The sequence below is a fragment of the Ureibacillus chungkukjangi genome, from assembly GCF_044795995.1.
GTDB classification, from domain to species: domain Bacteria; phylum Bacillota; class Bacilli; order Bacillales_A; family Planococcaceae; genus Ureibacillus; species Ureibacillus chungkukjangi.
Genome location: NZ_CP085009.1, coordinates 3244254 through 3301642, shown reverse-complemented (window position 1 = coordinate 3301642; position 57389 = coordinate 3244254). Strand labels below are relative to the sequence as shown.

The 57389-nt window shown below is 38.6% G+C and carries 54 protein-coding genes, 18 tRNA genes, 3 rRNA genes, 1 pseudogene and 2 riboswitches (2 of these 78 cut by a window edge); of the genes and pseudogenes, 56 read left to right on the top strand and 20 right to left on the bottom strand.

Annotated features, from left to right (window positions below):
• Positions 1–248 carry the end of a GNAT family N-acetyltransferase gene (locus LG296_RS16440; protein WP_181418049.1) on the top strand. Its footprint begins 349 nt before the window's first position, so 248 of the gene's 597 nt are visible here — the last part of the coding sequence; its start codon lies off the left edge, out of view; the stop codon is at positions 246–248.
• Positions 249–326: 78 nt separating this feature from the next.
• On the opposite strand, the gene LG296_RS16435 is transcribed toward LG296_RS16440, so the two are convergent.
• Both LG296_RS16435 and LG296_RS16430 read right to left on the bottom strand, forming a co-directional pair.
• Positions 327–923: a carbonic anhydrase gene (locus LG296_RS16435; RefSeq protein ID WP_107935239.1), complete on the bottom strand. Its 597-nt coding sequence runs from the start codon at positions 921–923 to the stop codon at positions 327–329.
• 93 nt (positions 924–1016) lie between these two features.
• Positions 1017–1157 carry a hypothetical protein gene (locus tag LG296_RS16430; RefSeq protein ID WP_181418052.1) on the bottom strand — a complete coding sequence of 47 codons (141 nt, stop codon included), beginning with the start codon at positions 1155–1157 and terminating at the stop codon, positions 1017–1019.
• A gap of 337 nt (positions 1158–1494) precedes the next feature.
• On the opposite strand from LG296_RS16430, the gene motA reads away from it, so the two are divergent.
• From motA to LG296_RS16410, 4 genes are all read left to right on the top strand, one after another.
• Entirely contained in the window at positions 1495–2298 is an 804-nt protein-coding gene (gene motA / locus LG296_RS16425; RefSeq protein ID WP_107935238.1) for a flagellar motor stator protein MotA, read from the top strand.
• On the top strand, positions 2282–3049 hold the full coding sequence (gene motB / locus LG296_RS16420) for a flagellar motor protein MotB (protein ID WP_107935237.1): 768 nt from the start codon (positions 2282–2284) through the stop codon (positions 3047–3049). The genes motA and motB overlap by 17 nt, the downstream gene beginning before the upstream one ends.
• A 217-nt stretch (positions 3050–3266) precedes the next feature.
• A complete protein-coding gene (locus LG296_RS16415; RefSeq protein WP_107935236.1) occupies positions 3267–4355 on the top strand; it encodes a carbohydrate kinase in 1089 nt (362 codons plus the stop codon).
• Position 4356: 1 nt separating this feature from the next.
• The gene (locus tag LG296_RS16410) at positions 4357–5271 is read left to right on the top strand and encodes a pseudouridine-5'-phosphate glycosidase (RefSeq protein WP_107935235.1); all 915 of its coding nucleotides are present in this window, start codon (positions 4357–4359) and stop codon (positions 5269–5271) included.
• Between the two features lie 81 nt (positions 5272–5352).
• Here the strand turns inward: LG296_RS16410 and LG296_RS16405 are convergent, their stop codons facing one another.
• On the bottom strand, positions 5353–5574 hold the full coding sequence (locus LG296_RS16405; RefSeq protein ID WP_107935234.1) for a DUF1128 domain-containing protein: 222 nt from the start codon (positions 5572–5574) through the stop codon (positions 5353–5355).
• Between the two features lie 258 nt (positions 5575–5832).
• Here LG296_RS16405 and LG296_RS16400 point away from each other — a divergent pair, with 258 nt between their 5' ends.
• Together LG296_RS16400 and LG296_RS16395 are read left to right on the top strand one after the other, a co-directional pair.
• A complete protein-coding gene (locus LG296_RS16400; RefSeq protein ID WP_107935233.1) occupies positions 5833–6162 on the top strand; it encodes a recombination mediator protein UvsY in 330 nt (109 codons plus the stop codon).
• A 28-nt stretch (positions 6163–6190) separates the two neighbouring features.
• Positions 6191–7117, top strand: coding sequence for a YihY/virulence factor BrkB family protein (locus LG296_RS16395; protein WP_235867645.1), 927 nt, complete (start codon positions 6191–6193; stop codon positions 7115–7117).
• 111 nt (positions 7118–7228) lie between these two features.
• Here the strand turns inward: LG296_RS16395 and LG296_RS16390 are convergent, their stop codons facing one another.
• From LG296_RS16390 to LG296_RS16380, 3 genes are all read right to left on the bottom strand, one after another.
• Positions 7229–9127 (bottom strand): heavy metal translocating P-type ATPase, encoded by a 1899-nt coding sequence (locus LG296_RS16390; protein WP_107935232.1) that lies wholly within the window; start codon positions 9125–9127, stop codon positions 7229–7231.
• 277 nt (positions 9128–9404) lie between these two features.
• Complete coding sequence (locus LG296_RS16385; protein WP_107935231.1) at positions 9405–10955, bottom strand: fumarate hydratase; 1551 nt, start codon at positions 10953–10955, stop codon at positions 9405–9407.
• A 178-nt stretch (positions 10956–11133) separates the two neighbouring features.
• On the bottom strand, positions 11134–11331 hold the full coding sequence (locus LG296_RS16380) for an SE1561 family protein (RefSeq protein ID WP_107935230.1): 198 nt from the start codon (positions 11329–11331) through the stop codon (positions 11134–11136).
• A 414-nt stretch (positions 11332–11745) separates the two neighbouring features.
• Between LG296_RS16380 and LG296_RS16375 the strand changes: the two genes are divergently transcribed.
• The gene (locus tag LG296_RS16375) at positions 11746–12936 is read left to right on the top strand and encodes an MFS transporter (RefSeq protein WP_107935229.1); all 1191 of its coding nucleotides are present in this window, start codon (positions 11746–11748) and stop codon (positions 12934–12936) included.
• Between the two features lie 97 nt (positions 12937–13033).
• Here the strand turns inward: LG296_RS16375 and nspC are convergent, their stop codons facing one another.
• Together nspC and LG296_RS16365 are read right to left on the bottom strand one after the other, a co-directional pair.
• Complete coding sequence (gene nspC, locus LG296_RS16370) at positions 13034–14176, bottom strand: carboxynorspermidine decarboxylase (RefSeq protein WP_107935228.1); 1143 nt, start codon at positions 14174–14176, stop codon at positions 13034–13036.
• Positions 14177–15403 (bottom strand): saccharopine dehydrogenase family protein, encoded by a 1227-nt coding sequence (locus LG296_RS16365; RefSeq protein WP_107935227.1) that lies wholly within the window; start codon positions 15401–15403, stop codon positions 14177–14179. It lies immediately after the preceding gene.
• A 498-nt stretch (positions 15404–15901) separates the two neighbouring features.
• Between LG296_RS16365 and LG296_RS16360 the strand changes: the two genes are divergently transcribed.
• From LG296_RS16360 to LG296_RS16340, 5 genes are read left to right on the top strand one after another with little or no spacing between them, the layout of a single operon-like run.
• Positions 15902–16279, top strand: a complete 378-nt coding sequence (locus LG296_RS16360) for a GntR family transcriptional regulator (protein ID WP_107935226.1) — start codon at positions 15902–15904, stop codon at positions 16277–16279.
• Positions 16280–16292: 13 nt separating this feature from the next.
• Positions 16293–17384 carry a DUF1648 domain-containing protein gene (locus tag LG296_RS16355; protein WP_107935225.1) on the top strand — a complete coding sequence of 364 codons (1092 nt, stop codon included), beginning with the start codon at positions 16293–16295 and terminating at the stop codon, positions 17382–17384.
• Positions 17385–17422: 38 nt separating this feature from the next.
• The gene (locus LG296_RS16350; RefSeq protein ID WP_107935224.1) at positions 17423–17626 is read left to right on the top strand and encodes a PLD nuclease N-terminal domain-containing protein; all 204 of its coding nucleotides are present in this window, start codon (positions 17423–17425) and stop codon (positions 17624–17626) included.
• A gap of 23 nt (positions 17627–17649) precedes the next feature.
• On the top strand, positions 17650–18531 hold the full coding sequence (locus LG296_RS16345; protein ID WP_404427229.1) for an ATP-binding cassette domain-containing protein: 882 nt from the start codon (positions 17650–17652) through the stop codon (positions 18529–18531).
• Positions 18528–19307: an ABC transporter permease gene (locus LG296_RS16340; protein ID WP_107935222.1), complete on the top strand. Its 780-nt coding sequence runs from the start codon at positions 18528–18530 to the stop codon at positions 19305–19307. The genes LG296_RS16345 and LG296_RS16340 overlap by 4 nt, the downstream gene beginning before the upstream one ends.
• Positions 19308–19363: 56 nt before the next feature.
• Here LG296_RS16340 and rlmD read toward each other — a convergent pair whose 3' ends face one another.
• Positions 19364–20725 (bottom strand): 23S rRNA (uracil(1939)-C(5))-methyltransferase RlmD, encoded by a 1362-nt coding sequence (rlmD, locus tag LG296_RS16335; protein ID WP_404427994.1) that lies wholly within the window; start codon positions 20723–20725, stop codon positions 19364–19366.
• A 195-nt stretch (positions 20726–20920) separates the two neighbouring features.
• A riboswitch (FMN riboswitch) is annotated at positions 20921–21054 on the top strand.
• A gap of 181 nt (positions 21055–21235) precedes the next feature.
• A riboswitch (FMN riboswitch) is annotated at positions 21236–21370 on the top strand.
• Between the two features lie 124 nt (positions 21371–21494).
• Here rlmD and ribE (LG296_RS16330) point away from each other — a divergent pair.
• From ribE (LG296_RS16330) to ribE (LG296_RS16320), 3 genes are read left to right on the top strand one after another with little or no spacing between them, the layout of a single operon-like run.
• The gene (gene ribE, locus LG296_RS16330) at positions 21495–22133 is read left to right on the top strand and encodes a riboflavin synthase (RefSeq protein WP_107937091.1); all 639 of its coding nucleotides are present in this window, start codon (positions 21495–21497) and stop codon (positions 22131–22133) included.
• 18 nt (positions 22134–22151) lie between these two features.
• Positions 22152–22781 carry a 3,4-dihydroxy-2-butanone-4-phosphate synthase gene (gene ribB / locus LG296_RS16325; RefSeq protein WP_107937093.1) on the top strand — a complete coding sequence of 210 codons (630 nt, stop codon included), beginning with the start codon at positions 22152–22154 and terminating at the stop codon, positions 22779–22781.
• A gap of 20 nt (positions 22782–22801) precedes the next feature.
• A complete protein-coding gene (gene ribE / locus LG296_RS16320; RefSeq protein WP_107937095.1) occupies positions 22802–23269 on the top strand; it encodes a 6,7-dimethyl-8-ribityllumazine synthase in 468 nt (155 codons plus the stop codon).
• Between the two features lie 41 nt (positions 23270–23310).
• Here ribE (LG296_RS16320) and LG296_RS16315 read toward each other — a convergent pair whose 3' ends face one another.
• Positions 23311–24102: a polysaccharide deacetylase family protein gene (locus LG296_RS16315; protein ID WP_107937097.1), complete on the bottom strand. Its 792-nt coding sequence runs from the start codon at positions 24100–24102 to the stop codon at positions 23311–23313.
• A gap of 166 nt (positions 24103–24268) precedes the next feature.
• Here LG296_RS16315 and recX point away from each other — a divergent pair, with 166 nt between their 5' ends.
• Genes recX through LG296_RS16300 form a run of 3 tightly spaced genes read left to right on the top strand, consistent with a single transcriptional unit; the run spans position 24269 to position 25677 of the window.
• Positions 24269–25078: a recombination regulator RecX gene (recX, locus tag LG296_RS16310; protein WP_107937099.1), complete on the top strand. Its 810-nt coding sequence runs from the start codon at positions 24269–24271 to the stop codon at positions 25076–25078.
• Positions 25071–25400, top strand: a complete 330-nt coding sequence (locus LG296_RS16305; RefSeq protein ID WP_107937101.1) for a YfhH family protein — start codon at positions 25071–25073, stop codon at positions 25398–25400. Before recX ends, LG296_RS16305 begins: the two co-directional genes overlap by 8 nt.
• Before the next feature lies 1 nt (position 25401).
• Positions 25402–25677, top strand: coding sequence for a YfhJ family protein (locus LG296_RS16300; RefSeq protein WP_107937103.1), 276 nt, complete (start codon positions 25402–25404; stop codon positions 25675–25677).
• Positions 25678–25762: 85 nt separating this feature from the next.
• On the opposite strand, the gene LG296_RS16295 is transcribed toward LG296_RS16300, so the two are convergent.
• A complete protein-coding gene (locus LG296_RS16295) occupies positions 25763–26749 on the bottom strand; it encodes a metal-dependent hydrolase (RefSeq protein WP_107937105.1) in 987 nt (328 codons plus the stop codon).
• A 138-nt stretch (positions 26750–26887) separates the two neighbouring features.
• Here LG296_RS16295 and mutY point away from each other — a divergent pair, with 138 nt between their 5' ends.
• From mutY to LG296_RS16250, 9 genes are all read left to right on the top strand, one after another.
• Positions 26888–27943 carry an A/G-specific adenine glycosylase gene (gene mutY / locus LG296_RS16290; protein WP_107937107.1) on the top strand — a complete coding sequence of 352 codons (1056 nt, stop codon included), beginning with the start codon at positions 26888–26890 and terminating at the stop codon, positions 27941–27943.
• A 67-nt stretch (positions 27944–28010) separates the two neighbouring features.
• A complete protein-coding gene (locus LG296_RS16285) occupies positions 28011–28199 on the top strand; it encodes a hypothetical protein (protein WP_107937109.1) in 189 nt (62 codons plus the stop codon).
• Positions 28200–28495: 296 nt separating this feature from the next.
• Positions 28496–29044, top strand: coding sequence for a DUF402 domain-containing protein (locus LG296_RS16280; RefSeq protein WP_107937111.1), 549 nt, complete (start codon positions 28496–28498; stop codon positions 29042–29044).
• Between the two features lie 273 nt (positions 29045–29317).
• Entirely contained in the window at positions 29318–31063 is a 1746-nt protein-coding gene (locus LG296_RS16275) for an ABC transporter ATP-binding protein (RefSeq protein WP_107937113.1), read from the top strand.
• 387 nt (positions 31064–31450) lie between these two features.
• Entirely contained in the window at positions 31451–32476 is a 1026-nt protein-coding gene (locus LG296_RS16270) for an ABC transporter ATP-binding protein (RefSeq protein WP_404427228.1), read from the top strand.
• A complete protein-coding gene (locus tag LG296_RS16265) occupies positions 32448–33416 on the top strand; it encodes an ABC transporter ATP-binding protein (RefSeq protein WP_107937117.1) in 969 nt (322 codons plus the stop codon). The genes LG296_RS16270 and LG296_RS16265 overlap by 29 nt, the downstream gene beginning before the upstream one ends.
• Positions 33417–33534: 118 nt before the next feature.
• A complete protein-coding gene (locus tag LG296_RS16260) occupies positions 33535–35172 on the top strand; it encodes an ABC transporter substrate-binding protein (RefSeq protein ID WP_107937119.1) in 1638 nt (545 codons plus the stop codon).
• A gap of 77 nt (positions 35173–35249) precedes the next feature.
• Positions 35250–36254, top strand: coding sequence for an ABC transporter permease (locus tag LG296_RS16255; protein ID WP_107937121.1), 1005 nt, complete (start codon positions 35250–35252; stop codon positions 36252–36254).
• A 15-nt stretch (positions 36255–36269) separates the two neighbouring features.
• Positions 36270–37172: an ABC transporter permease gene (locus tag LG296_RS16250; RefSeq protein WP_107937123.1), complete on the top strand. Its 903-nt coding sequence runs from the start codon at positions 36270–36272 to the stop codon at positions 37170–37172.
• 46 nt (positions 37173–37218) lie between these two features.
• Here LG296_RS16250 and cysK read toward each other — a convergent pair whose 3' ends face one another.
• From cysK to LG296_RS16230, 4 genes are all read right to left on the bottom strand, one after another.
• On the bottom strand, positions 37219–38145 hold the full coding sequence (gene cysK / locus LG296_RS16245; protein WP_107937125.1) for a cysteine synthase A: 927 nt from the start codon (positions 38143–38145) through the stop codon (positions 37219–37221).
• Positions 38146–38276: 131 nt separating this feature from the next.
• Positions 38277–39290 carry an aliphatic sulfonate ABC transporter substrate-binding protein gene (locus LG296_RS16240; protein ID WP_107937127.1) on the bottom strand — a complete coding sequence of 338 codons (1014 nt, stop codon included), beginning with the start codon at positions 39288–39290 and terminating at the stop codon, positions 38277–38279.
• 12 nt (positions 39291–39302) lie between these two features.
• Positions 39303–39998 (bottom strand): ABC transporter permease, encoded by a 696-nt coding sequence (locus tag LG296_RS16235; protein ID WP_235867697.1) that lies wholly within the window; start codon positions 39996–39998, stop codon positions 39303–39305.
• Between the two features lie 22 nt (positions 39999–40020).
• Entirely contained in the window at positions 40021–40872 is an 852-nt protein-coding gene (locus LG296_RS16230) for an ABC transporter ATP-binding protein (protein WP_107937131.1), read from the bottom strand.
• Positions 40873–41028: 156 nt separating this feature from the next.
• Between LG296_RS16230 and LG296_RS16225 the strand changes: the two genes are divergently transcribed.
• Complete coding sequence (locus tag LG296_RS16225; protein ID WP_107937133.1) at positions 41029–41631, top strand: Crp/Fnr family transcriptional regulator; 603 nt, start codon at positions 41029–41031, stop codon at positions 41629–41631.
• A 62-nt stretch (positions 41632–41693) separates the two neighbouring features.
• Here LG296_RS16225 and LG296_RS16220 read toward each other — a convergent pair whose 3' ends face one another.
• A complete protein-coding gene (locus tag LG296_RS16220; RefSeq protein ID WP_107937135.1) occupies positions 41694–42782 on the bottom strand; it encodes an aromatic acid exporter family protein in 1089 nt (362 codons plus the stop codon).
• Positions 42783–42928: 146 nt separating this feature from the next.
• Entirely contained in the window at positions 42929–44218 is a 1290-nt protein-coding gene (locus tag LG296_RS16215) for a glutamate-1-semialdehyde 2,1-aminomutase (protein WP_107937137.1), read from the bottom strand.
• 116 nt (positions 44219–44334) lie between these two features.
• Here LG296_RS16215 and bcp point away from each other — a divergent pair, with 116 nt between their 5' ends.
• The 3 genes from bcp to perR all read left to right on the top strand — a co-directional run bounded on the left by bcp (position 44335) and on the right by perR (position 46433).
• Positions 44335–44793 carry a thioredoxin-dependent thiol peroxidase gene (gene bcp, locus LG296_RS16210; RefSeq protein WP_107937139.1) on the top strand — a complete coding sequence of 153 codons (459 nt, stop codon included), beginning with the start codon at positions 44335–44337 and terminating at the stop codon, positions 44791–44793.
• Between the two features lie 31 nt (positions 44794–44824).
• A complete protein-coding gene (locus LG296_RS16205; protein ID WP_107937141.1) occupies positions 44825–45772 on the top strand; it encodes an NAD(P)-dependent oxidoreductase in 948 nt (315 codons plus the stop codon).
• A gap of 214 nt (positions 45773–45986) precedes the next feature.
• The gene (gene perR / locus LG296_RS16200; protein WP_107937143.1) at positions 45987–46433 is read left to right on the top strand and encodes a peroxide-responsive transcriptional repressor PerR; all 447 of its coding nucleotides are present in this window, start codon (positions 45987–45989) and stop codon (positions 46431–46433) included.
• Between the two features lie 91 nt (positions 46434–46524).
• Here perR and LG296_RS16195 read toward each other — a convergent pair whose 3' ends face one another.
• Complete coding sequence (locus LG296_RS16195; protein ID WP_107937145.1) at positions 46525–46872, bottom strand: DUF2614 family zinc ribbon-containing protein; 348 nt, start codon at positions 46870–46872, stop codon at positions 46525–46527.
• 214 nt (positions 46873–47086) lie between these two features.
• Here LG296_RS16195 and LG296_RS16190 point away from each other — a divergent pair, with 214 nt between their 5' ends.
• The 24 genes and pseudogenes from LG296_RS16190 to LG296_RS16075 all read left to right on the top strand — a co-directional run.
• The gene (locus LG296_RS16190; RefSeq protein ID WP_107937147.1) at positions 47087–47977 is read left to right on the top strand and encodes a nucleotidyltransferase-like protein; all 891 of its coding nucleotides are present in this window, start codon (positions 47087–47089) and stop codon (positions 47975–47977) included.
• Positions 47978–48354: 377 nt separating this feature from the next.
• Positions 48355–49908, top strand: a 16S ribosomal RNA gene (locus LG296_RS16185).
• Between the two features lie 111 nt (positions 49909–50019).
• Positions 50020–50096, top strand: a tRNA-Ile gene (locus LG296_RS16180).
• Between the two features lie 14 nt (positions 50097–50110).
• Positions 50111–50186, top strand: a tRNA-Ala gene (locus LG296_RS16175).
• Between the two features lie 281 nt (positions 50187–50467).
• Positions 50468–53390 (top strand): 23S ribosomal RNA (locus LG296_RS16170).
• Positions 53391–53519: 129 nt separating this feature from the next.
• A 5S ribosomal RNA gene (gene rrf / locus LG296_RS16165) occupies positions 53520–53635 on the top strand.
• The 16S, 23S and 5S rRNA genes sit together here with 18 tRNA genes alongside, the layout of an rRNA operon.
• 15 nt (positions 53636–53650) lie before the next feature.
• Positions 53651–53725: transfer RNA gene (locus LG296_RS16160), tRNA-Asn, on the top strand.
• A gap of 8 nt (positions 53726–53733) precedes the next feature.
• Positions 53734–53825: transfer RNA gene (locus tag LG296_RS16155), tRNA-Ser, on the top strand.
• 15 nt (positions 53826–53840) lie between these two features.
• Positions 53841–53915: transfer RNA gene (locus LG296_RS16150), tRNA-Glu, on the top strand.
• A 22-nt stretch (positions 53916–53937) separates the two neighbouring features.
• Positions 53938–54013, top strand: a tRNA-Val gene (locus LG296_RS16145).
• A gap of 38 nt (positions 54014–54051) precedes the next feature.
• Positions 54052–54126 (top strand) — tRNA-Met (locus LG296_RS16140).
• Positions 54127–54129: 3 nt separating this feature from the next.
• Positions 54130–54205, top strand: a tRNA-Asp gene (locus tag LG296_RS16135).
• A gap of 23 nt (positions 54206–54228) precedes the next feature.
• Positions 54229–54304, top strand: a tRNA-Phe gene (locus tag LG296_RS16130).
• 11 nt (positions 54305–54315) lie between these two features.
• Positions 54316–54391: transfer RNA gene (locus LG296_RS16125), tRNA-Thr, on the top strand.
• A gap of 7 nt (positions 54392–54398) precedes the next feature.
• A tRNA-Tyr gene (locus LG296_RS16120) sits at positions 54399–54482 on the top strand.
• Positions 54483–54492: 10 nt separating this feature from the next.
• A tRNA-Trp gene (locus LG296_RS16115) sits at positions 54493–54566 on the top strand.
• Positions 54567–54592: 26 nt separating this feature from the next.
• A tRNA-His gene (locus LG296_RS16110) sits at positions 54593–54668 on the top strand.
• 46 nt (positions 54669–54714) lie between these two features.
• Positions 54715–54790 (top strand) — tRNA-His (locus LG296_RS16105).
• 41 nt (positions 54791–54831) lie between these two features.
• Positions 54832–54906, top strand: a tRNA-Gln gene (locus LG296_RS16100).
• Between the two features lie 4 nt (positions 54907–54910).
• Positions 54911–54985: transfer RNA gene (locus LG296_RS16095), tRNA-Gly, on the top strand.
• A 10-nt stretch (positions 54986–54995) separates the two neighbouring features.
• A tRNA-Cys gene (locus LG296_RS16090) sits at positions 54996–55069 on the top strand.
• Between the two features lie 45 nt (positions 55070–55114).
• A tRNA-Leu gene (locus LG296_RS16085) sits at positions 55115–55195 on the top strand.
• A 199-nt stretch (positions 55196–55394) separates the two neighbouring features.
• Positions 55395–55676 (top strand): hypothetical protein, encoded by a 282-nt coding sequence (locus LG296_RS16080; RefSeq protein WP_107937543.1) that lies wholly within the window; start codon positions 55395–55397, stop codon positions 55674–55676.
• Positions 55677–55811 (top strand): annotated as a pseudogene (locus LG296_RS16075) (PH domain-containing protein); the annotation flags it as partial. It lies immediately after the preceding gene.
• Between the two features lie 151 nt (positions 55812–55962).
• On the opposite strand, the gene LG296_RS16070 reads toward LG296_RS16075, so the two are convergent.
• Entirely contained in the window at positions 55963–56865 is a 903-nt protein-coding gene (locus LG296_RS16070; protein ID WP_107937545.1) for a sensor histidine kinase KdpD, read from the bottom strand.
• Positions 56866–56882: 17 nt separating this feature from the next.
• A protein-coding gene (locus LG296_RS16065; RefSeq protein WP_107937547.1) for a response regulator transcription factor crosses the window boundary here: on the bottom strand, positions 56883–57389 show its 3' portion. 165 nt of this gene lie beyond the right edge of the window; 507 of the gene's 672 nt are visible here — the last part of the coding sequence; its start codon lies beyond the right edge, outside the window; it ends in the stop codon at positions 56883–56885.

The window sequence follows — 57389 nt, the reverse complement described above, 5'->3', positions numbered from 1 at the left end:
TCGATGAACGATACACAAGAAAGGGTATTGCGACTGAGGCGGTAAATGAAGTGATTAAGTTTGCATTTCGACATGTGAAATTGCATCGAATCGAAGCCTATGTATCACCTAAGAACGAGGGATCCATCAAAGTACTGGAAAAAGCCCACTTTGTACGAGAAGGTCTATTAAGGGAGCTTTTGTACATCAATGGAAGCTGGGAAGATCATTATCTATACTCTTTACTTCAAGATGATTTTAGAAAATAGAATGGGGCTATCCTAAAAATGCAATTGGCTTGCAGCTAATGTATTTATGTAGGATAGCCCTCTTTATATTTTAAGATTTTAAACTTCAGCTTGCACGCCTTTTTCTGCTAAATAGGCATTGCCATCTTCTAGTAAATCCAATTTACCTGTGTTGGGGTCAATGACAAGTCCGTGGACAGGTGTCATTTTTGGCATTAGAGGATGATTGCGAATAATATCGACACTCTTAATAACACTTGTCGATACATCACCAAAGCCACGAAGCCATTCATCCAAATCGATACCAGAATATTTTACAGTATTAATGATATCTTCACTGATACCACGTTCAAGCATACTAGAGAGCATTACCTCTGGGTCAATAGCACTCATGCCACAATCATGATGGCCAATTACATAAACTTCATCAGCTTTTAATGCATATACAGCAACTAACAAGCTACGCATAATCGCTCCGAAAGGATGGCTGACCTGTGCTCCTGCGCTTTTTACAATTTTCACATCACCATTTCTCATGTTCATGGCTTTTGGAAGCAATTCAACTAGACGAGTATCCATACAAGTTAAAATAACTGACTTTTTGTCAGGGTATTTGGATGTGATGTAAGGCTCGTACTGTTTAAATTTAACAAAAGAATCATTAAAGCTAAGAATTTCATTTAAAGAAGATCCCATTATTCTACAACTCCTATTCATCATTCATACAAAATATATTATATACGAAAAAAGTCAGCAAAACTCATTTGAGAGTTTTACTGACTTAATATTTTAGAATTTTTCAGTTGGTTTTGAATCAATTCTTACTGAAGATTTAGAATCTAATCCAACGCGTAAATAGTGAATGAACATTGCCATAGCGATCATTAACACAACGAAAAAGCCAGTTACAGTTGAAATAAACATACCCATGTTGAAAGACTCCCTTCTTAATTAACACTTGTGTCTTGAAACTTATTATACTATATATCTTTTATGAATTGTATCGTTGTACGAAAAAATATGTTGGCAATTTCATGAAGGTTTATGAAGGAATAACCTATTCAAAAAAATACTGAGAAGACTTCATAATATATAGAAATGATATTAAATGCTACCTAATAAAAACATCATTGTGATTAAAGCTAGCAAAAAGTTTGTAGATATTTTGAAATATTTTTAACTTGTTTTAATCATTCTGTCATATGACTGTAAAAAAAATAGATTTTTTGTCGAAAAAAAGAATAGTAGAAGATTTGGAGGAACATATATGGATATATCAACGTTAGTCGGAGTCATACTCGGAATTATTGCTGTATTTGTCGGAATGGTTGTAAAAGGTGCAAGCTTAAGTGTTTTAATTAACCCTGCTGCCTTTTTAATTATTATTGTAGGGACAATAGCTTCAGTTTCAGTTGCATTTCCAATGAGTGAGTTAAAAAGAGTACCGAAGCTATTTAAAATCCTTTTTAAAGAACAAAAGCTTACAAGTGAAGTTGAAATCATAAAAATGTTTTCAAGTTGGGCAGATTTAGCTCGCCGTGAAGGTTTGTTAGCGCTAGAAAGTAAAGCGAGTGAAGTGGAAGATCCATTTTTAAAAAATGGGTTAACATTAGCAATCGACGGTCAAAATGCTGATTATATTCGCGATGTACTGACAGAAGAAGTAGAAGCACTTGAAGAAAGACATGCAAGTGGCGCACAGATTTTCTCACAAGCAGGTACTTATGCTCCTACATTAGGGGTTCTTGGTGCCGTTGTAGGTTTAATGGCTGCGTTAGGGGATATGAACGATATCGATAAATTAGGACATGCCATTACAGGTGCATTCGTTGCCACATTACTTGGTATCTTTACTGGGTATGTACTATGGAATCCATTTGCCAATAAGTTAAAACGTAAATCTGCAGTTGAAGTAAAACAAAAAACATTAATGATCGAAGGGATTTTATCTGTATTAGAAGGTGAAGCACCTCGAGTTATAGAACAAAAACTAGCATCTTACTTACCGACGGAGGAACGCCGTAAAATCACAGACGAAAGCGGGGCGGGTGATAATGGCAAAGAAAGCTAAAAAGAAAAAGCATGATGAGCATGTTGATGAATCATGGCTTTTACCTTATTCGGACTTAATGACCCTGCTCTTAGCTCTGTTTATAGTACTCTTTGCTTCAAGTTCGATTGACCAAGAGAAGCTCAATAAGATGTCCAATGTTTTTAATGAGATTTTAGATGGTGGTTCTGGCATTATGGATCATACCTCTGTGGTAGAAAAACCTGATACCGTTGTAGATGGAATATCTGCAGAGGAGGCCGCATACCTTCAAGATCAAAGAGAGCTACAGGAAATTCAAGAGCAATTAGATAATTTTATCGCAGTTAATGAATTAGAGAGTACATTCGCTACTAAAATGACCGATGCAGGGTTATTAATAACAATCCGAGATAGTATTTTATTTGATCCGGGTAAAGCTGATGTAAAGCAAGATTATGTGACAATTGCTGATGAATTATCAACAATTCTACAATTAGACCCTGCAAGACATATTGTTGTTACCGGACATACAGATAACGTTCCACAAAACACAGCTGAGTTTAGCTCAAACTGGGAATTATCCGTAATGCGTGCGGTTAACCTGATGAAGTTGATTATTGATAGTAATCCCGCGCTAGATCCAAAATATTTCAGTGCGAAGGGCTACGGTGAGTTTAACCCGATAGCATCAAACGAAACTGCAGGTGGTCGAGCACAAAATCGCCGTGTTGAAGTACTTATTCAACAATTAGTACAAGAAGACGGTAGTAAAGTTCCTGAACTAAATTAATTTAAACGAAAACTCGGAAGCCATTATGCTTTCGGGTTTTTTTGATGAATAAGAAAGAAAATTTTTCCTATCCACATAAGTGCAACTAACTAAAGGATAATTGCTAAAAGGCTTAGTCCCTAGCCCAATTTTCTAATTAAATTATTTTCCTTTGACTAAGCGCGAACAAAAGTTTATAATTTGAAACAAATGTTTATTAATCGAGGTGGAATGTGGATTGAATGAAAAAGAGCAGCTAGTTCTCCAAGCTATCAAGAACAATCCTTTTTTATCCCAACAGGAAATGGCTGAGGCACTAAATATGTCACGCCCAACTCTTGCTAATATAATTTCTGGCCTTATTAAAAAAGGGAAGATCGTCGGTCGTGCCTATGTGTTGCCTGAAAGAAATGCTATTTTTGCTATCGGAGGAGCCAATGTTGACCGAAAGTTCTATATTGATGGACATGTACAATATGGAACCTCTAATCCCTCAAGGGTTACTGAAAGTGTAGGTGGAGTTGCAAGAAATATAGCTGAAAATTTAGGGCGCTTTGGAAATGAAGTAAAGCTAATTACCTTAATGGGTCAGGATCAGGGTGCTAAATATATCGACAAAGAAAGTCAGGGCTATATAAATCTTGACTATGCCGAGATATTACCGAATGTAAAGACAGGCTCGTATAGTGCAGTATTGGATCAAAATGGCGAATTAATACTGGCAATGGCAGATATGACAATCTATGATTCCTTGCAGCCATCAATCTTAAAAAAACACGAAGCAATTTTAAGTAATGCGAAATGTATTATTGTCGACCTAAACTGTCCAAAAGAAACTGTACAATATCTACAAAGCCTTGTAAGCGTAAGAAATATTCCTTTTGCAATTATTCCTGTATCAGCACCTAAAATTAAAAATATGCCAGATGATTTAATCGGAGTAACTTATTTTATTTGTAATCAAGACGAAGCTGAGGCGTATCTCAATATTCGAATTCTGAACGACCACGATTATTCAAATGCTGTCAAAATGCTCTTAGAAAAAGGGGCAAGCAATGTTATTTTAACCTTGGGCGACCAAGGAGCTATGGTTGGCAACATGGAAGGTGTCTTTTATTTGAAAGCGGAAAAGGTAAAGGACATTATTGATGTAACAGGTGCTGGAGATGCTTTTGTTGGTGGATTTATACATGGTATTTTAAATGACGAATCCTTTATGAGCGCCGTGAAATTTGGTCACTTGAATGCAACGAAAACCTTACAGTCAGATAAAACAGTTAGACAAAATATTACAACAGATGAATTAAACTATTGGAGGAACAACTAACATGGAAAAATACTTATCTTATTCACATGAAGTGCTAGAAGCAAAGGAAAAGGGGCTACCGATTGTAGCGTTAGAGTCTACAATAATCTCACACGGGATGCCTTACCCACAAAATGTACAAACAGCTAGAGAAGTGGAACAAATTATTCGTGACAATGGTGCCGTACCAGCAACTATTGCAATTATCGATGGCAAAATTAAAATCGGTTTAACGGATGAAGAGCTTGAAATGTTCGGTAATGCAGACAATGTAGCCAAAACTTCTCGCCGGGACCTTGGTTATTTAGTAGCTACAAAAAAACTTGGAGCTACAACTGTAGCAGCAACTATGATTGCGGCTGAGCTTGCTGGAATCGAACTATTTGTAACTGGCGGTATTGGTGGAGTGCATAGAGGTGCCGAAGAAACAATGGATATATCTGCGGACTTAGAGGAGCTTTCTCAAACGAATGTAGCAGTTGTATGTGCAGGGGCAAAATCGATTCTGGATATTGGGTTAACTCTAGAATACTTAGAAACAAAAGGGGTTCCAGTAGTGGGATTTGAAACAGATATGTTGCCAGCATTTTATACACGTGAAAGTGAATTCTCAGTAAGCTTCCGTGTAGATTCGGCTAAAGAAGTAGCTGATATGATGCGAGCTAAATGGGATTTAGGATTACAAGGTGGAGCTGTGATTGCTAATCCAATACCAGTAGAAGATGCACTAGAAGTAAGCTTCATAAACGGAATTATTGAAAAAGCATTAGTTGAAGCTGAAGAAAAGGGCATTAAAGGAAAAGACGTAACGCCATTCCTACTAGGTAAAGTTAAAGAATTAACAGAAGGAAAATCTTTAGAAGCAAATATCGCTCTTGTTAAAAACAATGCAAAGGTTGGTGCAGCTATCGCTGTTGCACTAAACGAAAATAAATAGTCTTGTATATAAAAGAAGTTTCCAACGCCAAGAAGACATGAGTCTAGCGTTGGAAACTTTTTTACTATAATGGCAATAAGCTTATTTTCTTAATGTACCAAGTTCGGATACAATAGCCTGCATTTCACTTGGACTGAATGTGTTGCGTTTCATAACCATTTCGTAAAGATACAATATATCTTCATAATGCTCATCTGTGAAATGTTCTGATTTCATAGCGTCAACATTTACCATACGTAGTTTTTCTTTAATTTGCTCGATCATATAAAAAACATTTTCTTTTGATGGTTTAGTCAAATCCATTTTGTCCCCACCTTTCAAAGTATCCTTTTAATCATTCCACTCAATGCCCTTCTTTGTCAATAACATTTGTCACTCAGTTCATGTTTCCAATTTTGCATTAAAGGATACTTACTAAATGAACCCTAATTTGCACGCTGGTAAAACACAATCACGAGGCTAAATTTCTTGGCGATATCTATGCTTTCTAATAAAATGATAGGGTAAAGAAAAAATTACCAGTTTGATTATTGTTTTAACTTTAGACAGGAGGTAAATATGATGAGTGAAAGTAAATTATTTAAAGCAATTGCAATTGGTGCAATTGCTGGTGCTGTTATTAGTATGTTTGACCGCAAAACGAGAGAACATACAATAGAAGCAACGAAAAAGGTGAAGGAAAGGGTTGTATATTACGCAAACAATCGTGAAGAGCTTCAGCAAATTATTGATCAAAAAGTAGAAGCAGCACAAAAAATATATGTGAATGCCTCAGAAAATATTAATACAATTGTAAGTAAAATTGAAGAAGTTAAAGAAATTCCAGACAGTGTTCAAACTATAGTAAAAGAGACAAAGAGTGAACTAAACAAACCTGAGCATTTGAACTAAAAGTGAAACAAGGGGGAGTGGGAAAGCTTTGAAGGAAGAGAAGAAAAAACAAAATAATGGAGTAGTAGCATCAGTTAAATCCTTTTTTGACCCAGACGAGTCCAAAATAGATATAACAACAGGAAAAGGGTTTATACAAGATTTATTTGTACGTATGCGAGATGTTGATATATCAGGTATGGGAGCGCAATTAGCGTACTTCTTCTTATTATCATTTTTTCCTTTATTAATTTTTATTGTGACATTATTACCTTATTTAGATTTAGATGTGGATTATGTATTTGATTTCCTTCAAACGGTAGTTCCGTCAGAAGTGTTCTTATTAACACAGGGTACGCTAACAGAAATTTTAACGACGCATAGTGGTGGTGGACTATTATCTGTCGGGGTGTTAGGGACAATCTGGTCGGCATCAAGAGGGGTTAATGCACTAATCAAAACATTAAACGGTGCTTATGAAACTGAGCCGAAATCAGGGTTAATTAATCGATCATTGTCATTAGTCTTTACTATTGCATTAGTTGTCATTATTATAATTGCCTTAGTCATTCCTATTTTAGGAGAGCATTTTGCTTATTCACTGTTTAACTATCTAGGGGTAGAGGAAACCTTCAAGGACTTTTGGCAGCTTGTCCGTTGGATTATTCCACCAGTCTTAATATTCTTGGTGTTAAATTTAATCTATTGGATAATCCCAAATACAGACCCACGACTACGTATTATTAGTGTACTTCCTGGTGCACTATTTTCTTCAATAGCATGGGTTACACTAATATATGGTTTTTCATATTACGTTAATAATTTCGGAAACTATGCTTCAACCTATGGAAGTATCGCAGGGGTAATCATTCTTATGCTATGGCTCTATTTTACAGGTATGATTCTCATATTTGGTGGTCTCCTAAATGCGACCATGCATAAAAGAAGCTTAGTTAAGAAGGGGTATAAGGAATAAATTGAAAAGAGCTTTTGCTACTATAGAGCAAAAGCTCTTTTTACGATTGTCGCTAAAGCCTTATAGCGTAAAAAGGAGGTGTCTCATGACTGGTGAGACACCTCCTTAACCTTATGACTTAAGCATTCTTAGCCCATTAAGAATAACTAGAATGGTGCTTCCTTCATGTCCAATTACACCAAAGGGTAGATCGACGATTTGCAGGAAGTTTGAAATGATTAATAGGGCAATGACAGCAATGGAGAAAATAATATTTTGTTTAACGATTCTTTGCATTTTTTTAGATAAAGATACTGCGTAAGCAATTTTGGATAAATCATTTTTCATTAATACAACATCAGCAGTTTCTAAAGCGACATCTGTACCGCCACCCATGGCAATCCCAACAGTTGCTGTAGCAAGTGCCGGTGCATCGTTAATGCCGTCTCCGACCATGCCTACATTTTTGTATTTAATAAAGTAGTCTTTAATATGATTTACTTTCGTTTCAGGTAAGCATTCAGCAATATACTCATTTACACCTGCTTCAGAGGCGATAGTTTTTGCTGTTTTTTCGTTATCACCAGTAAGCATAGTCACTTGAATCCCAAGGTCCTTTAATAGCTTCACAGCGTGTTTAGCCTCATCACGCACTGTATCCTTCATGGCTACCAAGGCTGCAATTCCTTCTTCGTCCTTTAAGAATATTACCGTTTTTCCTTCTGCGGCCAAATTTTCCGCTGCATAATTAGCAAATTGTGCAGCCTCAGCTTTTCCCACGAAATCAGGTTTACCAACCAGGTAAGTAGAATTTTGAATATTGGCTTTTAAACCCCATCCTGGAACGTCTTCTATTTCAATTCCCTGAGTTGGCTGGATGTCTTGCTCTTTTGCATATTTAGCGATTGCTTGTGCCAACGGATGATTTGATTGAGATTCGATAGAAGCCAGGGTTGCAATTGTTTCTCTTTCATTTAATGAATCTCTTACAATTACATCAGTCACTACAGGAGTACCAACAGTAAGAGTACCTGTTTTATCAACAGCTAACAATTTTAAAACACTTAAATGCTCTAAATGCACGCCACCTTTAAAGAGAATTCCGTTTTTAGCGCCATTTGATATAGTCGCTAGAGTTGCCGGCATTATTGAAGCTACCAAAGCACATGGAGATGCTACTACTAACAATACCATTGCTCTGTAAAAGGTTGTAGTCCAGTCCCATCCAAGTAAATAGTGGGGAATAAATAGCATTAAAAGTACTGTTAATAGAACAAATTTTACGTAAGTCCCCTCGAAGCGTTCAATGAATTGCTGAGAAGGGGATTTTTCACTTTGTGCTGATTGGACAAGGGTAATAATTTTCTGGAAAAGAGTTTCTGAATTTGGTTTGGTCATGTTGACTGTTAAAGTACCGTTTAAATTTACAGTCCCAGCATAGACATCTTCCCCTGAACCCTTTGTAACAGGCATAGATTCTCCGCTGATTGCAGATTCATCAATTGAAGAGGTGCCTTTAAGAATTTGACCATCTACAGGGACTCTTTCACCGGGCTTAATTAATAAATGATCGCCTACTTTTAAGGATGTAACAGCTACCTTGATTGGCTCAAATCCACCTCGAACAAGCCAAGCTTCTTCTGGCTGTAAATTCATTAAGGCAGAGATTTCACGATGACTTTTATTCATGGCATAGGTTTCAAGAGCACCACTTAGTGCAAAGATAAAGATAAGGATAGCACCCTCTGTCCAGTAACCAATAATAGCTGAACCGATAGCTGCTAGTATCATCAATAATTCAACGTTTAAATTTTTGTTTTGGATAGTATCTAAAATACCTTCCTTTGCTTTTGCGTAACCACCAATTACAAAGGCACTTAGATAGGCAATAACTGAAGCTGTCGATAAACCAGTTGATTCCATTCGCCACGCAAGTAATATTATGAGGCCTGATGCAATAGCTGCAATCAGCTCACCATGTTCTTTAATTTTCTCAATTAGATATTCGCTTTCTCGATTAGATTGTTTCATACTGGCCTCCTTTTGATAATGAATATCACTATCAAAATAGTAATAAATATCGACTTGATAATTGTTATCAATTAGCTTATAAATTCTAAATAATAATTATTAATTTATAATCATTATAATATAGAGTGTTAGAATTGTAAATGCACTACAATTCTAAATATGTAAAAGGAGAATAAAGTGTTACTAAATAGGAGGGCACTAGTGCCTATATGATGAATAACAAAAAACCCCCTGTAAGAATCAATGATCCATACAGGGGGTTGGTGCACAAAGTTAATTAGAAAACACGTTCAGCGAATTGGGAAAGCTTCTCTAATGATGATTTCTCAACATCAGCGTGTAAAGAGTTGCCGTGTGAATCCATTGTTACAACAGCTGTGAAGCCTTCAACATTTAAATGCCACATTGCTTCTGGAATACCGAACTCTTGTAAATCAACACCATCTACACTCTTAATACAATCAGCATAGTATTGTGCAGCTCCACCGATTGCGTTTAAGTAAACGCCGCCGTGATCTTTAAGTGCAGCAAGAGTTTTTGGACCCATACCGCCTTTACCGATGACAGCACGAATACCGAATTTTTTCATGATATCGCCTTGGTATGGCTCCTCACGAATAGAAGTAGTTGGTCCAGCAGCTTTTACTGTCCAATTGCCTTCTTCGTCTTTTGCCATAACAGGACCACAGTGATAGATAACTTGTCCATTTAAATCTACTGGAGCATCATGGCTCATTAAGTGATGGTGGATTGCGTCACGGCCAGTGTACATACGACCGTTGATTTTAACAACGTCACCAACTTTAAGTTCGCGAATTTGCTCTTCAGTAATAGGAGCAGTCAGTTCAACCACTTTGCTTTCTGATTGTACTTCTGTTTTTGGCTCGTCACGGAAAGTGATTTTTTCACCATCTTGGTAATGCCAGTTTGTGATTTCACCTGAATTCACGTCAATGTCGATAGCCATACGACGGTAAGCCCAACAGTTATAAGCGACAGAAACGTAGAATGAAGCAGGGATACGGTGCATAACGCCAATTTTACAGCCTAGTAAAGTTGCTTCACCGCCGAAGCCCATAGTACCGATACCGAATGTATTCGCTTTCTCAACGATGTACTCTTCTAATTTCGCAAGGTCTTCATTTGGATTTACATCATCAACGTGACGGAATAATTGCTCTTTCGCAAGATCATAGCCTGAAGAACGATCTCCACCAATACCTACACCGATGAAGCCAGCAGAACAGCCTTGTCCTTGAGACTGCCATACAGAGTGTAAAATACATTTACGGATACCATCTAAGTCACGACCAGCACGACCAAGACCTTCTAATTCGCAAGGTAAGCTGTATTGGATATTTTTGTTTTCGCAGCCGCCACCTTTAAGGATTAACTTAACTTCGATATAGTCTTTTTCCCATTGCTCAAACTTCACAACTGGAAGACCATCGCCTAGGTTATCGCCACTGTTTTTCCCAGTTAAAGAATCAACTGAGTTTGGACGTAATTTTGCATCCTGTGTTGCTTGTACTATTGCATTTTTAATAGCAGCCTTAATTTCTAGTTGGTTTACGCCAACTGGAGTTTTTACTTTGAAGGTTGGTAGACCAGTATCTTGACAGATTGGTGATACATTGTCTTCAGCCATTACGATATTGTTAGCAATTGTGTCTAAACTCATAGCTGCACGAGTGCCAGCGTTTTCAGCATCTTTTGCTTTTTTAATTGCACGACGAACATCTTTTGGTAAGTTCGTTGAAGTTTCGCTTACTAAGTCATATAGACTTTTCTCTAGTGTTTGTAAATAAGAAGTAGCAACTTGAGACATGGATATTCCCCCCAGAATATTTTATTTTCCATCACTTATTATACCTTTTTAATTTCATGAAAAAAAGAGTCATAGAAATATATCAAATAAATAAAAGCTTTTTAAAATAGCGTGGGGGGGAGGCATTGAAAAAAGAGATGTCTCCAACTGAAAAATTGGAGACATCTCTTTGGGAATTTTATTCTTTTGTTAGGTCGTCGCGGCCTTTAAATTGGTCCATTTTGTCTTCTACATCATCAAGCATCTGAATCAGTTTGTCGATATCTTCAACATCAGCAGTTTCTGGATCAATTGCATCTAAAACTTCAACAAAAATTTGAAGGCGTTCTTTTAAGTAATTCACTTGTTTGTTTTTATCTGTAATAGAGTTCGACATTATTACACCTCTTTCGTCATGACCATCATAGCGAATTTATAAATAGAGTTCAAATAATATGTGAAAATAGAGGTGTGAAGACAAAGGAATAATTTTAGAAAAAATATATTTTTTGAATATTTACAAAATTGAAATAATATGATAAATTGAATATATCAAATCGAAGGGAGATGGTCGAAAAGATGATACTCACTCTACAAAAAAGAAGGAGGGAGTTTAAACAAGTTTTCGGCTGTCAGGTAAAGCCGTAATAATGTTTATGCAATTACAAATGGAGGAAATCGAAGTGTAAACCCTAGCGTCCAACTATTGTTGAATGCTAGGGTTTTTAATATGCGAAATATTAAAGCTATTTTAATAATGATATGTTAATATATACGGTATTATCGATATGTTTAAGGTTGGAGGACATATATGTTATCAGCAAATCATTATGAACGGCGAAGGTTTTGGACGTTAATCATCATTGTATCGATTTCAGGCTTTTCGCAAGGGATGTTATTACCGGTTATATCAGTTATTTTTGAAACAGATGGCGTATCCTCTACGTTAAACGGCTTAAATGCGACTGGGCTATACATAGGAACTTTATTGATCTCTCCATTTATCGAACAGCCTTTAAGAAGGTTCGGTTATAAACCGATTATTATTGTCGGGGGAGCTATTGTTTTTCTATCATTGTTAATGTTTCCGTTTTGGGAAAATATTATGTTTTGGTTTATTTTACGCTTGCTAATTGGAATAGGAGATCACTGTCTACACTTTTCTACCCAAACCTGGTTAACTACATCTGCACCAGAAGGGAATCTTGGGAAAAGTATGTCCATCTACGGTTTGTCATTTGGCGTAGGGTTTGCAGCGGGTCCATTGATGTTAAATTTAGTAGGCATTTCAGAAACACTGCCGTTTGTTGTTTCATCTATACTTTGTTTAATAGCTTGGTCGTTTGTGTTCTTTATTCGTAATGAAAAGCCAGAAGCTTTAAAAGGGGATAACGTGGAAGCAAATGGTCTTTCACGCTATAAAATGTCATTCAAATACGCCTGGGTCGCTTTCTTGCCGTCCTTTGTTTATGGTGTATTAGAAACCTCTTTAAATGCATTATTTCCAGTTTACGCTCTTCGTATGGACTTTAAAGATTCAATGATTTCTATGATTTTAGCCGCCTTCTCGATAGGGGCAATTATAACTCAGATACCAATTGGAATAATTGGTGATAAAATTGGAAGAAGAAAAGTTATCTTAATAGGGATTTTCAGTGGGGCAGTGCTTTTCGCGCTAGGAAGCCAGCTGGAGCATTCTCAAGTGTGGGTTCTTTGTATTTTCTTAGTATCAGGTATGTTCCTCGGGTCATTGTTCTCATTAGGCATTACCTATATGGCAGATTTAACACCAAAAGAATTACTCCCTACAGGTAACCTGCTATGTGGAATATTCTTTAGTCTAGGCAGCTTAACAGGTCCATTTATAGGTGGACTTTACTTAGAACTAGTAGACTCTATCAGCTTTTTACTGTTTATTGCCATAATGCTATTTTTGATATATCTCATCATTCTCCTATTCGGGAAACTAACACTACCCAAATCCACACCAAGTGCAGAATAACTAAAAAAGCTTTGCAGGGAAAAAGTCTCCTGCAAAGCTTTTGTTTTAAGTTCAATTATCAGAATTGTTTCTGAATTGTTTGTGTACCTGGTACACACTAAGACAATCTGTTTCGGTAGTCTTCGTAGCCGAATTGGCGGATTACTTTTACGCCTTCTTCTTCGTTGTATAGACAGATGCTTGGTAGGTTGACACCGTTGAACATATGGTTTTTTACCATTGTGTAGTGTGCCATATCTGTAAATACGATTTTGTCTCCAGCTTTTAGAGGCTGATCGAATGAATAGTCACCGATAACGTCTCCAGCTAGACACGTCATACCGCCTAGACGATATGTGTATGGCTTATCATTTGGTGTACTTGCACCGATAATCTGTGGTCGGTAAGGCATTTCTAATACGTCTGGCATATGACATGTTGCAGATGTATCTAGAATAGCAATCTCCATACCATTTTTCACAATATCCAGTACAGTAGTTACTAAGTACCCGGTATTTAAAGCGATTGCTTCACCTGGCTCCAAAATAACCTTTACATCGTACTTGTCTTGCATGTAGTTAATCAATGAAACAAGCTTCTCTACGTCGTAATCCTCACGAGTAACATGATGACCACCACCGAAGTTAATCCATTTCATTTGGTGTAGGTACTTGCCGTATTTTTCTTCAAAGTGAACTAAAATACGTTCAAGAACATCTGAACCTTGCTCACACATTGCGTGGAAGTGAATACCTTCAACACCCTCAAGCTCATCAGGACGGAATGAATCCACAGGAATTCCTAAGCGAGAATTGATGTAGCATGGGTCATATAAAGGTGTTTCTACTTCTGAATAACCAGGGTTAACACGTAATCCAATAGAAACATGCTTCCCTTCAACACTTTGTACTTTCTCTTTGTACTTGTGTAATTGGTCAAAAGAGTTGAATACAATATGATCCACATACTTTAAATACTCATCAATTTCATGCTCTGCATATGCAGGTGCATAAGCGTGAACCTCTTTACCGAATTCCTCGTAGCCAAGGCGTGCCTCAAATAAAGAACTTGATGTAATTCCTTTTAGGTAATTACGCGCCATAGGGAATGTCGAGAACATTGAGAACCCTTTAAGGGCAAGTAAGATATCACAGCCTGTGCGATCTTGAACAGACTTTAAAATTTCAAAATTACGTAATAGCAAACGCTCGTCCACTACATAACTAGGAGACGGAGCTGCTTTCCAATCGATTGCTTTCATTTACTTTGCCTCTTTTTCGTCAAAGTTAAGATCAATCAGTTCAGGATTAAAGCTTTCTTGCCATGGAAGACCCCATTTATTTAAAGCTTCCATGAATGGATCTGGATTGAACTCTTCTACATTATATACGCCTGGTTTTTGCCAAGTGCCGTTCATTACAAGCATTGCACCGATCATAGCTGGTACACCTGTTGTGTATGAAATTGCTTGAGAGCCAACTTCACGGTAGCACTCTTCATGGTCACACACGTTATATACATAGTAAGTTTTCTCTTCGCCATCTTTAATACCACGAGCGATGATCCCGATATTTGTTTTACCTTTTGTACGTGGTCCTAAAGAAGCTGGATCTGGTAATACTGCTTTTAGGAATTGTAGTGGTTGAATCATTTGACCTTCGTATTCGATAGGTTCAATTGAAGTCATTCCTACATTTTCAAGTACGTTTAAGTGTGTGATATATTTTTGTGAGAAAGTCATCCAGAAACGAATTTGTTTAATTCCTGTAATGTTTTTCGCTAAAGATTCTAATTCTTCATGGTATAGAAGGTACATATCTTTAGGACCTATCTCTGGGAAGTTATAAACTTCTTTATGCTCAAGTGGTGCTGTTTCTACCCACTCGCCGTCTTTCCAGTAACGTCCGTTTGCTGTAATTTCACGGATGTTGATTTCTGGGTTGAAATTTGTAGCGAACGGATACCCGTGATCACCAGCGTTTGCATCTAAGATATCGATGTAATGAATTTCATCGAAATAATGCTTTAATGCATATGCAGAGAATACGCCTGTTACACCTGGGTCAAATCCACTACCTAAAAGAGCTGTTAAACCAGCTTTTTCGAATTTCTCTTTGTAAGCCCATTGCCATTTATATTCAAACTTAGCTGTTTCAGGTGGCTCATAGTTAGCAGTATCAACGTAATGCACACCTGTAGCTAAACATGCATCCATAATTGTTAAGTCTTGATATGGTAAAGCTACGTTAATTACCACATCTGGTTTAAATCCATTGATTAATTCAATTAGCTCGTCTGTATTATCCGCATCCACTTGCGCAGTATGGATAATCGTTTTTCCACCGTCTAATTTTTCTTTTAAAGCATCACACTTAGATTTTGTTCGACTTGCGATCATAATCTCTTCGAATACTTCTGAGTTTTGTACACATTTGTGTACGACAACGCTAGCAACACCGCCAGCACCAATAATCAATGCTTTACCCAATTCTTTATAACCCCCTAAAATTTAAGCCTGTACGCTTAGTTTCTAACTGAGCGCGGCATCATAATAAATTACTTGTGTCAGGGCAAGTAACCATTCTACATTCTACAGTAAAAAACACGGAAGAACCTAGTGAAACAAACCTGAGCTATCAACTTTAGCACTAAACTAAAGTTGAACAATAAGACAGATTATACAGAAATATTTTTTCTGTAGCAATCATTTTTCGACAAAAAATGTGTTAATTCTAGCAAATGTTATCCGTAGTAAAAATCATAACTAATTCTTGAACTATTTAAATAGGAAAAGAAAAGAATTATCTGAACAATTTACGTATTCCCATTTGCTTTTAGGGTAAACAAAAATGCAGAAATTATTAACATGTTTTTTTGAGAACATAAAAATAAATCAATTTTGTTCTACCATTTATAGAACAAAGGTGTTATATTGATTGTATAACAGTTTTGTTCTAATATATGTAGAACAGATTGGAGGGATTTTGTGATTATTCATATTGAGGCCGAATCAGATATACCAATCTATACACAACTTACAAATCAAATCATTGAAGGTATTGCACGGGGAGAAATAGCTCCTGGCGATTCGTTGCCTTCAGTTAGAGCCTTTGCAGCAGATCTTGGCGTTAATATGCATACGGTCAATAAAAGCTATCATGAGCTAGAGAAAAAAGGGATTATCAAAATTGTTCCGAAATCAGGCGCAATAATCTCATCCATAGAGCAAATGACAGAAGAGAAAAAACAGCTGATTGAGGCTGGTTTTAAACCAGTAATTGCTGAAGCATTCGTATTAGGTATGAGCAAAAAAGAAATAGAGGAATTAGTGAGTGGTATGTTAAATCAAATGAAAGAAAGGTAAAGGGGGAAGAAGTATGTCGTTTATAATATTTTTCATTATTACGCTATTTATCGCAGTGATACAGACAGCGATTCCGTACTTAGTGAATCGAACGGTTGTTTTCGGTGTTATGGTACCGGAGCAATATATTGAGGACAAAACAATCAAAAAATATAAAAAGTATTATTCCTTAAGTGTGGCATTGTTATCGATTGTCATTTTAGTCTCCTATCTTGTATGGGTATTAAGCAATGAGCGCTTAGACAATCAGGTTGCTTTGACTGGTGCCGTTATTGAATTTGCGTTAATTTTTATAAGTATCACATTCTATTTGTATTATCATGCGAAAACAAAACAGCTAAAGCAGCAAAACAACTGGGCTGAGAATTTAAAACCTATGAAAGTAACGGATTTGTCAATTCGCAGTCAGGATGAAATGTTGCCTTGGTATTTATATTTACTGCCGATTATTTCGACAATTGGTTTAATGATTTACACTTTGATGAATTATGATATCCTTCCAAATCAAATTCCTACTCATTGGGGACCGAGTGGGGAGGCTGACGCATTTACAGATAAAACTTCATTCTCAGCGATCAAACTGTCACTGGGCTTGTTAATGATGCAATTAATGTTTTTGGGAATCCATATAGCAACAAAGAAATCAGGAATCAAGCTGAGTGCTACTTCTCTAGAATCATCACGTAATCGCCAATTATCTTTAAGAAAATATTCAAGCTGGCTGTTATTTGTTGTGTTGTTGGGAATAACGATGTTAATGAGCTATTTCCAGCTAATGACGATTCATCCGGAAATTGGTGAAGGGTTTGTAAAACTGATAATTCCATTTTCTTTTCTTATTTTAGTATTAATAGGAACACTTATCTTTGCCATAAAAGTAGGGCGTTCCGATAAAGTGATGGAGACTACAGTAGAAGCTAAAATTATGGATTTAGACGAAGATAAATATTGGAAGGGTGGACTCTTCTACTTCAATAAAAATGATCCTTCTATTTTTGTTGAAAAGCGTTTTGGTGTTGGTTGGACACTGAATTTTGCCAATCCGATCGGGCTTGTAATTATCTTAGTACCACTGACTGTTTTTTTAGTCATTTCATTTTTGTAAATGAAAAAACCTATCATTAGACAAAATGGAGGAGAAATATGAACGAAATATTAAACGGGATTCCATGGGGAGTAATCGCTCCAATTCTTGTAATTCAGTTATTACTGGTAATAATTGCGTTAACCTCATGTATAAGAGCGGAAAAGACAAACGGACCGAAATGGTTATGGATCCTTGTTATTCTATTCATAAACATTATAGGACCTGTCCTTTACTTTGTCATTGGAAGGAGAAATGATTAATGGAATTGCTGAGGGTAACCAACTTGGTCAAAAAATATGGCTCTACAAATGCAGTAAATGGGCTTTCCTTTCATATTGATGAAGGTAGATGTGTTTCACTACTTGGAGCTAATGGAGCCGGAAAAACCACAACGTTGAAAATGCTTTCGGGTTTACTCGAGCCAACCTCCGGAAGTATTTCGTTTCAGGGAACTAAGCAAAAGGACATTAGACAATACATTGGTTACTTGCCCCAATACCCCTCTTTTTTCAATTGGATGAGCGGTAAGGAATTTCTTGTTTTTACTGCTGAGCTAGCGAAATTAAATCGAAAAGAAGCAGAAGAAAGAAGTGAAGAATTACTGGAACGTGTTGGCCTACTGGATGCGAAGAAAAGAAAAATCGGCGGATATTCAGGTGGCATGAAGCAACGACTCGGTTTAGCACAAGCACTTATTCATCGTCCTAAATTACTAATATTAGATGAACCTGTTTCTGCACTTGATCCACTAGGGAGAAGAGAGGTACTGGACATGATGCGGGAGATAAAACAAGAAACAACCGTTATTTTCTCCACCCATGTACTTCACGATGCACAAGAAATTAGCGACGACATTATTATCATCAATGAGGGAGATATCGCAATTTCAGGGGAATTAGAAAATGTGATAGAGCAGTACAGACAACCAATTATTCAAATTGAATTTGATTCTGATGCTTCTTCATGGATAAAAGAAGTCGAAAGTTATAGCTTTGTATCAGAGGTAAATATTCAAGGGAATGTAGCGAATATTAGTGTGACTGATATGGCGAAGGGGAGACACATTCTTTTAAATGAAATCGTAAATCAAAATCTACCTATTAGAAAGTTTGAGCTGGCACAAACAACATTAGAGGATTTATTTATGAAGGTGGTGAAGGCATGACACAATGGAGGGTACTTTATCGCAAAGAACTAATGGAAATGATAAGGAATTTTAAACTATTATGGATTCCTCTAGTTTTTATATTACTCGGTGTAATGCAGCCAATTAGCTCCTATTATATGCCGAAAATGTTAGATACTCTCGGAGGTTTACCGGAAGGCACAATAATTGAGATGCCACTTCCTACAGGAGCGGAAGCATTGATGAGTGTTATTTCAAATTATGGAATGCTAGGGATTCTAATTCTTGTACTGAGTGCAATGGGAATTGTTTCAGTTGAAAGACAAAATGGGGTAGCGGGAATGGTCATGAGTAAACCAGTTCCGTATTCTTCTTATATTTTATCGAAGTGGGCAGGATTAGTAACGATAACATTATTGTCATTTTTTATCGGTTATCTTGCTTCATGGTACTATACGAATTTACTGATTGGCTCAGTAACACCTGACCGTATTTTTCAAAGCTTTGCTATCTATGGTTTATGGTTAGTATTTGTAGTGACTTTGACATTGTTCTTTAGCACGGTTATGAAGGGGAGCGGAAGTGTTGCCTTCATATCAATCTTAATCATCGCTACTATTTCAATAGTTACTTCTATATTTAATGAAAAAATGAAGTGGAGTCCGGCAACGTTAACTGGACATACAGGTTATTTGTTGCAATCAGGAGACGTTCAGCCGAATTTCCTAGCGACTGTACTTCTAACTGTTGCTTTAATTGTCCTTATTCTCTACTTCACTATTCAAATCTTTAAAAATAAAGAGATTTTAGAATAAATTCACAAGAAAAGAACCGCTCCAATTCAAATTTGAGGCGGTTCTTTTCTTGTATTTTATTTATTTTTTAAAGTTAATTTTGCTACAATTTCAACTCGAGCTGTTTGTGGGAACATATCAACTGGTTGAATATAGTCAACTTTATAAAGCTTTGTTAGTTCTTGTAAATCCTTTGCAAATGTTGAAGGGTTACAAGAAGTATACACAAAACGTTTTGGTTTAATTTTCATAACAGTTTTGATAAAACTTGGTGCTAGTCCTGTACGCGGAGGATCCACTGTTACGACATCAGGAATAAAGCCCTCGCGGTTCCATTTTGCTAACCATTCCTCTGCTGTGCCTGTGTAGTAACGTGCGTGTTTATATCCATGGTTGCGAGCATTTCGCTTAGCATCATCAATGCTTTCAGGAACGACATCCATTCCTCGAACTTCTTTTGCCTTTGGTGCGAGCCATAAACCGATTGTTCCAACGCCACAATAAGCATCGACTACTTTTTCTTTACCAGTTAACTCAGCAGCCTTTTTAATTTCATCATATAGATGAACTGTTTGCTCAGGATTTAATTGGAAGAAAGCACGAGAAGATAAATCAAATGCAAGCTCGCCTAATTTTTCGTGAATGGTTTCTTTTCCATGAAGGAGGATTGTTTCATCGCCAAAAATAAGGGATGTTTTTTCACGATTAATATTTTGTGTAATTGAAACGATGCTTGGATCGATTTTAAGCATACGTTCAATAAGCTCTTGTTTATGTGGAATGTCTTTTCTAGTTGTTACTAAACAAACCTGTGTTTCACCTGTTTGAATGGCAGTACGAACTACAATGGTTCTTACTAAACCGTCTAAAGATTTCCCATCAAAGATTGTGATATTTAGTTTTTGTAATATTTTACGTGTCGCAACAGTTATTTTTGAAGTTAGTGGATGCTGAACTTCGCAGTCATTTATGTTCAACAGCTTGTTTGTTCCCTCTGAAAAAAGACCTGCATAAACACGTTTACCTTCTTTACGTACCTGGAAGGAGCTCTTGTTTCGATAATGACGAGGATTGTCCATTCCAATCGTTGGGCGAATATCCGTTGTTTCAGCAATAGACTTCACATATTTTTCGAGAGATTGGATAACCATATCTCGTTTTTCTTTTAGTTGTCCCTCATATGTTAAATGCTGTAGCTGACAACCGCCACACTCATTATATACAGGGCAGCTTGGTTCTTGGCGGTCTTTTGAAGCTTTACGTATAGTAAGAACATCCGCTTCAGCAAAATTATGCTGTACTTTAGAGACCTTTACCGTCACTTCTTCACCTGGAAGAGCACCTTTTACAAAGACCACATTGCGCTTATAAAAGCCAACACCTTCACCATTAATGCCTAATCTTTTTATAGTTAAAGGAAATTTTTGTCCAATTTCCATCAATACTTTATCGCTCAAAAGCGTTCACGTCCTTTAATAGTTCATCTAAACATTATAACGGAGCTCGAACTGAAAGCAAATGGATAAATATTTCCTACATATTCAGGTGATCCCTTTTTACTGAATAGAGAATTGTCCGATTTTTTCAATGGATAATCTATCGCATTCATGTTATCGTTGTAGCAATTAAATAAAAAATTCCTTCGGGGTCGGGTGAAATTCCCAATCGACGGTGATGAAGGCAAGCCTTCTAAGCCCGTGAGCTCTAATGAGCAGGATTTGGTGCGAGTCCAAAGCCGACAGTATAGTCTGGATGGGAGAAGGAGTAAGCTTAAGCAAAGGTTACTAGCTTAACGAGATTGGTATTCTCGGTAGGCTTAGTTTTCTGTAGGCAAAAACTTTAAAATGAATTTTTTAATGGTCTTATTTGCTATAGCTTTTTTAGCACGCTTTTTAATCCCGTCAACCAAAATGACGGGATTTTTTATTTAATCAATGCTTAAAGTAAATAATGTCCTTCGGGGTCGGGTGAAATTCCCAATCGACGGTGATGAAGGTAAGCCTTCTAAGCCCGTGAGCTCTAATGAGCAGGATTTTGGTGTAAGTCCAAAGCCGACAGTATAGTCTGGATGGGAGAAGGATGAATTTTGGTAGGCACTTTTTGAAAATGTTAATTTCAAAAGGTTTATTTAAGCTTGCCATAAATACTCCCAAACTCCTTAGGAATTCTTAAGGAGTTTTTATTTTTATTTAGAAATGAGGTGAGTAGATGTTTACGGGCATTATTGAGGATCAAGGTAGAGTAACAGCTATCAAAAAAGATGAGAGCAGCATGCAATTAACTATTTTCTCGCCAAAGATTGTTTCAGATGCAAATTTGGGTGACAGTATTGCAGTAAATGGGGTATGCCTGACAATTACCCAATTTAACAATGAAGAGATGACAGTTGATGTCATGCCTGAAACAGTAAATTCAACAACTATCCATATGTTAAAGTTGAATGATTTTGTGAATTTAGAGCGTGCAATGAGTGCTAATGGCAGATTCGGGGGACATCTTGTTTCCGGACATGTCGATGGTGTAGGCACGATTAAAAGCAAAAGACCTATTTCAAATGCTTTCTATATTGAAATAGAAGTAGCTAAGGAAAACCTGACAAATTGTATTCCAAAGGGCTCCATTACAATTGATGGAACAAGTCTTACACTTTTTAAGGTTTCACATAACAGTGTAACGGTTTCACTAATCCCCCATACTTATGCTGAGACAGTTCTGGGAAGAAAAGGAGCAGGAGAAAAAGTCAATATTGAAACTGACATGCTTGGTAAGTATGTTCTGCATCATTTAAAGAGGACTGAAAGCACATCTAACATAACAATGGACTTTTTGAGACAAAACGGATTCTAGAAAGGGTGGTGGAATTACATGCTAAATACTATAGAACAAGCCATACTCGATTTAAAATTAGGCAAGATGATCATAGTAGTAGACGATGAGAATCGTGAAAACGAAGGGGATTTGGTAGTTCTAGCTGAATTTGCAACTCCAGAAAATATTAACTTTATGGCTACTTATGGACGAGGGTTAATTTGTACACCAATTACTGAAGAGCTAGCAAGGAAATTAAATCTACCAGCCATGGTTGATAATAATACAGATAATCACCAAACAGCATTTACAGTGAGTGTAGACCATATCGAAACCACAACTGGTATTAGTGCTTACGAGCGGTCCTTTACAATTCTTCAAATGATTAATGCGAATGCAGCGCCTAATCAGTTTAGAAGACCTGGACATGTATTCCCGCTTGTCGCAAAACCAAACGGAGTATTAGAAAGAAGAGGACATACAGAAGCTGCAGTTGATTTAGCGAAAGTCTGTGGAAGTTATCCAGCAGGGGTTATTTGTGAAATTATGGGGGATGATGGGGAGATGCTTCGTTTAGATGGATTGATGAATTTTGCTAAACAGCACGGCTTAAAAATCATATCCATAGAGGATTTAGTCAGCTTTTGTGAAAAACAATACACAAATTTATCAATCATAACAGAATGAATTCGGAGGGATCTTTTAAGATGGGGAAATTATTTGAAGCTAATTTAATCGGAACAGATTTAAAAATAGGAATTGTTGTTGGTCGTTTTAATGACTTTATTACTTCACAATTACTAAACGGGGCACTTGATGGCTTAAAAAGACATGGGGTTGCAGAAGAGCGTATTGATATTGCATGGGTTCCGGGGGCTTTTGAGGTGCCATTTATAGCTAAGCAAATGGTAGAAACAGGTGAATATGATGCCATTATTGGATTAGGAACTGTCATACGCGGATCTACAACTCATTATGATTACGTAAACAATGAAGCAGCAAAAGGGATTGCAAGTGTATCACTTAATTCAAATGTACCGGTCATTTTCGGTATTGTAACAACGGAAAATATCGAGCAAGCAATTGAAAGAGCGGGAACAAAGGCAGGGAACAAAGGTTACGATTCAGCAGTATCTGCAATTGAAATGGCCAATTTGAAAAAGATGTTCAAATAACAATAACTAAGGGATTCTCACAAAAATGAGAATCCCTTAATTTATTCCAGCACTTGGTCCATTACTAAATCATCGATCGAACCAAAGGAATAGCCTTCCTTTTTCGCCGCCTTGATAAACTTCGGAAGTGCATCAGCATTATACTTCGCTACTGTATGCATGAGGATAACGGCACCAGGATGCAATTGATCCATCAACTCGTCATAAGCATATTGCCATCCGACATTTGCATCATCATTCCAATCAACAAAGGCAGTGTCCCAAAATATATAGGTATAGCCGTGATTGTTTCCAAGCTCCAAAATTCTCTCATTAAAAATTCCTTTTGGAGGACGAACGTAATATGTACGTTTTTGTCCGGTTGTTTCCTTTAATCTTTTATCGAATTTTTTTAATTCCTTTAGTACGCCTTCATCCGATAATTTTGATAAATCAGGGTGTCCATATGTGTGATTTCCAATGAGATGTCCTTCATCAATCATTCTATTTACTAAGTCACTTGCACTTTCTAAGTAATGGCCAGCTAAGAAGAATGCTGCAGGTACATCTTCTTTTTTTAATGTATCCAAAATGGATTCTGTATAACCGTTTTCAAAGCCGCTATCAAAGGTTAAGTAAATTGTTTTTTTATTTGGATCTCCAGTATAGAAAGCACCGTAGTTCTTTAAGATTTCATCAAAGTTAGCACCTGCATCAACAGGCTTGCCATCCTTCGATTTAGTAAAGCCCCAATAGTACGAATTTGCACTTGCGACATCTGGTTTAACTAAGCAAAAAGCAATAGCAAATACAATCGCACATAGTGTTAAACCAGAAATGTGACGTTTCCACATAAAGAATTATAGCCTCCTTTTTGCTTATATTGTGCGAATTTAGTTTCTTTATGCTAAGCAGCAAACAATTAATTTTCAAAGAATCAGGAACTCATATTTCTAAAAAAACTCTAAAATGAAACAATCTAAAAAAACATGTATACTAGCTTTAGAAGGAGTGTTTGTAATGCAAGTCATATCTAAAATAGGACGACAAAAAAACAATCCAGAACGGTATAATATTTATTTGAATGATACATATGCATTTGCTGTAGATGAATCAACACTTATAAAGTTTGGCTTAACTAAGGGAAAAGTACTCGAACAATTTGATATTGACGAAATTACCTACGAGGACGAAATTTCAAAAGCCTTCAACCGGGCGTTGAACTTTTTAAGCTATCAAATGCGCAGTGAATACGAAGTGAAAAAAAAGCTATTAGATGCAGGTTTTGGAGAAGCTGTTGTATTAGAAGCAATTAGAAAACTTGAAAAGTTAGGCTTTCTAAATGATGAAACCTATTCAAAGGCTCTTTTGGAAACGAAAAAGAAAACTGCAAAAAAGGGTCCAAGAGCTATTAAACAAGATTTAATCAAAAAAGGAATCGATAAAGAAACACAAAATAAAGTGCTTGATTCTTTTTCCCATAAAGAACAGCTTGCTATCGCTATGGAGCTTGCAGAAAAGGCGATTCGAGCCAATCAAAATAAAACGCCAATGCAAATTAAACAAAAAATTCAGGATGTTTTAATGAGAAAGGGCTATTCTTTTTCAATTACAAACGAAATACTTGACCAAATTAAGCTAGAGCGAGAAGATGATGATTGGTATGAATTGATTGAGAGTCAGGGGAATAAGCTTTGGAGTAAATATGCTTCCAAGCTTACTGGGATTGATTTAAAAATGAAGACAAAACAAGCCTTATATCAAAAAGGCTTTCCAATAGAAGTAATTGACCGTTTTTTATCAGAGAAGGAGATTGAAGAAAATGACTGAAAAAAGCTATGCAGAAATGACAGAGCAAGAACTGAGAGAAGAAATTGCTAAGCTGAAAGAAAAAGCAAGAAAAGCTGAACAACTTGGCATTGTAAATGAATATGCTGTATATGAAAGAAAAGCTACTATGGCAGCTGCTTATCTAATCGATCCAAAAACCATCGTAAAAGGTGAAATGTATCGAATCGATGGCGCACCAGGTGAATTTTTTAAAGTTGAATATTTGAAAGGTCGCTTTGCATGGGGCTATCGTTTAGGTGGAGATCGTTTTGAGGAAGCATTGCCAATTTCAATTCTTTTACCGATGAAGGCAGGGAAATAATATGAATGCAAATCAATCGATAGAGCAGCTAACTCAGCTTCTTGCTGAGAAAAACGCCAATCTCTCTGTTAACAAGGCACGTACATGGATTGAACTATTATGGTCCGATTTCGAGTCAACGTATGCGAAAGCTGGCTATGATTATCGTGGAGCAGAATACACAGAAAAAATCATTCAGCAATGGATCACAAGCTACGGCGACAAAATCCATGAATTTGTAGGCAGAAATCCAAAGTATGCACATCTCTTACATGATAGTGATGATACAGTTCAATAGAAGGAAGTATAGAAAAAGGAGTTGTCCTAGACATTAGGACAACTCCTTATATTTAGTACTGATACTAAAAGCTTCGAAAGCAGCTTTAGTCACTGGCTCCAATCTGAAGCTTCTGTTGTAATTTATCTTCACTAAAAATCCAACCAGTGTAGGAATTGACAATATTAAGCTCTTCATCGAGATGAGCTACTGCAACAAAGGGATAATGATCATTACTTCGATAACGCAGGTCGATGAGGCGAACCTCAGTTAAACCATTTTCGAGCTCGGAAATCTCCCATCGGTATAGTGGTGAGAAGGAAAGGAATGCGCTTAAGTTAGAATCCTCCAATGCTTTTTCAACAATTGGCGTTTTTGGAAGTGGGTGAATTTCAAACTTATCATAGATGTTAATAGTTCTGCCATATGCTCGCCCGACATAATAATGAGTTTTTGATTTTGCTGCTACACGCCAATTGAAAAACCGCATTGTTGGGGCCACAATAACATAATCTTCATCCTGAATTGCATGATGAACAGCTCTTTTAACGGCAGCCTGTAATACAAAGCGCAAAATGTAATAGCCGATTATAATCAAATACATGATAATGAATGTTTTTACAGGATCAAAACCGAATGCCCAAAGTAAAATTCCAACACAGTGAATCCCAAAAATGATAGGATCAAAGGTGTTAATAACACCGAGGGCAACCCACTTTTTCGAAAATGGTCTGAGAGCCTGTGTACCATAGGCGTTGAATATATCTACAAATACATGTAGAAAAACCGCAAGAAAAGTCCAGAGCCATAGGTGTAAGATATTTGCTTCATGGAATATTAAACTAAGCAAAGCAGTAATTGCAATGGGCCATAATAGTACTGCCGGTATAGAATGAGTTATACCACGGTGGTGGCGAATATAAACTGCGTTATTTCTTAATTTTAATACGGTATCGACATCAGGTGCTTGTGAACCAATTATTGTTCCTGCCATTACAGCAGCAAAACCCATTGAATTATTTGCTACAACTGGGTCTGCTAAGGCTAAACCACCTAAAGCAACGCCCATTACTAAGTGTGTGCCTGAATCCATTGGTATCAACTCCCCGTATATGGAGGATTTTGGCCATATACTTGCCATTTTGTTTGAAAATAGAATTTTGTAAATTTAAAGAACGCTATAATTATTATACCCGAAATTTATAATTTAAAATCGTTAGCGGAGGATATTATGAATTATCAATATACAAATGAGTTTCGACTGAATTTAGTGGAATGGTTTAACAAAGAGAAACGAGATTTACCTTGGAGACGGACATCGGATCCCTACAAAATATGGGTTTCGGAGGTTATGCTCCAGCAGACAAGGGTTGATACGGTTATCCCATATTACAATCGCTTTTTAGAGAAATATCCTACTTTACAAGACCTTGCTTTTGCTCCTCAAGAAGAGTTATTAAAAATGTGGGAAGGTCTCGGTTATTATTCCCGTGCCCGAAATTTACAGGCAGGTGTGAAAGAGGTTGTAGAAAAATATAATGCAGTGGTCCCTGACAATCGCCATGACATCTCTAAGCTAAAAGGTGTTGGTCCATATACAGCAGGGGCAGTTTTAAGTATTGCCTATCAAAAAGCGGAGCATGCAGTAGATGGGAATGTCATGCGAGTATTAAGTAGGGTGCTACATATAGAAGAAGATATTGCCTTGCCCAAAACGCGTAAAGTGTTTGAGGAAGCTGTAGAGATGCTGATAGATGAACAGTACCCAGGGGATTTCAATCAGGCCTTGATGGATCTTGGTGCTATGATTTGTACGCCAACTTCCCCAAAATGCTTACTTTGCCCAGTGCGAGATTATTGCATTGCTTTTAGTGAAGGTGATGCAGATAAGCTGCCTATCAAATCGAAAAAAGTCAAAACCAAAAAAGTACAGTTTAAGGTTTTTGTTGCAATGAATCAGGAAGGGCAATGCTTACTAGAGAAACGCCCGAGCGAGGGACTATTAGCTGACATGTGGCAATTCCCGATGATTGAGGTAACTGAAAAAGCCGATAGCGAGGAAGTATTCCAGGAAAATTACAATGTTCAGATTTTAAATCACATTGATAAAGAATTATTGAAGTTTAAGCATATTTTTTCACATCTAACATGGGAGTTGGAATGCACTCAGGTACAGATTGAACAAAAAAGTGAGCTGCCTGATGCCGTACAATTTCTTACAATTGAACAAATAAAGGCTTTACCCATGCCAGTGCCAATGTTGAAAATTTTGAATGTTCTGAATTAACTTATTTTAAGTTTGTCGAATAATCTGGTAGCCTTCCGTCAACAATATTTTTACGGAGGTGATAATCATGGCTAAAAACAACAACCGCAACAACAATAACAACAACAATAACAACAATAACAACAACGAAGAGTTTGCTGTGGATCAAGATTTCCAACAAGCAAGCCAACAAAACCAAAAGCAAAACCAACAAAACAACCAACGCAATAACAACAACAATAACAACAATAACAACAACAACGACAACGACTACTAATTAGTCACCCTAGCTCGAGCTTTAGGTAAAGTGAATTCACTTTTAGGTATAGACATTTACTGTCTATACCTTAATTTTTTAGCTTTAATTTCTGAGCCCATCATACATACATAAAACCGCATTTAATCTAATTTTTGCCAACTTATTTGAAAAATATGTTCTTCAAGCTACAAGTTTTTGATTAGCATTGCTATAATAGAACCTAATAGTTGCTAGATGATTGAAATTTTCAAATTGGACAAAAATATCACCAAGCGATGTAAATACATACATAGAGACGAAAAGGTGGGCTTTACATGACAATACCTATAGAAGGAGAAACGATACAAATACATAGTTATAAACATAATGGTCGCATCCACCGTGTCTGGCAAGAAACGATGGTTCTAAAAGGAACAAAGAATATATTTATTGGAGCAAATGAGCGTACTCTTGTAACAGAATCCGATGGCCGTACTTGGCTAACAAGGGAGCCGTCAATTTGCTATTTTCATGCAGAGCATTGGTTCAATATTATTTGTATGCTTCGTGAGGATGGCGTGTATTACTACTGTAATGTGAGTTCGCCCTATGTCTTTGATAATAATGCGATAAAATATATCGACTATGATCTAGATATAAAAGTCTTTCCGGATATGTCGTATACATTACTAGATGAAGATGAATACGAGCAACATAAAAAAGATATGGGCTACCCAGAAGTAATCGATAAAATTCTAAAGCGTAATGTGAATAAGCTAGAAAGCTGGATCAAGCAAAAAAGAGGCCCCTTTGCCCCCGATTTTATCGAAGTCTGGACAAACCGCTACTTATTTAACAAAGAAATGCAATCAAAAGAAAAATAAGCACTCAAGTCTACTGCCGGCCAGTAGACTTTTTAAATCTAAAAGAAACTGGATTTGTAGATTAGAAATGAGGGAATATGGAGGAATGCATGAAGATACAACTTGTAGACTACTAGGTATGATGTGTAACTAGCGCAGGAAATATCAGAGCTATTACTAAGCGAAAATCACTGTAGATGTAATTACTCCCAAACTAGAGTATAGTGTTAAACAGGTGTCCAAAAACGGGCACCTTTTCATACATTTTGTGTTGTTTATAAAGGAAGTGAAATATTGGATAGTATTAAACGTTATATGCGCTTTGTGAAGCCCTATCGATGGGAGATTCTACTGACCATTTTTATTGGTATTTTAAAATTTGCAATCCCTCTATTTATTCCGATACTCATTAAGATTGTTATTGATGATATTATTGGTGCTCCCGATTTAACAGACAGCGAAAAAATTACGCAGCTCGTTTATTGGTTAGGTGGGACTGTTATATTATTCTTCATCATTCGTCCACCAATAGAATATTATCGACAATATTTTGCTCAGCATGTTGGAAACAAAGTATTATTCGATATTCGTCAGGAATTATTCGGTCACTTACAAAAGTTAAGTTTGAAATATTACGCCAATACACGGGCAGGGGAAGTTATTTCTCGTGTCATCAATGATGTAGAGCAAACCAAAAACTTTATCATGATAGGCTTAATGAATCTTTGGCTAGATGTAGCAACTATCTTAATCGCCATTGGAATCATGCTAGCGATGGATGTAAAGTTAACATTAGTTGCAATCATTGCATTGCCGTTCTTTGGAATAAGTGTGAGGTATTTCTTTGGAAAGCTTCGTGATTTAACGAGAAAACGTTCGCAAGCCTTAGCACATGTTCAAAGCTATCTGCATGAAAGAGTAAGCGGAATAAGTATCATTAAAAGCTTCACTCTAGAAAAGCACGAACAGAATATTTTTGATAAAGAAAATGGAGAATTTTTAGATCGTGCACTAGACCATACAAAGTGGAATGCGAAATCCTTTGCTGTAGTAAACACCATCACCGATATTGCGCCTTTACTTGTAATTGGGTATGCAGGTTATCGAGCAATTCAGGGTGATCTATCAGTGGGGACAATGGCTGCATTTTATGCTTATATTGAACGCTTATATAGTCCATTGCGTCGTTTAGTAAACTCTTCTACAACTTTGACTCAATCTATTGCATCAATGGATCGTATGTTTGAGTTAATGGATGAAGAATATGATGTGAAAGATAAGGAAAATTCACGTGAGCTCCCATCAGTTAAAGGACAAGTGTCATTTGAAAATGTCAATTTCCAATATGAAAAAGATGGTCAAATGATATTGAAAAATATCAACTTTAATATCAAGCCTGGTGAAACTGCTGCATTTGTAGGGATGAGTGGTGGAGGAAAATCAACAATTGTTAGTTTGATCCCTCGTTTTTACAATGTAACGGGTGGAGCTGTTAAGATTGATGATACCGATGTAAATGATGTGGTTATTCATTCCCTTCGAGCACAAATCGGAATCGTTCTACAGGATAATATCCTATTTAGTGATTCTGTTAAACAGAATATTTTAATGGGACGACCTGATGCTACAGATGATGAAGTTATTGCTGCAGCGAAGGCGGCAAATGCCCATGATTTTATCATGACTTTACCAGATGGGTACGATACAAAGGTTGGGGAGCGTGGAGTTAAGCTTTCAGGCGGTCAAAAGCAACGAGTTGCCATTGCCCGTGTGTTCCTTAAAAATCCACCGATACTAGTATTGGACGAGGCTACCTCAGCGCTTGATTTAGAAAGCGAAGCATTAATCCAGGATTCTTTAGAACGTTTGGCAAGTAATCGGACTACAATTATTATTGCTCATCGATTATCTACAATTACACATGCAGATAAAATCTTCGTTATCGACCATGGTGAATTAGTGGAAGAGGGGAATCATGAATCCTTAATGAAGAAACAAGGGGTTTACTATGATTTATTCCAAATTCAAAAATTAGATTAGAGAAGATTTCGCTAAAAATCGCAAAATCTATATGTCTTTATTAGAGATATACTTGAAATATTACTAATTGTTTTTAAAAAATTTACGACAAAAAAAGCTCAAGACAGTCAAATTTCGACTTTCTTGAGTTTTTTTATTTTGCCTAAATTTGCCTTTGATTACCGCGCTACTAAAAGGTTTTGCAAAATTGCAAGTAAGGAGAATTTAGAGAATTAGCGTGATAAAGTAACGAATCTGCGGATTTTTGTCGAAAATATTTTGTGATATTTTCAATTTTTTTAGCATAAAAAATATGAATTACTAGATTACAATCTATCAATTTTTTCAAAGTAATAGAAAAAGGAAAAGTGATACTAGTTTTGACAGTCACTTTATACATGGAGGGACATGATGGAAGGAAACGTACTATTACAAGTAAAAGATTTAGAAACAACATTTTTCACAGAAGATGGGAGAGTCCCTGCAGTTGATCATATTGATTTTCATATTAATGAAGGTGAAATTTTAGGAATTGTAGGAGAGTCGGGGTGCGGAAAAAGTGTAACATCTCTATCAATAATGGGGTTAGTTCCTTCACCTCCAGGGAAAATTACATCCGGTCAAATTCTTCTAGGCGACATAGATTTAACGAAACAAACGGAAAAGCAAATGCGGAAAATTCGTGGGAAAGATGTAGCGATGATTTTCCAGGAGCCGATGACTTCCTTAAATCCTCTCTACACAATTGGGAATCAGCTGACTGAAGCGATTTTATTGCACAACAAGAAATTGAAAAAGAAGGAAGCTGCTAGTAAAGCAATCGAAATGATGAAGTTAGTAGGTTTGCCAAGAGCAGAGGAGCTGATGAAGGACTATCCTCATCAATTATCAGGAGGTATGCGCCAGCGTGTAATGATTGCGATGGCTTTACTATGTAATCCGAAGCTATTAATTGCAGATGAGCCAACAACTGCACTAGATGTAACCATTCAAGCTCAAATTTTAAAATTGATGAAGGAACTTAATAGCCAATTTAAAACGGCAGTTTTACTGATAACGCATGACTTAGGAGTTGTTGCGGAGGTTTGCGAGCGAGTAGTGGTGATGTATGCAGGTCAAATTGTAGAGGAGGCGCCCGTTGCGGAGATTTTTAAAAACCCTCAGCATCCTTATACAAAGGGCTTACTACAGTCTGTTCCTGATATGCGCTACAAGAAGGACAACTTATATTCCATTAAGGGAAATGTCCCGAAGCCCGGTTCTATTGAAATGGGGTGTCGCTTTGCCCCACGTTGTGATTATGCAACAGAACGATGTGTGACAGAGAATCCACCTTTATATGAAGTAAGTGAGATGAATGTGCATAAATCAAGATGCTTTTTACAGGAAACGGAGGGAATCGCTCTTGCAGAACGTGTTGTTGAAGGTCAATAACTTAAAAAAGTATTTTCCAAAACGTACTACTTCTTTTAAGAAAATAAGTCATGTCAAAGCAGTTGATGATGTTTCTTTTGAGGTGTTTGAAGGGGAAACACTTGGCATAGTGGGAGAGTCTGGTTGTGGAAAATCAACCACTGGACGAACAATTATGCGTCTACTAGAACCGACCTCTGGCTCAATTGAGTTTAATGGTGAAGACCTTTCTAGATTGTCTAAAAAAGGGATGCGTCAAAAAAGAAGAGATATCCAAATGGTGTTTCAGGATCCTTACGCTTCTTTAAATCCTAGACATACAGTGCAGAAAATCCTTGAAGAGCCTTTAATCGTTCATGGGATTGGAAATTCTCAGGAACGGAAAGAAAAGGTTGCCGAATATTTAGAGATTGTCGGGCTTGACAGCTATCACGGCAAACGCTATCCACATCAATTTAGTGGGGGACAAAGGCAGCGAGTTGGAATTGCACGAGCTCTCATGACAAACCCAAAGCTTATTATTGCGGATGAGCCGGTATCTGCTTTAGATGTTTCGATCCAAGCCCAAGTGCTTAACTTGATGCAAAGATTGCAGGAGGATTTAAAGCTTACTTATATTTTTATAGCACATGACTTAGGGGTTGTGCGCCATATTAGCGACCGAGTAGCAGTTATGTATTTAGGTAGTGTCGTAGAGTTAGCGGAAAGTGAATCCTTATATGCCGAGCCTCTACATCCATATACACAAGCATTATTATCAGCAGTACCAATTCCTGATCCTACTTTTGAGCGGGAAAAGATGATAATAGCAGGGGACATAGCAAGCTCTGTAACAGATACAGGATGTAAATTTCAGGCAAGATGCCCCTATGCAACCATTACTTGCAAAATGAAAATACCAGATTTAGTAGAAGTCAAACCAGGTCACTCTGTTGCGTGTCATTTATATAGTACTGATTAGAAGTGATTCGAAATCGATATTAGAGAAAAAGTGATTTTGCTAATTCTAGTACTAATCATATTTTTCAAATGATGCACAGCAATGACATATACATTTTAGGGAAATAGGGAGGGTATTTATGAAGAAAAGCAAGCTGTGGTCTTTCGGACTAATTATGTTGCTTGCTCTTTCAGTCCTGTTAGCTGCGTGTAGCGCTGAAGAAGGAACAACTGAAGAGCCAGCAGAAACAAGTGAAGAAACAAATGATGGAACAACAACAGAAGAAACAGAAGAAGCAGTTCCTCAAATTCTAGTTTTTGGTCGTGGTGGAGATTCTGTATCACTAGACCCTGCAATCGTTACTGACGGAGAATCCTTCAAAGTAACAGAAAATATTTTCGAAACATTACTGAACTTTGGAGAACAAGATACAACGATTAACCCTGGTTTAGCACATGACTGGGAAGTTAGTGAAGATGGTTTAGAATATACTTTCCATTTACAAGAAGGAGTTAAATTCCATGATGGCACTGACTTCAATGCTGAAGCAGTTGTGAAAAACGTTGAACGCTGGAAGGGTGGAGCTGAAGAACAGTTCTATTACTTTAACTCAATGTTTAAGGCTGAGGGTAAAGACATCATTGCAAGTGTTGAAGCTACTGATGACTTAACTGTAGTATTCACACTTTCTCGTCCACAAGCACCATTCTTAAAAAATATTGCAATGAGTCCATTTGCTATTGCTTCACCAACTGCGTTTGAAGCAGCAGGAGAGTCATTTGGAGATAATCCTGTAGGTACTGGTCCATTTACATTTGTTGAATGGAAACGTAATGACTCAATCACAGTTGCGAAAAATGAAGAGTACTGGCAAGAGGGACTACCTAAACTTGACACAATTATCTTCCGTGCAATTCCAGATAACTCAGCTCGTTTAAATGCTTTAATGACGGGTGAAATTGACTTGGCTGATGGAGTGAATCCTTCAGATGCTCAGACTGTAGAATCAAACGCTGATTTACAATTGATCGAGCGTCCTTCAATGAACATTGGTTATTTAGGTTTAACAAATACACGTCCACCATTTGACAATAAGCTAGTACGTCAAGCAGTGAATTATGCAATTGACAAACAAGCAATTGTTGATGCTTTCTTCCAAGGTCGTGCTGAGGTTGCGGTAAACCCAATGCCTTCGTCAATCAGTGGCTACAATGAAGAAATTGCAGGATATGAATACAATCCTGAAAAAGCGAAGGAATTATTAGCTGAAGCTGGCTATGACGGTGGAGAAATTGAGCTTTGGGCGATGCCTGTGCCACGTCCGTATATGCCAGATGGACAAAAGGTAGCTGAAGCGATTCAGAAAAACCTAAGTGATGTTGGCATTCCTTCAAAAATTGTTCAATTTGAATGGGCAACTTATTTAGAAAAAGCTAAAAATGGAGAAGCCGATGCATTCTTATTAGGATGGACTGGTGATAATGGCGATGCCGACAACTTCATTTACACATTATTAGACAAAGATACGATTGGTAGTAACAACTACGCTCACTATTCAAACGATGAAGTTCACGAATTGTTAATTGCAGCACAATCTGAAACTGACGAAGAAGTGCGCAGCGATTTATACAAACAAGCACAAGAAATCATTCATGAGGATGCTCCATGGGTTCCTTTGGCACACTCAATCCCATTATTAGCAGGGAAAAAAGGTGTAACAGGTTACCTACCGCACCCAACAGGCTCTGAAAGCTTAGTAAACGTATCTATCGAATAAAACAAACGGTACCAGGTACACAAACAATTCGAAATTGTTTGTGTACCTGGTACAAAACTTAAAAGAGAGGTGAAGTTATGCTTCGTTACATAGGGAAACGGATTTTTCATTTGATTCCTGTGTTATTAGGAATGACCTTTATCGTATTTTTGATTATCCGTGCGATACCTGGCGATCCGGCTCAAGTGATATTAGGGCAGCAAGCTACAGAAGAAGCGACTAAAGCTTTACGAGAGAAACTTGGTCTTGACCAACCGTGGTATATCCAATATTTTGATTACTTAAAAGGGCTTTTAACAGGTGACTTAGGTGAGTCACTTCGAACAAGACAGCCTATTTCAGCAGAGGTATGGCCGTATTTAGCAGCAACAATTGAGTTAGCTGTTTTCGCCATGATTATAGCAGTAATTATTGGCATGAATGCAGGGATTATCTCAGCGTGGTTCCAAAATTCTTGGTTTGACTATATTGCGATGGTTATAGCTTTAATAGGAGTATCAATGCCGATTTTTTGGCTTGGCTTAATGGAGCAATGGGCATTCAGTCTTGAGTTGAAATGGCTTCCAACATCAGGTCGAGAAGAGGTAAGGGACCCAGTACAAGCTATCACCCATTTTAATTTGATTGATACGTTAATAAATGGCCGGATAGATCAATTCTGGTTAACGATTAAGCATTTAATATTACCTGGTATGGCTCTTGCTACGATTCCAATGGCCATCATTGCTCGTATGACACGCTCCTCCATGCTCGAGGTACTGCGATCGGATTATATTCGAACTGCTCGTGCCAAAGGTCAAAGAATGGGCAAGGTTGTTTATAAGCATGCATTAAAGAACGCATTAATTCCGATTATTACGATTATTGGCTTACAAACAGGACTCCTTTTAGGTGGAGCGATTTTAACTGAAACAATTTTCAGCTGGCCAGGAATTGGTCGCTATATTTATGAAGCAATTGGTTACCGAGATTACACAGTGATCCAGTCCGGCATCTTAATCGTTGCCTTTATGTTTGTAATGATTAACCTGATTGTCGATATTCTATATTCAGCTATTGATTCACGAATCAAATATAACTAGAGGGGAGTGGGATTCATGCCAGAGCTAGTTTCTAATTCAGTCAATTTAAATGTAAAAGAAGAGAAGGTAGTGGGACCGTGGAAGGTGGCATGGCGAAGCTTTAAAAAAAGTAAAGCAGCCCTTGTTGGGACGGCCATCGTTGTGTTTTTCATTCTACTTGCTATATTTGGTCCATTGATAGCACCAGAAGGAATAAATGAACAGAAATTATCAGATCCAAGTTTGCGGTTAGCCCCTCCTTCGAGTGATTATTGGCTAGGGACAGATGATTTTGGTAGAGATATATTTTCGAGAGTAGTTTACGGTGCCAGGATTTCTCTAGCGGTAGGGTTCTTATCCGTTATTTTGTCAGTAGTGGCAGGGAGCTTTTTAGGAGTGATTGCAGGTTTTTACGGACGCTTTATTGATACAATTATTTCAAGAATATTTGATATTATGCTAGCTTTCCCAAGCATTTTACTAGCAATCGCTATCGTGTCAATCTTAGGTCCTTCCTTACAGAATGCACTGATAGCCATTGCCATTATCAACATTCCGAATTTCGGACGGTTAATTCGTTCGAAGGTATTGAGTGTTAAAGAGGAAGAATATATAGTAGCTGCAAAGGCAATTGGTATGAGGGACTCTCGAATATTATGGAGACATATTTTACCGAATTCATTTTCACCGGTGATTGTTCAGGGGACTTTAGCAATTGCTACAGCAATTATTGAAGCTGCTGCCTTAAGCTTTTTAGGATTAGGAGCAGAAGCACCTCAGCCTGAATGGGGGAAAATGCTTGCGGATGCTCGAGTGCACTTGATGACAGCACCATGGACGATGTTCTTCCCAGGGCTTGCAATTATGCTAACTGTTCTTGGATTTAACCTAATGGGTGATGGATTAAGGGATGCATTAGACCCGAAGATGAAAAATTAATTAGAAAGGGTGAGCTGAAATTGGCTCACCCTTTTCTTAATTGTTATTAGTCTATAGGAAATAAATCAGATGATAAATAACGTTCGCCTGTATCTGGAGCTAAACAAAGTACTCTTTGTGATGAAGGGAGCTTTTTAGCTAGTTCGATAGCAAAGTAAGCTGATGCTGCACCAGAAGCACCAACTAAAATGCCTTCTTCGGCTGCAAGTCTTCGAGCGACAGTTTGTGCATCTTCATCATCAATATGAAGAATCTCATCGAATACTTCAGGATTTAAAATGTTTGGGATAAACCCAGGTCCTGTTCCCGGAATTTTGTGAGGTCCTGGATCACCACCAGCTAACACTGGAGATCCAGCAGGTTCCACTACATAAATTTTTAAATTAGGAAGGTGTTTTTTTAGCTCTTCTCCAGTGCCGGTAACAGTACCACCTGTACCAGCAGTTAACACAAGAACATCCAATTGTTCTTCAAATGCTTCTAAAATTTCTACTGCAGTAGTAGTTCGATGTGCATCAGCATTTGCTTGGTTATCGAACTGAAGGGGAATAAAGCTGTTTGGAATTCCTTCTGCGATACGTATAGCTTCGTCAATGGAGCCTTGCATACGTAAATTTGCAGGAGTAAGGTGAACTTCAGCACCATAAGCCTGCATTAGCTGAACACGTTCCTTTGTAGCGTTATCCGGCATTGTAATAATACAAGGGTAGCCTTTTACTGCACAGACCATTGCAAGCCCAATCCCGGTGTTTCCTGAAGTAGGCTCAATTACAGTACTAACACCAGGAATGAGTTTACCGTCTTTTTCAGCTTGAACAATCATATTTAATGCGGCACGGTCTTTTACACTGCCACCAGGATTAAACGATTCTAATTTCATATAAACCTTCGCACCGTTTTGGGTGGGTAATTTATTTAGTTTAACGATTGGCGTGTTTCCAACTAATTCGAGAATATTATTATGTAATTTCATGATAAACACCTCTTTAGTAAATTGACAAAAGCTAGGCAACATTCACTGCCTAGCTTTTGGTCTTTCTTTATTATAAAACTTTTCCTTCAGGCTGACTATTTTATTAGCCTTATGGAACTTTTTGTGAATGATTATTTTAATGCTTCCTCTAAATAAGAAAGGTTTACTAACCCATCAATGTTATCTGTAGAAATATAGCCGGCTTCCTTAGAAATTGTAGCCATTTCTTTTAAAATTTCTTCTTTAACATCCGTTGTAGGAGTTAAGCGAGCAAATGCTTTTGTTACTTCGTCTTTTGATAATTCTTTTCCAGTAAGTCCTTTTACATGATCAAGGAATAGCTGAATTGCTTCTTCTGGATTTTCGTTAATGAAGTCAACTGCTTGTTTATGTGCTATTAAAGCCTTTTTCGTTAGTTCTGGATTATTAGAAGTAAAAGCTTTTCTTGCAGCTACTACTGTATTAGTAGAATCACTGCCCCAAGCAAATTCTGATGCATCTAATAATAGCTTTGCATTACCATTAGTTTCGATGTTAACGCCCCATGGCTCTTGTGTAGCTGCTGCTTCGATTTCACCCTTTAACATTAATGCTGCAGTATCAGCAGGAGCTTGTTTGATTGTAGTAACATCTGCATTTCCAGTAGAATTTGCTGTTAACCCAGCATCTTGAAGAGATTTCATTAAACCTACATCCTGTGTACTACCGAAAGTTGGTACTGCAACCTTTTTACCTTTTAAATCTTCAACACTATTAATACCTGAATCTTTCCCAACAACAAGAACTGCTCCACCATTAACTGCTCCAGCAATAATTTCATGCTCTGGATTTTTCACAAATGTGTTTAATGCTGGTGTAGGACCAACTGTTCCGATATCAATTGAGTTTGTAGACATTGCTTCCATAAAAGCGGAACCGTCGTTAAATGTGCTAGTAGTAATTTTAATATCTTCACCAAGCTGTTCAGTATAGAAGCCTTTTTCAAGTGCAATGATAGTTGCGATATGAGTCATATTTGGGAAGTACCCAATACGAACTTCACTTACAGAATCCTTTTCAGCGTTTGATTCATCGCCATCACCACAAGCAGCAAGGACTGTAATTACGAGGGTCAAGATAGTTAAAAATAAAATATTCTTTTTCATTTTTTCTTCTCCTTAGTGGGCAGTTTGGATACCCCATTTTCTTAATACAAAGCGTTCAATTCTTACAAAGATAAAGTTGTCGATAAAGGAACCGATTATTCCGATTATGATCATAATACTAAAGATTAAATCCATGGCTTGGATGGAGCGACCTAGGTCAAGAAGTGTTCCAAGACCACCACTGCCTCCAAGTAATTCACCAGCTAAAACTGCACGCCAAGCTAATGCCCAAGCTAAACGCAATCCAGCAATTTGCTGCGGAATTGTTGAATTAAAGATAACCGTTCTAAATAGGTGGAACCCTGACGACCCCATTGTGCTTGCTACACGAATCAGTAGGGGAGGGACACTCTTAAATGCAGTACTGGATGTAATGGTAATCGAAAGGGCTGCCCCTAAAATTACGATGAAGATTACAGAGCCAACACCTAATCCAAACCAAAGAATTGCTAATGGCATCCAGACGATATTTGGAATGGCTTGTAAGCTTGTTACAAAAAAGCCTAGTGTATCGTCGACAATTTTGTATTTGTAGATTAAGAAGCCAAGTACAAATCCGATGACAACAGCTACAAAAAAGCCGATAAATAAACGGATTAGGGAAGAACCAGTAGCCTCTAATAATTGTCCACTTATTATTCCGTTTATTAATGTTTTTACAACGGTAACGCCACCCGGGTCATTAGGAATGATTAATGGTGGCCACATAAATGCTGGGAAAACTTCAAATTTAGATATCGCTTCCCATATTGTTATTAGGATCAACACGAAGATGGTCCGTCTTAAGAGCGTAATCACTGCCTAATTCCTCCTTCAGCACTTTTTCCATTTCTTGTTCAAGCTCTGTTAATATTCGATTTTCTAAATGTATTAAAATGCTGTCTGAAGAACTTCTAGGTCGAGCAGCTTGCACCGGGAATATGTTTTTAATACCACCGGGACGCGTTTTCATTAACACAATTCGGTCAGATAATACAACTGCTTCACGAATATTATGAGTGACGAAAATGATTGTCTTTCCAGTATCACGCCAAAGCTTATCAAGCTCCTTATGTAGCACCATTCGAGTTTGCTCATCTAAAGCAGCAAATGGTTCATCCATTAAGAGAATCTCTGGATCTGTAACTAGTGCTCGAGCAATAGCAACACGTTGCTTCATGCCTCCTGATAATTCATGAGGCATTGCGTGAGCGAAATTTCCAAGGTGTACTTTTTGTAGCCAATTTAGTGCACGACTTTTCGCTTCTTCCTTGGGTACTTTTTTAATAAGTAGTCCGTACATAACATTGTCTAATACACTTAACCATGGGAATAATCCAGATTCCTGGAAAACGACAATTCGATCATTACCTGGTCCTTTAATAGGTTTATCATTAACTAGTAGACTTCCAGAAGACTCTTTTTCTAGTCCTGCTACAATATTTAAAAGTGTAGATTTCCCACATCCGGATGGACCTAATAAGGAAACAAATTCCCCTTTTTTAATAGTTAGGGAAACATCATCCAACGCAATTGTTGGAGCATGATCTTTTCTTTGAAATTCTTTATGAATATTTTGAAGAATAATATGCTCTTCGGCCATTATTAAACCCTCCATTCCAATAAAACATATTAACATACTAAGATTTAATTAGTTTTCATTTTAGAGTTTGTATTTTAATCTTTCTGTCACTTTTGTTACAAAAATTCAGAATTATATTTATAATAGACTATAGTAAGGAATGAAGGGGATCTTAAAATGCTTAAAGAGCTAGGGCAATTTAGTAAAAAGATATATGTGAAAAAAGGACAAATGATTTATAAAACAGGGGATGCCATCAATACCGTCTATTTTCTGCAACAAGGATTGGTGAAGCTAGCTGAGGATGCAGATGATGGACAGCCCGTCACAATCGTACTATTACAAAAGGGCGAATTGTTTGGTTTCTTAGATCGATTAAATAATCATATAGAGCATACTCAGTATTCCGTAGCATTAACGGATTCTACACTTCTCGCTTTCCCTATTGAGGTGCTATTAAAACATTTAGAAAATCTGTCAGCTATTGAAAGTGTGATGCTTTATTCAATGGTTCGGCAATTAGCAGAGGCAAAACAATTAGTCTATGTCCATTCGAAAATGACTGTACCAGAGAGAATTAGCTGGTTTTTGATGAAGCTGGCAACGATGGAAAATGGGGTACCTACTATCAATATCCCATTAACACACGAAGAAATTTCTTTTATGGTAGGGTGCAGTCGGCAAAAGGTAACAACCTACTTAAGTAAGTGGAAAAAGCAAGGTATCATTCAATATGATCGAGGCTTTATTCAGTTGGTAGATATGGACAAGCTTCAGTGAACATAAAAACTCCCCAGAAGTTTGATATCTGGGGAGATTAACCAAAGGTAAATATGGGCTTTCTAGTAAAAGCTTTGTTCTAAATCAGAATTTTTTTCCTCGCTATGGTAGCTTCTATATGAAACGATTAAGGTATCTAAATGTTCTAGATTCTCCTCATAATCCAAAAGTCTAGAGAAGAGGTAGAACAAATGATAGCTTGAAAATTCCTCTTCGCCTTCACGCTTTTGCTCCAATGCAATTTGATGGATAAGCTGTTCCATTACATCTACATACTTTTTATCCTGTTCGTCTACCCATTTGGAATGCTCAGGTTTTAGCTTGCCAGTGAATTTTAAAAGTAGCTGTTCATGGAAGGTAAGTAAGAAATCAAGACGCTCCTGAACCATCTCTCTAAACTGGACAGGTAAATTAGAAATTTCATTTTCATGCTTATGCAAACGATGCAATAGCTCCATGCTTTTTTTGGTTGTTATAATCATTTGACGATAAATCACGAGCTTGCGTGCTTGGACAAAACGTTTTTTCTTGGAGTAATGTCGTTCCTCTTTATAGAAATCATACATTTTTTCAACTTCGCTCAGACGTTCATGAAATTTGTTTAAGGCAGCTTTCGTTGAAATATGCTCCGATGCTTGTCTGGCAGCTAATCGAGTCCAACGAATAATATCATCCTGCAGCGAATCAATCATTGTAAATAATTTAACTTCATATCGAGGTGGAAGAAATACTAAATTCACGATAAAGGCAGCAAAAACGCCGACCATAACCGTTAAAAACCGCTCAACACCGAACTCTAAAAAGTCATTTCCCTCGTATACCATAATCGCAACCACTGTAACAAGTGCTAGTGACATAGAGCTATCGAGCTTGAATTTTCTCATAAGCCCGATTACAATGATGGCTGCAATACCAATGGAAACGATGTGGTGTCCAAAAGCTAAACCAAATAACACAGCTACTGTTGCGCCGATCAAATTGCCCTGAAGCTGTTCAAGGATTGACAAATAAGAACGATAAATAGATGGTTGAATTGCAAAGATTGCCGCAATCCCAGCGAAAACAGGTGAAGGTAGATTTAGTAAATCTGCGAGAAAAAGTGCAAATACAATTGCAACACCTGTTTTTAATACACGGGCACCTAATTGCATGTAGATATACGCCCTCTCTTTTTTAAATACTTTTACCCCTCTTCAATGAGGGGAAATCACATTACTTTACCTAATTTTCTCACCTGGGTCAACTAGTTTAGTGTATAGATATAGAAATAAAATTATAAGTAAATTTTATTATCAAATTATTTTAATTGAGAAAAGGCATAATCCACTGCTGACAGTGTTTGGATGATATCTTCTTCTTTATGCTCGGTTGTTAAGAACCATGCTTCGTATTTAGAAGGGGCAAGGTTTACTCCTTTTGAAAGCATTAATTTAAAGAAGCGACCGAATGTTTCACCATCAGAATTTTCAGCTTGCTCGTAGTTTTCTACTTTTTCATTTGTAAAGTAAAGAGTTAATGCACCTTTTAATCGGTTAACTGTAATCGTAACTCCATGTTTCTCTGCAGCCTCTAAAATTCCTTGTTCAAGCAGGGCTCCTAGGCGATCCATTTCCTCATATACACCAGGCTGTTTTAAAACCTCGAGACATGCGATTCCGGCAAGCATTGATGCAGGATTACCCGCCATTGTTCCAGCTTGGTATGCTGGGCCAAGTGGGGCAACTGTTTCCATAATTTCTTTTCGACCACCATAGGCTCCGATTGGTAGGCCGCCACCGATAATTTTACCCATAGCTGTTAAGTCTGGTGTTAAACCAAGTAAATCCTGAGCAGCACCGTAGTGGAAACGGAATGCCGTAATTACTTCATCATGAATAGTTAATGCACCTTTTTCTTTAGCTGTTGCATGAACAAATTCTAAAAATCCTGGTTTAGGCTCAACAATACCAAAGTTCCCAACGATAGGCTCAATTAGAATAGCAGCAACTTCATCGCCCCATTTATCAATTGCCATTTGGAATTCTTCTTTATTATTAAATGGTACTGTAATTACTTCTGTAGCTACTGCGACAGGCACACCGGCAGAATCAGGAGAACCAAGAGTAGCAGGACCAGAGCCAGCAGCAACTAATACTTGGTCAAAGTGTCCATGATAGCAGCCTGCAAATTTGATGATTTTCGTACGGCCAGTATATGCGCGAGCTACACGGACAGTAGTCATCACAGCTTCCGTACCAGAGTTTGTAAAACGTACTTTATCTAATGAAGGAATGGCGTCTTTTAGCATTTTGGCAAATTTGACCTCATGCTCTGTTGGTGTCCCGAACAAAACGCCTGTTTCTGCTGCATGAGAAATTGCTTGAGCGATATGTGGGTGACCAAATCCAGTAATAATAGGACCGTAAGCTGCTAAGTAATCAATGTATTGATTGCCATCGACATCCCAAAAGTATGCTCCTTTTCCTCTGGCCATTACAACTGGAGCTCCGCCGCCAACTGCTTTATAAGAACGTGATGGACTATTTACACCACCAACAATATGCTCTAATGCTTTTACTTGGATTTCTTCTGATTTTGTATGATTCATTTGTAAAGCCTCCTCATTAATTTCACATCCTATTGTAGACCTAATGGAAAGCGAATGCCAAAGAATTTGAAACTCGTACCCTTCTTTTGTACGATATAGAAAAGGGAGGTAGATTTATGGAATCGTTAGTAAATATGGAAGCGCCCGAATTTACATTATTAAATGAAAAAGAAGAGCAAGTAGCGTTAAAGGATTTTCAAGGTAAAAAGGTAGTGCTGTATTTTTACCCTAAAGATATGACACCTGGCTGTACTACAGAGGCATGTGATTTTCGTGATCGCCATGAAGAATTTTCGGATTTAAATACTGTAATCCTTGGCGTAAGTGGTGACGGTGCCAGTAAGCATACTAAGTTTATAGAAAAGTATGGTCTGCCATTTTCATTATTAGTCGATGAAGACCATGAAGTAGCGGAAAAATACGGCGTGTGGGTATTAAAGAAAATGTATGGCCGTGAGTTTATGGGGATTGAACGTTCGACCTTTCTTATAAATGAAGAGGGAATTATTGAGAAGGAATGGCGTAAAGTTAAAGTGAAAAATCATATCGAGGAAGTTTTATCGAGCTTACAATAAATTACAATATATACCGTGGAGGGGAATGGGAATGAGAGTTTATTTTACATTTGATTCAAGACCAGATTTACAAAAACAATTGGTAGATCAGTTTCCAGAGATTGAGTTTGCATTTCGTAAGGGGATTGTTGATAACGATTTAGAAACGGCTGAAGTGATTGTTACATACGGTGAGGATTTATCAGCTGAAGATATTGCTAAAGCACAAAACTTAAAATGGATTTTCGTGGCCTCTGCTGGCGTAGAAAAAATGCCTAAGGAAGCAATTGCACAACGAAATATCCTTGTATCGAACGTTCGTGGGATTCATAAAAAGCCAATGACTGAATCAATTCTTGCACATATTTTATCTATCAAACGTATATTGCCAACGATTTATAATAATCAAAGAAATAAAGTTTGGGACAAAAGAGGCGGTCGTCCAACTGAGCTTAATGGCAGTACGGCGTTAATCATTGGACCTGGTGCGATTGGTGGGGAAATTGGAAGGTTACTACAGGCATTTGATGTTTATACAATTGGCTGTAACCGTAGTGGAAATCCAGCAGAGTATATGAATGAAACATTTCGTATGGATGAGATTTCAGAGCACCTCCCAAAAACTGATATCGTCATTTCAGTTTTACCGAGCACGAAAGAAACCGAGCATTTAATTAAATACGAGCATTTTCAATTAATGAAAGACAATGCAATCTTTATGAATTTTGGTAGAGGAAATTTAGTAGAGACAAGTGTATTAATTCGTGCGCTTGAGGAACAGCAAATTCAGCACGCGGTACTTGATGTTTTTGAAGAAGAGCCGCTTCCGCTTGAAAGTAAGCTTTGGGAGTTAGATAATGTTACGATTTCTCCACATTGCTCAAGCCATTCCTCGCGTTATTTAGAGAGAAGTTTGGAAATCTTTATACCGAGCCTAGAAAAATATCTAGCTGGGGATACAAACATTGAGAATAAAATGAATATTTTACGTGGTTATTGAGAATAAAATATGTATATTGAAAATCTTAGTATAGACCATATACTAGGATTTTCTTATATTTATAATAACAATTGGTGAAAGCTTGTAATTTTTTATTATCTGTTGAGTTAAACTATCAGTAGAAGATAAGGAATTGTTGACTACAATCGATAATTTGGGTACACTAATTATAACTATTATAAACTAAGAATTAAGTAGAAAGAGGTGCATGGCGATGTCTGAAATGCATTTAAAAAATGCCCTAGACACGTTAAAGACAACTGGTGTAAGAATTACTCCGCAGCGTCATGCTATTTTGGAATATTTAATTGAATCAATGACACATCCAACTGCAGATGAAATATATAAAGCTCTAGAAGGTAAGTTTCCGAATATGAGTGTAGCAACTGTTTACAATAACCTACGTGTATTCCGTGAATCAGGTTTAGTGAAGGAACTAACATATGGAGATGCAGCAAGTCGATTTGATTTTGTTACAAATGACCATTATCACATGATTTGTGAATCCTGTGGGAAGATTGTGGATTTCCATTATCCAGGGTTAAACGAAGTGGAGCAATTTGCATCGCATGTAACAGGCTATAAGGTACATTCACATCGTCTAGAACTATACGGTACTTGCCAAGAATGTCTTGAAAATACCGGTAAACAAGTATTGTAGTCAAATTTAAAGCCTAGTAACGATATGTTGCTAGGTTTTTTGCATTTTGTGAATGAAAAAAGCCGACTCTATTAAAGAGTCGACAGTGGTGTTAATTCTTTTTATTATAATCTTGATTGAATTCTTTACCCACTAAAGTTGGATCAAGTGTAAGTGGTTCATTACAGTACATACACATATCAACACGGCCAAGTACCTTCGTATGTCTATTGCAATTTGGACATACTACTTGTACAGCTCTTGTTGAAAGTAAACCAATCCATCCATATACAGCAGTACTGCCGATAATGCATAATAAACCTACTGTCATGAAGATAATAACCAATATTTGATTTTCGCGGAAGAAGATTGCCCCATACATAATCACGAAACCGATGAAAATTAGAGATAGGGCAAATGAGCGAATCTTATTTATCTTATTTTTATATTTTTTTGCCATAATTCTTTAGCCTCCCAATCTAGATTCTACTATAACATAGAACGTTTTCATTTGAGGATAAGAAAGTATAGAAATTTTTAAGCATATATTCATAATAGTAAAGCTGGAACTTTTTCATTCAAAACAAGTTCTTTTAATAAGTTAACTAAAAGAAGGATTCTATTTACAGATGTCGAAAAACAAATTAACGTAATTGTAATTTAGGAGGATTATTATGGAGCACATTTTGCGCCCGATCTACCAAGAGCGTGCAAGCCAGTCAGATACACTTGGTGTTATTCTGGTGACTAAGCGTGAAGAAACGATGAGTGTTACGGATACTTTTGACGCGGTGTTACTAATTGTTGTAAAAGAAGCGGAACTGCCGATCTATACAAAACATTATTTACACGAAGATAAAAAAATGGCGATGCATGTGATTACAGAAGAGTTATTAAATAAACGATTGAATGTAGGTTTAGATAGAAGAATTGTAGACTGGATTTTCCACGGGAAGGTTATGTTCGATCGAAACGAGTATCTTTCAAATTTGCGATTAAAGCTACAGGAGTTTCCTTTCCTAGGTCGCAAACTAAAAACAGGTATTCAATTTTCTAAATTGATTCGTCGTTATTTAGAAGGGAAAGAGTTCTTTAATAGAGGTAATCATTTTGACTCCTATAACCACGTAGTTGATTCCTTGCATCATCTAGCTCGATTAGCCGTTATTGAAAATGGATTATATCCAGAAGTAACAGTTTGGTCGCAAGTGAAAAAGCTAGAGCCTTCTATTTATAAATTATACGAAGAGCTTGTGATGAGTACAGAAAGCTTAGAAAAAAGACTGGAGCTTTTGTTTTTAGCGATTGAATTCTTAATTAATTCGCGAACGCATGACGGTGCGCAACATATATTAGAAACGATGCTGTCAAAAGATACATGGACAACACAGGAATTACATAATCATAATGAGTTGAAGTATTATGCTAAAGACTTAGAAGTATTTGTAGAGTATTTAATCGATAAAGGATATATTATTGTTGAATCAAAACTTTCAAAGAGTGGATTAATCTATCACAGACATTATAAAGTAGATAAAGACTTTGCAACTTCTGCTTATGAGTGATTGAATTAGAGTATTGCTTCAAGGGCTTGGATTGATTTTAGTTTCGGGGCAAAATAATCGCCTCGAAACTTTTTTTTTAGAAAGTGTTGACTTTTCTATTAGATGAGTTGTATTATAGAAAACGTCGCTGATGCGGTATAAGAAAGCTAACATAAAACAAGGAACTTCTGAAAAAAACTTGTTAGAAAGTTGTTGACAGAGTTAAATTGAAATGTTAGTATAGAGAAGTCGCTGAAAAACGACTGAAACAAATGAACCTTGAAAACTGAACAACAAAACGTTAATGAACATAGTTTCTTCTATTGAATTAGAGAGACAAAATTTTGGACATCAAAATTGATGCCAGCACAAAATTTGAGCTTTATCAAATTTTCTCTTTTATGGAGAGTTTGATCCTGGCTCAGGACGAACGCTGGCGGCGTGCCTAATACATGCAAGTCGAGCGGACTTTAGAAAAGCTTGCTTTTCTAAAGTTAGCGGCGGACGGGTGAGTAACACGTGGGCAACCTGCCCTATAGTTGGGGATAACTCCGGGAAACCGGGGCTAATACCGAATAATACATTCCTTCTCCTGTTGGAATGTTGAAAGATGGTTTACGCTATCGCTATAGGATGGGCCCGCGGCGCATTAGCTAGTTGGTGAGGTAACGGCTCACCAAGGCGACGATGCGTAGCCGACCTGAGAGGGTGATCGGCCACACTGGGACTGAGACACGGCCCAGACTCCTACGGGAGGCAGCAGTAGGGAATCTTCCACAATGGGCGAAAGCCTGATGGAGCAACGCCGCGTGAGTGAAGAAGGTTTTCGGATCGTAAAACTCTGTTGTAAGGGAAGAACAAGTACAGTAGTAACTGGCTGTACCTTGACGGTACCTTATTAGAAAGCCACGGCTAACTACGTGCCAGCAGCCGCGGTAATACGTAGGTGGCAAGCGTTGTCCGGAATTATTGGGCGTAAAGCGCGCGCAGGTGGTCCTTTAAGTCTGATGTGAAAGCCCACGGCTCAACCGTGGAGGGTCATTGGAAACTGGGGGACTTGAGTGCAGAAGAGGAAAGTGGAATTCCAAGTGTAGCGGTGAAATGCGTAGAGATTTGGAGGAACACCAGTGGCGAAGGCGACTTTCTGGTCTGTAACTGACACTGAGGCGCGAAAGCGTGGGGAGCAAACAGGATTAGATACCCTGGTAGTCCACGCCGTAAACGATGAGTGCTAAGTGTTAGGGGGTTTCCGCCCCTTAGTGCTGCAGCTAACGCATTAAGCACTCCGCCTGGGGAGTACGGTCGCAAGACTGAAACTCAAAGGAATTGACGGGGGCCCGCACAAGCGGTGGAGCATGTGGTTTAATTCGAAGCAACGCGAAGAACCTTACCAGGTCTTGACATCCCATTGACCGCTATGGAGACATAGCTTTCCCTTCGGGGACAGTGGTGACAGGTGGTGCATGGTTGTCGTCAGCTCGTGTCGTGAGATGTTGGGTTAAGTCCCGCAACGAGCGCAACCCTTGTTCTTAGTTGCCATCATTTAGTTGGGCACTCTAAGGAGACTGCCGGTGACAAACCGGAGGAAGGTGGGGATGACGTCAAATCATCATGCCCCTTATGACCTGGGCTACACACGTGCTACAATGGACGGTACAAACGGTTGCCAACCCGCGAGGGGGAGCTAATCCGATAAAACCGTTCTCAGTTCGGATTGTAGGCTGCAACTCGCCTACATGAAGCCGGAATCGCTAGTAATCGCGGATCAGCATGCCGCGGTGAATACGTTCCCGGGCCTTGTACACACCGCCCGTCACACCACGAGAGTTTGTAACACCCGAAGCCGGTGGGGTAACCCTTTTGGGAGCCAGCCGTCGAAGGTGGGACAGATGATTGGGGTGAAGTCGTAACAAGGTAGCCGTATCGGAAGGTGCGGCTGGATCACCTCCTTTCTAAGGATTATTAACGGAATGGTTGACCTTCTGAGGTCAAACCAACATTAACGTTTTGTGTTCAGTTTTGAAGATTTATTATGACAACTATATCTAATATAACTTCAAAAGGGGCCTATAGCTCAGCTGGTTAGAGCGCACGCCTGATAAGCGTGAGGTCGATGGTTCGAGTCCATTTAGGCCCACCATATAATTCTCTTTTGGGGCCTTAGCTCAGCTGGGAGAGCGCCTGCCTTGCACGCAGGAGGTCAGCGGTTCGATCCCGCTAGGCTCCACCAAAGATTTAATTAAAAATTCAATTGTGCTCCTGCCGCGAAGAATAAGCAAAGAGGTAACTCAAAGCTATCGTCGCAAATCTGCATGGAGTAATCTCACTGATGTTTAATCACGATGTGATTGAAGTCAGCTGATTTGTTCTTTGAAAACTGGATAAAACGACATTGAAAGCAACAAAATTCAAGTAATTGATTGTGTAGTTCTTAAGTCTTTTCTTTTTAAGAAAAGCAGTAACTTTTAATCGAGGGTTTCAAGACATATATGTGGATTGGAAGCCGAACTAGGTTAAGTTATTAAGGGCGCACGGTGGATGCCTTGGCACTAGGAGCCGAAGAAGGACGGCACTAACACCGATATGCTTCGGGGAGCTGTAAGTGAGCTTTGATCCGGAGATTTCCGAATGGGGGAACCCACTGTTCGTAATGGAACAGTATCTTGACGTGAATACATAGCGTCTTGAAGGCAGACCCAGGGAACTGAAACATCTAAGTACCTGGAGGAAGAGAAAGAAATTATTCGATTCCCTGAGTAGCGGCGAGCGAAACGGGAAGAGCCCAAACCAAGAGGCTTGCCTCTTGGGGTTGTAGGACACTCAACATAAGAGTTACAAAGGAATGAGTTAGACGAAGCGACCTGGAAAGGTCCGCCGTAGCGGGTAAAAGCCCCGTAGTCGAAAGTTCATTCTCTCTTGAGTGTATCCTGAGTACGGCGGAACACGTGAAATTCCGTCGGAATCCGGGAGGACCATCTCCCAAGGCTAAATACTACCTAGTGACCGATAGTGAACCAGTACCGTGAGGGAAAGGTGAAAAGCACCCCGGAAGGGGAGTGAAATAGATCCTGAAACCGTGTGCCTACAAGTAGTTAGAGCCCGTTAATGGGTGATAGCGTGCCTTTTGTAGAATGAACCGGCGAGTTACGATTACGTGCAAGGTTAAGCTGAGAAGGCGGAGCCGTAGCGAAAGCGAGTCTGAATAGGGCGAATGAGTACGTGGTCGTAGACCCGAAACCAGGTGATCTACCCATGTCCAGGGTGAAGGTGAGGTAACACTCACTGGAGGCCCGAACCCACGCACGTTGAAAAGTGCGGGGATGAGGTGTGGGTAGCGGAGAAATTCCAATCGAACCTGGAGATAGCTGGTTCTCTCCGAAATAGCTTTAGGGCTAGCCTCGTGATTGAGAATACTGGAGGTAGAGCACTGTTTGGACTAGGGGGGCATCTCGCTTTACCGAATTCAGACAAACTCCGAATGCCAGATATTTATACACGGGAGTCAGACTGCGAGTGATAAGATCCGTAGTCAAAAGGGAAACAGCCCAGACCACCAGCTAAGGTCCCAAAGTAATCGTTAAGTGGAAAAGGATGTGGCGTTGCTTAGACAACCAGGATGTTGGCTTAGAAGCAGCCATCATTTAAAGAGTGCGTAATAGCTCACTGGTCGAGTGACGCTGCGCCGAAAATGTATCGGGGCTAAACGATTCACCGAAGCTGTGGATGGAACATCTTAGATGTTCCGTGGTAGGAGAGCGTTCTAAGTGCGTTGAAGTCAGACCGGAAGGACTGGTGGAGCGCTTAGAAGTGAGAATGCCGGTATGAGTAGCGAAAGATGGGTGAGAATCCCATCCACCGTATGACTAAGGTTTCCTGAGGAAGGCTCGTCCGCTCAGGGTTAGTCGGGACCTAAGTCGAGGCCGATAGGCGTAGACGATGGACAACAGGTTGATATTCCTGTACCACCTCCCCGCCGTTTGAGTAATGGGGGGACGCAGTAGGATAAGATAAGCGTACCGTTGGTTGAGTACGCCCAAGCAGTAAGGCGTGGAAGTAGGCAAATCCGCTTCCTGTAACGTTGAGCTGTGATGGGGAGCTCTTATGAGCGAAGTATCTGATTTCACGCTGCCAAGAAAAGCCTCTAGCGAGGCGGGAGGTGCCCGTACCGCAAACCGACACAGGTAGTCGAGGAGAGAATCCTAAGGTGTGCGAGAGAACTCTCGTTAAGGAACTCGGCAAAATGACCCCGTAACTTCGGGAGAAGGGGTGCTCTCAGCAATGAGAGCCGCAGTGAATAGGCCCAGGCGACTGTTTAGCAAAAACACAGGTCTCTGCAAAACCGTAAGGTGACGTATAGGGGCTGACGCCTGCCCGGTGCTGGAAGGTTAAGAGGAGGGGTTAGCGCAAGCGAAGCTCTGAATTGAAGCCCCAGTAAACGGCGGCCGTAACTATAACGGTCCTAAGGTAGCGAAATTCCTTGTCGGGTAAGTTCCGACCCGCACGAAAGGCGTAACGATCTGGGCACTGTCTCAACGAGAGACTCGGTGAAATTATAGTACCTGTGAAGATGCAGGTTACCCGCGACAGGACGGAAAGACCCCGTGGAGCTTTACTGTAGCCTGATATTGAATTTTGGTACAACTTGTACAGGATAGGTAGGAGCCAGAGAACTCGGAGCGCCAGCTTCGAGGGAGGCGTCGGTGGGATACTACCCTGGTTGTATTGAAATTCTAACCCATGCCCCTTAGCGGGGCAGGAGACAGTGTCAGGTGGACAGTTTGACTGGGGCGGTCGCCTCCTAAAAGGTAACGGAGGCGCCCAAAGGTTCCCTCAGAATGGTTGGAAATCATTCGTAGAGTGTAAAGGCACAAGGGAGCTTGACTGCGAGACCTACAAGTCGAGCAGGGTCGAAAGACGGGCTTAGTGATCCGGTGGTTCCGCATGGAAGGGCCATCGCTCAACGGATAAAAGCTACCCCGGGGATAACAGGCTTATCTCCCCCAAGAGTCCACATCGACGGGGAGGTTTGGCACCTCGATGTCGGCTCATCGCATCCTGGGGCTGTAGTCGGTCCCAAGGGTTGGGCTGTTCGCCCATTAAAGCGGTACGCGAGCTGGGTTCAGAACGTCGTGAGACAGTTCGGTCCCTATCCGTCGTGGGCGTAGGAAATTTGAGAGGAGCTGTCCTTAGTACGAGAGGACCGGGATGGACACACCGCTGGTGTACCAGTTGTCTTGCCAAAGGCATCGCTGGGTAGCTATGTGTGGACGGGATAAGTGCTGAAAGCATCTAAGCATGAAGCCCCCCTCAAGATGAGATTTCCCATTACGCAAGTAAGTAAGATCCCTCAAAGACGATGAGGTAGATAGGTTCGAGGTGGAAGTGTGGTGACACATGGAGCTGACGAATACTAATCGATCGAGGACTTAACCAAATCTTGAATGCATTTAATGTCTAGTTTATCCAGTTTTGAAAGAATAAGGAAATCGAAGGAAAAATACTAAAAATAGTATTGACTTTACTTTCGAAATGAGTTATAATAAATCTTGTCTTTCGTTTTAAGTCTAGTGATGATGGCAAAGAGGTCACACCCGTTCCCATACCGAACACGGAAGTTAAGCTCTTTAGCGCCGATGGTAGTTGGGGGCTTCCCCCTGTGAGAGTAGGACGTCGCTAGGCTTAAATAAAAAATATTCCGAAGTAGCTCAGTGGTAGAGCAACCGGCTGTTAACCGGTTGGTCGTAGGTTCGAGTCCTACCTTCGGAGCCATGCTTCTTGGAGAGTTGTCCGAGCGGCCGAAGGAGCACGATTGGAAATCGTGTAGGCGGTTAACACTGTCTCAAGGGTTCAAATCCCTTACTCTCCGCCAGACAATTATTTTATTGGCCCGTTGGTCAAGTGGTTAAGACACCGCCCTTTCACGGCGGTAACACGGGTTCGAATCCCGTACGGGTCACCATTTGAATTTTAAATATCCAGTTGGAGGATTAGCTCAGCTGGGAGAGCACCTGCCTTACAAGCAGGGGGTCGGCGGTTCGAGCCCGTCATCCTCCACCATATTAAATTATGGTACATTAGAAAAAGAATTTTATTATCGCGGGGTGGAGCAGTGGTAGCTCGTCGGGCTCATAACCCGAAGGTCGCAGGTTCAAATCCTGTCCCCGCAACCAAATGGTCCCGTGGTGTAGCGGTTAACATGCCTGCCTGTCACGCAGGAGATCGCCGGTTCGATCCCGGTCGGGACCGCCATTTTTATGAAAAGTAATTTATATGGGTCAGTAGCTCAGTTGGTAGAGCATTAGATTGAAGCTCTAAGTGTCGGCGGTTCGATTCCGTCCTGACCCACCATATAGATAAATGCCGGTGTAGCTCAGTTGGTAGAGCAACTGACTTGTAATCAGTAGGTCGAGGGTTCGACTCCTTTCGCCGGCACCATTTATCTGGAGGGGTAGCGAAGTGGCTAAACGCGGCGGACTGTAAATCCGCTCCTTAGGGTTCGGCGGTTCGAATCCGTCCCCCTCCACCATTCCTTTTATAGGGGCATAGTTTAAAGGTAGAACTACGGTCTCCAAAACCGTCAGTGTGGGTTCGATTCCTACTGCCCCTGCCAATTTTTAAATGAATATAGTGATTATGGCGGTTGTGGCGAAGTGGTTAACGCACCTGATTGTGGTTCAGGCATTCGTGGGTTCGATTCCCATCAGTCGCCCCATTTTTTAGAATAAATTCAATATAAAAACATATAATATATTATTATGGCGGTTGTGGCGAAGTGGTTAACGCACCTGATTGTGGTTCAGGCATTCGTGGGTTCGATTCCCATCAGTCGCCCCATTTTAATTTTAAACCAAAAATTACATTCTTCTTAATATTTTTGGGGTATAGCCAAGCGGTAAGGCAACGGATTTTGATTCCGTCATGCCCAGGTTCGAATCCTGGTACCCCAGCCATTTTGCGGAAGTAGTTCAGCGGTAGAACACCACCTTGCCAAGGTGGGGGTCGCGGGTTCGAACCCCGTCTTCCGCTCCAAAAATATAATGGCGGCATAGCCAAGTGGTAAGGCACAGGTCTGCAACACCTTTATCACCGGTTCAAATCCGGTTGCCGCCTCCAAAAAATTCTTGATCGGGATAACCGATTTTTTTTATATTTTAATATGCCGAAGTGGTGGAATGGCAGACACGCCGCACTCAAAATGCGGTGCCGCGAGGCGTGTGGGTTCGAGTCCCACCTTCGGTATCCTAAATAGTCTTTTATAAAGGATTGTGAGCTCAGTTTAAACTGGGCACGCAATCCTTTTTTATAACGGATAAGCAAGCTTTCTTATCCGTAACTGTACAATTAAGCTAATCACTAATGTGCTGCAATACATCAAGGGAATATCTTCTTTTTAATAATTAAGAGGGGATGGCTACTCCTTGAAAGGGAGGACATGCAAATGTGGAATAAGAAATATATAACTAAACTAGACTTAACTGAATATCTAGGAATAAATGAAGAACAGTTAAATATAATAATTTCGAAAATGCAACAAAGGGTATCGGTATTTGCTCCTTCAGAAAGCAGCAGTAATAAACTTAAAAAACATGAGGCAGCTACGATAGAATTTGTACATATACGGATGAAAGAATACACGCAGGACATAGCGTGTGATTTGGCGGTTGAAGTGTTTTATCATCGGAGAATAACGAGAGTAAAAAACTATGAATATATATTTTAGGCAGGAACATTTGATTTAGATGCTGAATTAAAAATTTGGATATCCGGCAGTGAGTTACCGATTGAGAAGACGTTCAATAAAACGGGTAATGTATATGATGTTCAACGTGTATTGGCAGAGAATATTTCGAAGTAATAAGCATTACAATCAATTATGATGGAAGATGTAATTTTTATTATTACTTCAAAAATCCGTTATATTAGGTAGAATACGATAGTTAAAATAAAACAGTGGAGAATGGACCCCACTGTTTTTATTTATTGAAATTAAATAAAATGTTTAACCATTAACCTCCACTAAGCGGAAGCTGAATTTTCAGCATGAACCAATTATCCTGTAGTTCTGCTGCCATTTCTCCGTGCATTTTTTCTACAAGCATTTTAGATAAATATAGGCCTAGACCACTAGCTTCGGTATTAGTACGGCTAGTGACTTCTGTGTAGAAGCGGGTGAAGACTTTTTCGATGGCAATGTTGCTATCTTTTTTGATATCGTTTCTGACAGTTAAAACGAGATAATTTTTTTCAATTTCATAGTGGATAAAGGCTTTACTTTGCCCATAACGCAGTATATTTTGAATGATATTTTGGATAACGCGCGTAAGCATTAATTTGTCTGCGATAATTTTTTGATCATTGGGTTGTTCGGGAAAGTGGAGTTCGATTTTCTTTTCTTCAAATTGCTCGTAAAAGGATAAAAAGATCTCTTCTACTAAATTTGATAATGGGATGGAAACTAATGCTACTTCTTTTTGGTTTGTATCAATACGTGCTAGGTCATAAAAGTGTTCGGTCATCTCAATTAATCGGTTCACAGACTGTTCGATAACTGTTAGATAGTGAGCACGCTTCGCATCATCAGTGGCCGAATTTAAAAGCTGCACATAGCCGTTGATGGAGGTGAGTGGCGTCCGTAAGTCGTGAGATAGACCAGCAATAGAGAGCTTCACATTTTCTTCCATCTTTTTTGCCTGAATATTTTTAGCTTCAAAGGCATCAACCATCATATTTAATTCATCGACTAATTCTAATAAAGTCCTCTCACGGAAATCGAGGGAAAGTCTACTGCCAAAGCTAGCACTAGTAGGAAGAGATTTGACTGCCTCTTTTAATTTTCGAAGTTGTCGCATTAAGAAGTAAATATAAAAAAGGAGTGCCAATGCTAGGAAGACAAAGAACCATCCCCACATAACAATCACTCCTTTCCTTAATCAAATTTGAAGCCTATGCCCCATACAGTTTTAATGTAATTTGTATCAGCTATATTTAGTTTGTTTCGTAAATTACTGATATGCATATTGATGGTTTTATCACTATCAAAAAAGGGCTCATTCCATACACTTTCATATATATTGGCACGGCTGAATACTTTTTGAGGATTTTCTAAAAATAATAGAAGTATTGCATATTCACGACCAGTAAGATGAATCGTTTCCTCATTGATTTTAACTTCCCGTGTGTCTAAATTGATATATATATTCTGATACTGCATTTCCTCCATGCTGTTGACGGATGTCTTAGTAGCATGACGTAATTGGATAGAGATTCTAGCGAGTAGTTCCTTCACATCAAATGGTTTTGTAATATAATCATCTGCGCCATTCATCAAGAGCTCTAGTTTAGATTCTTGATCATTTTTTGCTGAAATCACGATTACAGGAACGGCTGAATTTAGGCGTATTTCTTGAAGAAATTCCTCTCCATTCATCCCAGG

Excerpts from the sequence above, each read along its gene's own strand:
- LG296_RS16190 (WP_107937147.1), top strand. The coding sequence starts at position 47,087 with ATGGAGCACATTTTGCGCCCGATCTACCAAGAGCGTGCAAGCCAGTCA.
- motB (WP_107935237.1), top strand. The coding sequence starts at position 2,282 with ATGGCAAAGAAAGCTAAAAAGAAAAAGCATGATGAGCATGTTGATGAA.
- LG296_RS16220 (WP_107937135.1), bottom strand. The coding sequence starts at position 42,782 with ATGCAATTAGGTGCCCGTGTATTAAAAACAGGTGTTGCAATTGTATTT.
- ribE (WP_107937091.1), top strand. The coding sequence starts at position 21,495 with ATGTTTACGGGCATTATTGAGGATCAAGGTAGAGTAACAGCTATCAAA.
- LG296_RS16405 (WP_107935234.1), bottom strand. The coding sequence starts at position 5,574 with ATGGATTTGACTAAACCATCAAAAGAAAATGTTTTTTATATGATCGAG.
- LG296_RS16255 (WP_107937121.1), top strand. The coding sequence starts at position 35,250 with ATGCTTCGTTACATAGGGAAACGGATTTTTCATTTGATTCCTGTGTTA.
- LG296_RS16285 (WP_107937109.1), top strand. The coding sequence starts at position 28,011 with ATGGCTAAAAACAACAACCGCAACAACAATAACAACAACAATAACAAC.
- LG296_RS16390 (WP_107935232.1), bottom strand. The coding sequence starts at position 9,127 with ATGAAACAATCTAATCGAGAAAGCGAATATCTAATTGAGAAAATTAAA.
- nspC (WP_107935228.1), bottom strand. The coding sequence starts at position 14,176 with ATGAAAGCAATCGATTGGAAAGCAGCTCCGTCTCCTAGTTATGTAGTG.
- LG296_RS16225 (WP_107937133.1), top strand. The coding sequence starts at position 41,029 with ATGCTTAAAGAGCTAGGGCAATTTAGTAAAAAGATATATGTGAAAAAA.
- LG296_RS16305 (WP_107937101.1), top strand. The coding sequence starts at position 25,071 with ATGACTGAAAAAAGCTATGCAGAAATGACAGAGCAAGAACTGAGAGAA.
- LG296_RS16070 (WP_107937545.1), bottom strand. The coding sequence starts at position 56,865 with ATGTGGGGATGGTTCTTTGTCTTCCTAGCATTGGCACTCCTTTTTTAT.
- LG296_RS16240 (WP_107937127.1), bottom strand. The coding sequence starts at position 39,290 with ATGAAAAAGAATATTTTATTTTTAACTATCTTGACCCTCGTAATTACA.
- LG296_RS16295 (WP_107937105.1), bottom strand. The coding sequence starts at position 26,749 with ATGGATTCAGGCACACACTTAGTAATGGGCGTTGCTTTAGGTGGTTTA.
- LG296_RS16280 (WP_107937111.1), top strand. The coding sequence starts at position 28,496 with ATGACAATACCTATAGAAGGAGAAACGATACAAATACATAGTTATAAA.
- LG296_RS16375 (WP_107935229.1), top strand. The coding sequence starts at position 11,746 with ATGTTATCAGCAAATCATTATGAACGGCGAAGGTTTTGGACGTTAATC.
- LG296_RS16195 (WP_107937145.1), bottom strand. The coding sequence starts at position 46,872 with ATGGCAAAAAAATATAAAAATAAGATAAATAAGATTCGCTCATTTGCC.
- cysK (WP_107937125.1), bottom strand. The coding sequence starts at position 38,145 with ATGAAATTACATAATAATATTCTCGAATTAGTTGGAAACACGCCAATC.
- perR (WP_107937143.1), top strand. The coding sequence starts at position 45,987 with ATGTCTGAAATGCATTTAAAAAATGCCCTAGACACGTTAAAGACAACT.
- LG296_RS16400 (WP_107935233.1), top strand. The coding sequence starts at position 5,833 with ATGAGTGAAAGTAAATTATTTAAAGCAATTGCAATTGGTGCAATTGCT.
- LG296_RS16260 (WP_107937119.1), top strand. The coding sequence starts at position 33,535 with ATGAAGAAAAGCAAGCTGTGGTCTTTCGGACTAATTATGTTGCTTGCT.
- LG296_RS16430 (WP_181418052.1), bottom strand. The coding sequence starts at position 1,157 with ATGGGTATGTTTATTTCAACTGTAACTGGCTTTTTCGTTGTGTTAATG.
- LG296_RS16355 (WP_107935225.1), top strand. The coding sequence starts at position 16,293 with ATGTCGTTTATAATATTTTTCATTATTACGCTATTTATCGCAGTGATA.
- ribE (WP_107937095.1), top strand. The coding sequence starts at position 22,802 with ATGGGGAAATTATTTGAAGCTAATTTAATCGGAACAGATTTAAAAATA.
- LG296_RS16380 (WP_107935230.1), bottom strand. The coding sequence starts at position 11,331 with ATGTCGAACTCTATTACAGATAAAAACAAACAAGTGAATTACTTAAAA.
- ribB (WP_107937093.1), top strand. The coding sequence starts at position 22,152 with ATGCTAAATACTATAGAACAAGCCATACTCGATTTAAAATTAGGCAAG.
- LG296_RS16410 (WP_107935235.1), top strand. The coding sequence starts at position 4,357 with ATGGAAAAATACTTATCTTATTCACATGAAGTGCTAGAAGCAAAGGAA.
- LG296_RS16385 (WP_107935231.1), bottom strand. The coding sequence starts at position 10,955 with ATGTCTCAAGTTGCTACTTCTTATTTACAAACACTAGAGAAAAGTCTA.
- LG296_RS16205 (WP_107937141.1), top strand. The coding sequence starts at position 44,825 with ATGAGAGTTTATTTTACATTTGATTCAAGACCAGATTTACAAAAACAA.
- LG296_RS16215 (WP_107937137.1), bottom strand. The coding sequence starts at position 44,218 with ATGAATCATACAAAATCAGAAGAAATCCAAGTAAAAGCATTAGAGCAT.
- LG296_RS16300 (WP_107937103.1), top strand. The coding sequence starts at position 25,402 with ATGAATGCAAATCAATCGATAGAGCAGCTAACTCAGCTTCTTGCTGAG.
- LG296_RS16235 (WP_235867697.1), bottom strand. The coding sequence starts at position 39,998 with ATGTGGCCACCATTAATCATTCCTAATGACCCGGGTGGCGTTACCGTT.
- recX (WP_107937099.1), top strand. The coding sequence starts at position 24,269 with ATGCAAGTCATATCTAAAATAGGACGACAAAAAAACAATCCAGAACGG.
- LG296_RS16340 (WP_107935222.1), top strand. The coding sequence starts at position 18,528 with ATGACACAATGGAGGGTACTTTATCGCAAAGAACTAATGGAAATGATA.
- LG296_RS16080 (WP_107937543.1), top strand. The coding sequence starts at position 55,395 with ATGTGGAATAAGAAATATATAACTAAACTAGACTTAACTGAATATCTA.
- mutY (WP_107937107.1), top strand. The coding sequence starts at position 26,888 with ATGAATTATCAATATACAAATGAGTTTCGACTGAATTTAGTGGAATGG.
- LG296_RS16350 (WP_107935224.1), top strand. The coding sequence starts at position 17,423 with ATGAACGAAATATTAAACGGGATTCCATGGGGAGTAATCGCTCCAATT.
- LG296_RS16435 (WP_107935239.1), bottom strand. The coding sequence starts at position 923 with ATGGGATCTTCTTTAAATGAAATTCTTAGCTTTAATGATTCTTTTGTT.
- LG296_RS16230 (WP_107937131.1), bottom strand. The coding sequence starts at position 40,872 with ATGGCCGAAGAGCATATTATTCTTCAAAATATTCATAAAGAATTTCAA.
- bcp (WP_107937139.1), top strand. The coding sequence starts at position 44,335 with ATGGAATCGTTAGTAAATATGGAAGCGCCCGAATTTACATTATTAAAT.
- LG296_RS16250 (WP_107937123.1), top strand. The coding sequence starts at position 36,270 with ATGCCAGAGCTAGTTTCTAATTCAGTCAATTTAAATGTAAAAGAAGAG.
- LG296_RS16270 (WP_404427228.1), top strand. The coding sequence starts at position 31,451 with ATGATGGAAGGAAACGTACTATTACAAGTAAAAGATTTAGAAACAACA.
- rlmD (WP_404427994.1), bottom strand. The coding sequence starts at position 20,725 with ATGGAAATTGGACAAAAATTTCCTTTAACTATAAAAAGATTAGGCATT.
- motA (WP_107935238.1), top strand. The coding sequence starts at position 1,495 with ATGGATATATCAACGTTAGTCGGAGTCATACTCGGAATTATTGCTGTA.
- LG296_RS16315 (WP_107937097.1), bottom strand. The coding sequence starts at position 24,102 with ATGTGGAAACGTCACATTTCTGGTTTAACACTATGTGCGATTGTATTT.